Consider the following 57671-nt stretch of genomic DNA (forward strand, 5'->3'; position numbering starts at 1 on the left):
TCTGACTTCGTACTTCCTAAATCGTATTTTTAAAATTAATAGGAGTCTACAACAGTGCAGATGTTATTGAAAATTTCTTCAATGACACCAATACCGTATACACCGGTAAATTTATCTTGTCCCTTGTAGTAATTAGCTACTGGAGCAGTTTTATTATTGTATTCGTCGATACGCTTTTGGATAATTTCAGGATTTTGATCATCAGCACGACCAGAATCTTTACCACGTAATAACAAGCGTTTTTTCAATTCTTCGTTTTCAACTTCTAATGCGATCATTCCAGAAATGGCCGTATTTTTTGAAGTTAATAACTGATCCAAGGCCTCTGCCTGAGCAACAGTTCTTGGAAAACCATCAAAAATAAATCCTTTAGCATCGACATTGGCATCAAGTTTATTACTGATCATACCAATTACCACTTCATCTGGCACCAAAACTCCCTGATCCATCAACTTCTTTGCCTCTAAACCCAATTCGGTACCGGCTGCAATTTCAGCACGAAGAATATCTCCGGTTGATAAATGCACCAACTGGTACTTGTCGATTAACTTTTGTGATTGAGTTCCTTTGCCAGCTCCCGGAGGGCCGAATAAAACTAAGTTCAGCATGTTTAAGTTGGTTAAAAACTAAAATAGCCTGCCATTTGCTGACAGGCTATTGATTGAATTTTGGTGGACCCAAAGGGAGTCGAACCCCTAACCTTCTGATCCGTAGTCAGATGCTCTATCCAATTAAGCTATGGGTCCTTCTTTTTATTTGAAGGCCGCTATCGTTGTAACGGGAGTGCAAATATAAGGAGGTTTTTAAGTTTGCCAAAAGATTTTTCAAAAAAAACTGACTGTATATTATTTCAGCTTCATTTTCAGGCAAATAAATTTCATTTCGTTATTCTCAAAGATCCTATCAAGTGCTTTTTGAGTACTTATCACATTTAAAAATTATCACTTTTTCCTTACTGAAACATCAGATTAAGTTATATGCAGTATTTTTAAATGCAGCGATTAATGCTTAAATTGATAATATCTAAATTAAAAACATTCCTATAAACACTAATAAATTCGCTATGAAGAAGCTCTCTATCATTCTCTTAATTGTTATTGGCACCTCATTGAGTGTCTCCGCCCAAAACTTCAGAATTAACGGTTATACATCTTATGTTTTCGACGACGCTATTGATTCATACTACAGTGAAACAAGATTTTTCGAGGGCCAAGTTAACGGCGGCTTTCAATGGGGTCTCGGTATCGAATACATGCTACCTACTAATGGCGCTAAACAATATGGTGTAGAACTCAGTTATTTTCGCCAGGACACCAAAGCTCCTTTAACTTATTATGATCCAAATGACATCGTAGACCATATAGATAAAACCAATTTCGATTTAGGCCTAAACTTTATAATGCTAGGTGGAAATGGTTATGTGAAAGTAAATCCAAAAGTGGAACCATTTGGCGGGTTTGCCGCTGGTGTGGCTATTTTAGATCTTACTAACCCAAATAATAAAAAAAGTGATAGTGCCACTAAATTTGCATGGAGTATAAAAGGAGGAGCAAATATCTATGTTACACCTAAAGTTGCCCTAAAACTCCAGGCTAGTCTACTGTCTTCAGTACAAGCGGTAGGAGGAGGTTTATATTTTGGTACAGGGGGAGCAGGAGCAGGTGTTAGCAGTTATTCATCAATGCTACAACTTATACTTGGCGGAGGTTTAACGCTGAACTTGAACTAGATAAAAAAATTGAGATGTGAGGAATATCCTTCAAAGATATCTCACATCTCATTTCTCAATTCTAACTTCTTATTTTTTATCCCCTTTAGGTTTCGAAATCGATTCACGCATTTCGGTATCAGCTTTCATATTTTGCATGCGGTAATAATCCATGATACCCATATTACCTGATTTAAATGCATCTGCCATTGCTTTAGGAATCTCAGCTTCAGCTTCAATTACTTTTGCACGGGCATCTTGCGCTTTAGCGCGCATCTCTTGCTCTAAAGCCACCGCCATCGCTCTGCGTTCTTCGGCACGGGCATTGGCCACCTTCAAATCGGCCTCGGCCTGATCGGCTTGCAGTTTTGCACCAATATTTTCACCAATGTCGATGTCTGCAATATCAATAGAAAGAATTTCAAAGGCGGTTCCTGAATCCAATCCTTTTCCCAAAACCACTTTAGAAATACGATCAGGATTCTCCAATACTTCTTTATGATTTACAGCTGAACCAATAGTAGTTACTATTCCCTCTCCCACACGTGCAAGAATTGTTTCTTCTCCAGCCCCTCCTACTAACTGATTAATATTAGCACGAACAGTAACCATAGCTTTAGCTACAAGCTGAATACCATCTTTAGCCACAGCGGCCACAGGGGGAGTGTTTATTACACGAGGATTTACTGAAAGTTGAACCGCCTCAAACACATCTCTTCCAGCCAAATCAATAGCTGTAGCCAGTTTAAAATCTAAAGGAATATTTGCTTTATCCGCAGAAATCAAGGCCTTAATTACATTATTCACGTGCCCACCAGCCAAATAGTGTGTTTCAATGTCATTGCTGGTAATTTTCAAACCGGCTTTTGTGGAGGTGATCATCGCATTTACTACCAATGCAGGTGGCACTTTACGTAAACGCATCAGTACCAAATTAATTAAACTCACCGGTGCTCCTGAAAGCCAGGCAGTAAACCAAAGATTTACAGGAAAAAGGTAAAGAAAAACGAAAAGCGCTATAATTGCGCCTACAACAAATAATATTAGGGTAATTGGCTCCATTGATTATATCTGATTTAAACGATAGATTGTTTGATGCCTAAATATGCAATAAAAAATCAAACTAACCTTGATTATAAAAAACAAGCCGTAACCAATATGGCTACGGCTCGTTTAATATTTTACGAAAGATTTATTTTAGTGCTTCGTTTATTGCCGAAAAATTTGGCAGCTCACCTGCATTCTCCAACACCTCTGCGTATTTAACAAATCCTTCTTCATCAATCACAAAAGCAGCTCGTTTAGCCACTCCTTTTAAGCCCATTGCAAATATTTCATATTGCGCGCCAAAGGCTTTTGATACCTCTTTGTTAAAATCAGAAAGTAATGGAAACTGATAGTTATTTTCTTCCTTATACTTAGCTAAGGTAAAAGGAGTATCAATTGAGATTCCTAAAACCTGTGCGTTCATTCCCTCATAGTAACCGAAATTATCTCGCATAGTGCACAACTGAGTGGTACACACACTGGTAAAAGCAAATGGAAAAAAATGGATGATTACTTTTTTACCCTTGAAATCGCTTAGTGAAACTTCTGCTTTTTCGGTATTGAAAAGTTTAAATTCTGGTGCTTTGCTGCCGATAGTTAATGACATATTTTAAGAGTTTATACTACGAATTTATTTAAATACGATTAATTATGAACATTTCAGATCAACTACTTAATTAGAGCCAATTGCTTATCCATTATTGCCAGGCCTTCTTCAAACGTATGAGGTTGATATCCTAGTACAGCGTTTGATTTATCCAGAATAAAACCAGTCTTAACCGGGCGTTTAGCAGGTTGATTTAAGCCTTCGGCAGAAATTGGAGTGATCAATGATTTATCCAAACCCCAGAAATCAGCTATTCTCTCCACTATTTCGAGAATGCTCATAAAGTCTTTTCCTGAAGCATTAAAAACTCCTTGAGCCTTTTTTTCCACTGCAAGAATGCAAGCATCAGCTAAATCTTCAGCCAAGGTAGGATTACGGAACTGATCATTTACAACATTAATTGATTTTTTGCTTTCCAATGCTCCTTTTGCCCAAAGTACAATATTACTTCGGCTCATATCTTTTACTACACCGTAAACAATAATAGTCCTTAATATTGCATAGTCAATATCACTTTGCTTCAACAGTTCTTCCGACTCAAGTTTAGTTTGTCCATAGTAGCTCAAGGGATTCGGGGCTGCATCTTCGTCGTAGGGCCCGTTAGCTCCATCAAAAATGAAATCAGTTGAAAGATGAACAAAGTGTGATTGGTTTGCCTTGCACGCTTCAATAAAATAGGCCACCGAGTCAACGTTTAACTGCTTACACAACTCCTTTTCAGCTTCACAGGCGTCCACATTGGTCATAGCAGCAGTATGAATAACATGATCCGGTTTATATATATTCATGATATTCAATACTTCATCTCTTTTGGTTACATCTAAACTTTCGTAGATGTACCCCTCCTCACAATAGCGATCCTCACCTTTTGCAGTGGCTATAACCTCAAATTGTGAATTATTACGGATTTTATCCAGTAATTTTTGACCTAACAAGCCATTGCTGCCCGTTATCAATACTTTTTTTGACATATTATATAGTGCTGAAAGAAAGACCTAATTAGTTTCCTATTCTTTATTGTTTCGGAAGCAAATTTTGCCATTTTTTTAAAACAAACAGGATTATCTAGAATAGATTTTTCGAATTAACTAAATTTTATAATGAGCTTGTATAAGAATGTTAAAAAATGATGAAAAAAGGGGTTTGCATTTCTTTAAAAAAATTTATCTTTGCGACACTTAAAATTCAGCCTTAAAAGGCTTAATAACAAAGAAAAAAGTTCAAAATTATGCCAAATATTGGGAAAATTGCTCAGATCATCGGTCCTGTAGTTGACGTTAGCTTTGCAAACGATGCTACTTTACCAAAGATTTACGACGCGTTAATCGTAACAAAAGAGAACGGACAGAAAGTTGTACTAGAAGTACAGCAACACTTAGGTGAGGATCGTGTACGTACAGTAGCGATGGACTCTACTGACGGTTTAGTACGCGGTATGGACGCTGTTGATACCGGTTCAGCTATTAAAATGCCTATCGGTGACGCTATCAAAGGTCGTTTGTTCAACGTTGTTGGTGAAGCGATTGATGGTATTGACCAAGTTTCTAATGAAGGCGGTTACGCAATTCACAATAAACCACCTAAGTTCGACGAATTAAGTACCGAAACTGAAGTATTATTCACCGGTATTAAAGTTATCGACTTATTAGAGCCTTATGCAAAAGGTGGTAAAATTGGTTTATTCGGTGGTGCCGGTGTAGGTAAAACCGTATTGATCATGGAGTTGGTAAACAACATCGCTAAAGCATATGCAGGTTTATCGGTATTTGCTGGTGTTGGTGAGCGTACTCGTGAAGGTAACGACTTATTACGTGAGTTCATTGAATCAGGCGTAATTAACTACGGCGATGAGTTTAAACACTCTATGGAAGCCGGAGGTTGGGACCTTTCTAAAGTTGACAAAGACAAACTTAAAGACTCTAAAGCTACATTGGTGTTCGGTCAGATGAACGAGCCTCCTGGTGCACGTGCTCGTGTTGCGTTGTCAGGCTTAACTGTAGCTGAATACTTCCGTGATGGTGATGAGCAATCGGGTGGTCGTGATATCTTATTCTTCATCGATAACATTTTCCGTTTCACTCAGGCAGGTTCTGAGGTATCAGCGCTTTTAGGTCGTATGCCTTCAGCGGTAGGTTACCAACCAACACTTGCTACTGAGATGGGTTTAATGCAAGAGCGTATCACTTCAACTAAACGTGGTTCAATTACTTCAGTACAGGCTGTATACGTACCTGCCGATGACTTAACTGACCCTGCTCCTGCTACTACTTTCGCCCACTTGGACGCAACTACTGTATTGAGTCGTAAAATTGCTGAGTTAGGTATCTATCCTGCGGTGGATCCATTGGATTCTACTTCACGTATCCTTTCTCCAGCTGTATTAGGTGATGCTCACTATGGTACCGCTCAACGTGTTAAAAACATCTTACAACGTTACAAAGAGTTACAAGATATCATCGCGATCTTAGGTATGGATGAATTATCTGAAGAAGATAAATTAACTGTATCACGTGCTCGTCGTGTTCAACGTTTCTTATCACAACCTTTCCACGTAGCTGAGCAGTTTACCGGCTTAAAAGGTGTATTGGTTGATATCAAAGATACTATCAAAGGCTTCAATATGATTATGGATGGTGAAGTGGATGAATATCCTGAATCAGCATTCAACCTTGTAGGTACCATCGAAGATGCTATCGAAAAAGGTAAAAAATTATTAGCTGAAGCAAACGCGTAATTTCGATTTGAGATATGAGATATGAGATTTGAGACAAAAAGGTCTTCAATTTCATATCTCAAATCTCACATCTCAAATCTTAATACTATGATTTTAGACATTTTAACACCTGATAAAAAAGTATTTTCGGGCGAAGTAATTTCGGTAACCGTACCTGGTAAAGCGGGTTCATTCCAGATTTTGGAAAATCACGCTGCCATTATCTCTACATTAGATAACGGTTTAGTAGAAATTCGCTTAACTGATAAATCTCAGGAATTATTCAACATTAAAGGTGGTGTGGTAGAAGTACTTAAAAACAAGGTAGTTGTACTTGCCGACGGTGTTGTAGAAGAATAAGAAATAATTTTTCTAAAGAAATAAAAAATCCCGCTAATCAAATTTAGCGGGATTTTTTATGCCTAAATATTGACCTTCCGTTAAGAACCTTAATTTGCGCCCAACAGGGCCCCTCTGTATCATTAACAGTCTGAATTCTAGCTTTGAAATAAGACTTCAAAAAAATCACAAACGACTACCCCGTCTACCTCACTTAATTCGTCAAATTAAAAAACAACAGCATGTCCGACAAATTATCAAAAACAGAGGAAAGTCACCTCTATTTGAGAGCACTTAGAATAAAAAAAGATTATCACAGGAGTCCGTAGCATTTAAAATCAATATATCCCAAAACTCTTATTGGAAGATTGAAAATGGTAGAACGAGCCTAACAGTAGATCAATTAAATTCGCTAGCAGCAATTTTTGAAATAACATCAAGTGAATTACTAAATGAGCTAGGTTATTAATAAGAAGCTTTGTAAAGGGCAAACTCTTCCCTAGGAGGCCTGATTGAAGAAGTACTTAAAAACAAAGTAGTTGTACTTGCCGATGGTGTTGTAGAAGAAGAAATTTATAAAAAGAAATGACAAAGCCTGCCTAAGAAATTAAGCAGGCTTTTTGCTTTTATATGTCTCGTCCTGAAAAAAGTTGACTAAAAACTAGTCAACAAAATGAAAATCAAAGAGAACAAAATCAAATCAGGAGCCCGTTCTGTCAAGTATGGGGAATGGTTCAAAAGAGCAGTTGTAGCCGAGTATGAAAAGGGGATCTTGAACAAAGATCAGATTCAGTTAAAATATGGCATAGGAGGAAATTCCCGGGTATTGGAATGGTGCCGAAAATACGGTAAGTTACACTACCCTGAACAAGGTTCAACAGGCCGTCCTATGAAAGACCCTCAAAAACAGCGTATCAAGGAGCTTGAACAACAATTGAAAGAAGCCAAGCTGCAACTATTGGCCTATGAAAAGCTCATTTCCATTGCAGAGTAAGCTGAAGGCATCCGTATTTTAAAAAACGACGCAGCCAAACAATTCAAGAGCTTGTCAAAACCTACCCGCGGAAAGTGAGCATGTTTTGCAAGTTGTTTGGCTATACTAAACAAGCTTATTACAAACAGTGTAGCAATTTCAAAGATGCTTCAGGTAACGAAAAGCAGGCCCTGGCAGCAGTGGTGCAGCTACGTCGACAGTTACCGCGTTTAGGCACCCGGAAAATGCATTTCCTGCTGAAGGAGGAGTTTAGCTGCAAGCAGTTGAAAATAGGACGGGATAAGTTGTTTAGACTGTTGAGACGGGAAGGCTTGCTGATTAGTAAACGAAAGAAATATACCGTAACAACCTTTTCTAAACACTGGATGCATAAATACCCTAACAAGATCAAAGACATTCATTTGAACAGACCTGAACAATTGTGGGTAGCCGATATTACCTACTTGGCCACCCGAGAGGGTAATGCTTACTTGCATCTGATTACCGATGCCTATTCCAAGCAGGTAATGGGTTATGAGCTTTGTGCTGACTTAGAAGCAGCTTCTTCATTGAAAGCCTTGACAATGGCGCTTAAGAACAGGCAATATCCTCATCAACAACTGATTCACCATTCTGATCGCGGTTTGCAATATTGCAGTAAACTCTATGTCAATGAGCTGAAAAGAAACGGGATTCAAATTAGCATGACAGAAAATGGTGATCCTTATGAAAATGCGATCGCCGAACGGATGAACGGCATCCTGAAAGATGAGTTTGGTTTGGGTGAAGAACTAGAAGACCATCAACAAGCGGCTAAGCTAACCCACCAAGGTGTTAATTATTATAACAGTCTAAGACCGCATCTGAGCTGTGATAAACCTACAAAAAAACCTCAAGCATTTTTGTAGATGTTTGAGGTTTTTTATAAAAATTTGTATCACAAAAATAGTCAACCTATTTCAGGACCTTACAATATGCTAGCTTTCGTTAACACCCAATCCAATTTTCTATGGCTTTTCAGCATAAGATTTAACATCGTCGTAAGATTTCACAGAAAAAGCAACAGGTTCAGAACTTGCATTTGAAAAAATTTGGATTTGGTCTTCGAAAACACCGGTCTGTTTGACGCGAGCTTTAATGTAAGCTTGTGCCCCGGGAGCTATTGCTTTTCTATCCCAGGTTAAGCGGGTTGAAGGAACTGAGCATTTTACTTTTTTTAACACTAAGGTCCTTTTCCCTTTATTCATAAAGTAAATTATAATTTCTTTCTCTTCTCCGGGTTTATTTTCGCGAAGGCTATACTTTGGCCTATCAAGAGCCAAAACCGGTTCATTACTCTGCAGAAAGCTATTATCCTCAATAAATTTTAATTCAGGCCTTAGAGAGGTATACAAGAGCGTATCCAGCTTTTCATTAAAGGTTAGGGCATTTTGAGCATATTTTTTTGCCTGAGTAGTATCCCCAACAGCAAAATAGTATTTACTAAGCAAGTAATTATTGTAGAAATAAGGCTTTTTAGCTATTGAATTTAACAAACTGTCTTTCATCCACTCTTTTTTATGCTGACCCTTCAATTCTGCATATTTCACCTGTAAAACCTGATCTAAAAATAAGGGAAGTTCTTTCTTTTCAATGTTCCATTGATTTGAACAATATTTGTAAAGGGAGTCTGTTTTTGATTGATCAACTTGTTTTAATACCTCCAAAAAACATTTATAATAACCATGCTGGATAGTTGTAATAAATTTCCCTTTCGGAGATATAATGTACGTGGAGGGATATCCATTATTATATAACCATTGACTTACCCACCTATTCTCAGGATTTCCTGCATTAATTTTATAAAAGAGGTATTTGGAAGGATTAGACTCCTTATAAAAATTATCAGTAATATTTTTAGCGAGAATATCATAAATCGCATTCTCCCCTTGAGTAGTAATTGCAATTAATGTTTTGTTTTTCCGCTTTGCCTTTTTAATGGCTTGTTGCATGGAGCCTTCCCTTATTTCTATTCCCGATTTCGGACTACAACCAATTAAGGCTATACAGAATAATAATATCGTTTTTCTTAAAAATTTGGGCATACTATCTAGAGGTCTTAATTTCTTAAATCGTCATTATTGATTTTTTTTGTGTTTCGCCTTTGAGGAACAGACGTTTTACCAAATCTGTAATTTAGGGTAATACTAAATTGTCGGTTTTCTTTAACTGAAGAAGAGTAGGATTCGAAATTTAGGCCATAACTATTGGTTTCTGTAATTAACCGCGATTGAAAAGGAGAAGTTACAGATAACGATACGCCCAATTTTTTATTTAAAAAACTATGAGATAAACCCATTGAGTTCCTAAACATGCTTCCCATTTTATTCTGGAGTGTAGTGTTACTGCCGTCATAACTGAAACGGGTATAAAGTATTGGGCCTTTGGCAAACGAATAGTTTAGCGTTCCGGAAAACGATGAGTACAAAGCATCCGATTTCAGTTCACTTAAGCGGTTGTTAAACCAGGTCTTCATTAGCATTGCAGACAGGCTGAAGGAGAGCTTACCATCTAAGAAAGACTTTCGGACACCTATCAATAGTGGTATTCGTTGATAGGTAGCTGAGTTATACCAGGTAGTATTGGTGATCGAATCTGCATCCATCCATGAAAATCGCTCTAAAGCATTATTACAGAATTCATAACTTAATGTAAAATTCAGATTTAAGCCATTTTTACCCATAAAAGCATAATCGGTATTTAACACATGCTTTCGCTCAGGAGTTAAATTAATATTACCATATTGAATTTGCCTATCATTCATAACCGTAATATTTGGATTAACTAATCCGGAACCGGGTTTTTGAATATCAGATTTGTATGAAAAACTAAACCGGTTGGAACGATTCACCAAATAAAACAAATTCATTACAGGCATTAAATAAACATAAGAAGAGGAAAAGGATTGATAATGCTGATCCAAAGAGGTGGGTAAGCCCTTAGTGTTGTTCCATTCAGCACGTGATCCGATGGACACCTTTAGCTTATTGTAGTTTTTAGCAAAATTTAAATAGCCGCTATACACCTGCTGATCATAATCAAAATCAGAAGTGTTTGTGGGGATAGAAGCGAAATAGCTTAATTCATTTTGAGGATAATACAATTGATGCTCATCATTACCACGACTAATGAACTTTAAGCCCGTTTCAATGGTGTATTCTTTTTTACTTTTATTGGTGTAGGAATAATCAAACTGCAAGGTGTGTTCACCATCCTTGCCATTCTGTACTGTTTTTTGACCCGATGAAATTGCTCTCCCACTGATCAGATAAGTTCCTAAATCAGCTGATTCCTCATCCGAATAACGATATGCACCACTCAGCGAGGCGCTTGTCTTTTTTAAGGTATCAGACTTAAATGTGTACAGATAATCTGCATCAATGGAATACCGATCCCGATCATTTTTAAAATTACGATTATTGGTATAATTATATAGAAACACATTCTCTGCATTAAACATGTTGTTTGTTGTCAATCCATTGGTTAATGAACTCATTTTCGTTATGGAAGCTCCAACATTAAACAAATGCCGTTTATCCAACTCATAACTAACTGCAAAGCTATTATTAAACGAACGATTAGAATTTTCATTTTTAGAGGTATTGATCACGATTGTTTTATTCAAGTAATCATTACTGAAACCATTGCGATATTCGGAAGGATTAGCCATTTTCATTAAGCCGGATAAAAAATTAAAGCCCCATTTTCCGGTTCTCACTAAACCTGATAAACCTAAGCTTCGGCCACCAAAACTATCAGCATTGGTATTTAAATTAACAGTATAACCGTTTTCAATTTTAATGGTTTTAACATCAATGATAATGGAAGCACCGCCCATCTCATATTTTGCCGAAGGAGAAGTAATAATTTCTATATGATCAACCGTGCGTCCCTGGGTTAGCTGTAAAAAAGCATTCGGATCGTAACGTGCCAATCCACTTGGTCTTCCGTCAACGTAAACAAGGTAGTTTCCTACCCTATCTTTATACATTAATTTGCCTTCAGGCGAAATGGAGAAGAAAGGCTGCATACTCATTAAAAACTGCAGGTTGTTGGCCGCCGCTTTGGGGTCGCGCTTGACGTCATACACGATCCTGTCGTTTTTTAACTCCAACAGATCCTTTTTACCCACTACTGTTATTTCTTTGAGTTCATTGGTTTTGGCTTTCAGGCAAATGTTTTCTATAAAAGCCGTATCAGCCTTTACACTAAGCTGCTTAAGGCTTTTTATATCCGCTATAAACTCTTCATAACCCAATAAGTTTACAGCAATTGCTACTGCATTTTTGGGAACTGTAATAGTAAACCTACCCAACTGGTCACTGTTACCAATCATTGGCTTACTTCCGGGAGTATTACTTAAAAACTCAATTGATGCATTTGCCAAAGGCTTTTTTGTTGCACAATCTTCAATGGTTCCTGAAAACTTAAGATTATTCTGTGCTAAGGCCGCATTAAAAAATGCGAGAGAAAACAGCAGCGTGGAGAGCACCCTTACTCTTATAAAATCATAGGCTTTCAAGCTCAAAAAATTAGTTTGCTTATTGTAAAGCATCCTTACTGTTCTTAAAAAGTCATTCATAGGTTTATTGAACTATTTACTTTATAAGCACGGAAAGTAACTAAAGAGCACATCCTACTCAATAGCCATAGGCTATAATAAAATATTAATTAAAAGCTGGGGTAAAAACGATAGTGGGAGTGTATGGGAAGGAAAGGCGAAAAGTGTAAATGAGCATTCACAAAAAAAGAGGGCAATATTTAAGGATGATCAGAATTAAAAAAGGGCTTTCACAGCATGGGGTAGCATTACGGTTGAATATCTCCCAAAACGCTTATTGGAAAATTGAAAATGGAGAAACCGGTTTATCAATTGATCACCTTCTCTCACTTGCTGACACATTTGACATACCTGCGTCAACACTTTTAGAAAGTCTGGAAATTGAAGGGCGAAATGTGATATAGATTGTTGATGGTAGAATGAACAATACAATTAACAGATAAAAAAGCGGTTAAATTTGACATTAACCGCTTTTTTTATGCGCTAATTATTTGCCTTGAGTTCAAAAACTTCGGCAAGTAATTCATACGAACGTAGTCTGTCTTTAAAATCGAGGGCAATATTTGCCAGCATTAGTTCATTTACTTCATATTCAGCAGCCAATTGTTCTAGTTTTACTTTTAACTGTTCGGGGGTGCCGCAAATCATCCGGTCGTAATTCGCTTTTATTCGTTGCTGTTCATAGTCGGTGTAATCATAACTCTTAACATCTTCGTACGAAACAGGCTCAAATCGTCCTTTTTCTAATTGAACAAAACGATAGTTCATAATTTCGCGTTGCTGCCTGATCTTTTCTTCATCTTCAGAACAAAACACAAAGAATGCCGCGTTGGCTTCGGGTTCTTTAAAGTTTCCATTTGCTTTAAAACGCTGCTTGTACATCTGCACAGCCATTGATCCGCCTACCGGATTAATAAAATGAGCAAACGAAAACCCTAAACCAAAGTGAGCCGCAAAAACAGCACTTTGTCCGCTTGAACTTAAGATCCATTGTTCAGGAACCGACTGTGAATTAGGGGTAACATTAATTTTTCCCAGCAAGGTTCCCGGTTCAGCCGTATCGTATAAATAATGCTGCAAATCCGACAACTGTTCAACAAAGTCCTGTTCACTAAACGTATTTGAAGGATTTAAAATCGAGGCCGTGATTCGGTCTGTTCCCGGAGCCCTACCCATCCCGAGATCAATACGGCCGGGAAAGATAGTTTCAAGCATACGGAAGTTCTCTGCCACTTTTAATGCACTATGGTTGGGTAACATAATTCCACCCGAACCAACCCTTATCTTTTTAGTTTCTCCGGCTAAATGGGCAATTAATACTTCCGGGGTAGACCCGGCAAGGCTTTTAGTATTATGATGCTCTGAAACCCAAAAACGGGTATATCCTAATTTGTCGGTTAGTTTAGCTAACTCAACCGTTTCTTTTATTGCTTGTTCAGCAGTTCCACCTTTTCGTATCGGCGACTGATCTAAAACACTTAATCGTAATGCCATGGAATTTATTTTGGAGAATCTTTCAAAAGAAATTCTTTAGAAAAGATATTTTATAAAGACAACGAAACAATGAGTTTGTTTCAGGTATTAACTAATCAATTCATTTGTACTTTTGCACCTATGTTAGAGCAGCAAAAAAACAATCCTTTACACGGAAAAACCCTCGAAATGATTTTAAATGAACTGGTTGCCCATTTTGGTTGGGAGGAATTGGGTTACCGAATCAGAATTAACTGTTTTATAAGCGATCCGAGTGTTAAATCGAGTCTGAAATTTTTGAGAAAAACCCCTTGGGCCAGGCAAAAAGTTGAAGAACTTTACCTTACAATTTGTAAATAAACTTAGCCTTCAACCTCAGCAAAGCTCATTACACTAATAAACACCTGCTCACCTGCTTTAAATCTTCCGATATATGGATAATTGATCTGTAGTTTTCTACCTAAACCTTCAACCTCTACAATGATCAATTCGAAACTGCCATTGTATTCGGTTTTGAGAATTTTAGCCGGAATACCAGAAACTGATGAAATGCCAATATCATGTGGATGAATTAACAGCTTACCGCTTTTAGGCACTTCCCTATTGAAAACGGTTGAAAACGCTGCTGCATCAACAATATTAATAGCACCAAATAAGCGGGCCACATACGTAGATTTCGGTCGGTTATAAACTTCCTTTGGGCAACCCACCTGAACAATTTGGCCATTTTGCATAACGATGATCCGATGAGACAGCGAAAGTGCATCATTTGAATCATGCGTGACCATCAAAATAGAAATACCTGTTTTTTCTACTAATGCTTCCAAATCTCTTTTTAAATGATTTTTAAGGATCACATCGAGGTTGCTGAATGGTTCATCCAACAACAACAAATCAGGTCCCGAAGCCAATGCTCTAGCAATGGCAACACGCTGTTGCTGCCCACCACTTAAATTAATGGCTTGTTTATCTTTTAAATCAAAAATATTGAGAAGCTCCAAAATCTCATGGATCCTGTTCTTTTTAAACTCCAAATCGGTATTAGGTAATACTGGAGCTATATTATCATAAACCTTGGCATAAGGATTCAGATTATAATCTTGCTGTACAAAATGCATTCCTTTTGCACCGGGCAATAGGTTTACTGAAGGCCCATAAACTCGTTTATCATTAAAAAGAATTTCTCCACTATCGGCATCCAGTATTCCATAAATTAATTTTAACAAAGTGCTTTTTCCACCACCGCTAGCGCCAACCAGACTTACTATTTCTCCTCGCTTAATATCCAGATGGATATTTTTTAAAGAAAACTGTTCATTACCAGGATACTGTTTATGAAGATTACGGATAGCTAACATGGGAGCTAAAAATAATGCATTTTGATTAACTTTTACAAAAAAGAAAGCCTGTCGTTGCTGACAGGCTTCTTTTTTGCCACATAATTTGAATCCTAATAAAAACCACTTAATGAAATTCCGAATGAAATATTATTTAATTCAGGACCTTGACCGGGTGCAAATACATCGCTCAAATAATATTTACCGTAGATAGAGACACAATCGTATCCGATGCGACCCAATACCCCATATCTGAATGGCTTAAAGTTAAAATCATCCTCTACTTTCACTTTACCATGCTCATCACTAATCTGTTTTGTTCGTCCCATCAACAAATATCCAAAGTCCATCCCTGCCTCAACAAAAAAGCCTTTATTTCTATTTGACGATTTTGGCTGGTAGTGAAATACTACCGGAAGGATAATGTATTTCGACATCAACTTATTTTTACTCAACTCAACATCTGATTGAACGTAGGTAAAGGTTGTTTGATTTGCTTGTGGAGTAATATCATTCTTAAAACGATAGTTTTGCCAGTCGATACCCAAAGCTGCATTTAGTTTAAATTTCTTTTTGTAGATATTTAAACTTCCTGAAACAATATTTAAAGTAAAGTTCGACGATTTATTGGTGCGCAATTCCAGGTTTGGATCAGAGGTAGTAAAGCTTCCATTATCAAGCCAATTGGTAAACCCCCAGTCAATACCACCTAAAAGAGTGAATCGGAACGGGCTTTTATCCTTATGACTTGAATTATATCCGGTACTTTCACCCGAACGGATGATAATTGTTACATTATCTGTGGGGCCCATCTTTATAATGGTTGAATCGGCTTTGCCCTTTATAGTATCTTTCTTGACCGTGTCGACAGTTTGGGCACTTGTTCCATTGACTCCTAAAATCGTTAGTAGTACTGCCAGTGTTAGTAAATGTTTCATTCTATTTTCAATAATCGTTTGACAAAAGGAAACCTCCTTGCGTTATGTTAATAAGCAAGCCTGGTAATTAATTATTAAGTTTTTTGAGTTTAGCGAGTTTGATTCTCTGCCGAATTTCCCTGTTCTTCTTCTTCTTCCGCCTGACGTTTACGTTCAAATTTTATCACCCCCAGATTCAACGAAAAGCTGCTGCTTTTTTTGTTGATGGCTAAAAACTTCTTATCCCGTTTATCAACTTTGGCGGCAATATAATTTAATGCATCTCCAATTGTTGGAATTCCGCCTTCATCTGTCGCATCATTAGAAGCTATCAACGCCTGATGCAAAAGTTTCGGTTCTACCACTGGAATACATTGATCTGAAGGAATAGCACCAGTACTATTTTTTGCCTGGATAAAGCTTGGTTCGGTATTCGAAACCTGAGCCAACCGTGTATCACTCATTTCAACATCTGCTTTTACTTTATTTTTAGCAGGTGTTTTTTTACGAACAGGTGCTGTCTTCTGTTCTTTTGTTTCTGTACCAGGTTCTGCTGGTTGAGCCGACTGTGCTTTTGGAGATTGAATGATCACCGCCCGACTTTTTATCTCTTTATCAGGATTAGGGTCATTATTGCCAACACTTACTATTGAATCACCCTTGAGCTGTTGCTTGTTTGTTAAAAACAAAGCCCCAGCTACCAGACATAAAACTACAGAAGCCGCAATTGACCATTGTGCTAATCGTATTTTCCGGCCGGCTAAACGCTGGCGTTCAAGATCGTTTTCAACCGAAAACCATACTTTAGCCGATGGTTCTTCGTTAAAATTCTCAAATGCTTCACTAAAAAGCTTATCGAAATCTTTATCTGATAGTTGCGACATTACTGCCTCCCTCCATTTTTAATATCCATTCTTTTAATTGTGTGCGGGCTCTGTTTAGTTGCGATTTGGATGTTCCTTCTGAAATACCCAATTGTTCGGCAATTTCTTTATGTCCATAACCCTCAATAGCATACATGTTAAACACTATCCGGTATCCCGGTGGTAATTTTTGTACTAGGTTTAAAAGTTCCTGCACATTCAAATTATTTATTGGCAGATCACTACTGCTTTGATTTTCGGCCTCTTCTAAATCCACTACCGGATACATTCTCGAATTGCGACGATAGAATTCAATAGCTGTATTTACCATTATTCTACGTAGCCAACCCTCAAAAGCCCCTTCTCCTTTATACAAATACAATTTCTCAAACATCCTTATAAAACCTACTTGCAAAACGTCTTCCGCCTCATCTCTATCTCGGGTGTAACGCAAGCAAACTCCCAACATCTTGGATGAAAAATGCTTATACAAGGCCTCCTGCGACTTTCGGTTTCCATTCCGACAGCCGGCCACTAATTCATCCACCCCTATTTTATGCATCAGTTTCATTTGGTTTCGATTATAAGATGACCATGATCTTATAATGGTTGCACGACTAACAATAATTTTTATTTATTTCACTAAAATAAAAACTTGTGAGCACAGATTTATAAATTGATGTTTACACATTAACATTGTTATATGTTATCTTCACCATTTTTAATACCTGTTAGCAAGGATGAAAAAAGTTTCTCTTAAAGATATTGCCAAACTCACAGGAGCCTCACCCTCCACTGTTTCATTTGTTATTAATGGCAAAGCCAAAGAAATGCGCATTAGTGAAGAAATGACTAATAAGATTTTGGCTGTGATCCAGGAGGTGGGATATCAACCTAACCAGGTTGCAGTTTCATTGCGTACGGGAAAATCAAAAATGCTGGGCGTGATTGTTGAAACCATTACCAGTGATTTTTTTAGTTCATTGGCTAAAACTGTTGAAACCGAGGCGCAAAAACATGGCTATAAAGTAGTTTTAAGCAGCACTGATAATAATAGTGAGAAAGGAAGTGACATCATTAACATGTTGTCTCAACGCCAGGTTGACGGTTATTTGATATCACCGGCTTTGGGGATGGAAAATGCTATTAACCAACTGATCACTCACAAAAAACCTGTGGTGTTCGTAGATAGTAACCTCCCTGGTTTTACTGTTCCTTATATTGCCGTTGATAATCATGCGGGTGCTCAAATGGGTATGAATCATTTAATAAGCAAAGGCTACAAAAAAATCGGTTTTGTAACCATTGATATTGAGTTGGAACACATGCAGCACCGTACCAAGGCATATATTAACACATTAAAAGAGAATGGAATCGAAGTCGATAACAGTTATATTTTACAGCTTCCCTATAACTATGAAAAAGAGGGCGCTCTGAATATGATCAGTAACTGGATCCGTAATCACCCTGATTTAGATGCCATCTTTTTTGCCACTAACTATTTAGGAATTATTGGACTTGAAAGTATTCTGAACCTCGGCTTACGCATTCCGAATGATGTTGCTATGATCTGCTTCGATGACCACGATCTATTTCGTTTATATCCACCTGGCATTACCTGTATTCGACAACCTGTAGAAGATATAGCGAAAGCAGCAACCGGAATATTAACCGATATGCTTGAAAAGACAAATTATTCTTTTACATCCACTAACCAGAGCTTGCCATTAAAATTAATTATCAGGGGCTCAACATAATAAAATTCTGAAAACAAAGAAAAAACTTGCAAAATCGATTTATCATATTTAATATTGGGTTTATATTTAATTTACTGCCAGGCTGTATGATATAACCCTCTATAGTGGAAGCAATTTTAATAGTTAAATATTATAAAAAACTCAGGCATGCTTTCCTGATTTTTTTTGAACAAAATGCTAAATCGTTATAGCATTTACAACCAATTATGAACATACAAGCAAAACAGTATTTCGAATTGAAAAGGAAAAATTAGGCAACATTGATTTTAGCCTTTATTAACTATTGATTTTTTAATAGCTAAAACGATATAGTTTTTCCTATTGCATTTATGAATAATCAAGATCTTATTCTTGAAAATAACAACCAATTAAAAACACAAACAGGGAAAGGAAGATGAATTAATCTCTCCTACCCTGCAATAGCAATCTTTTATTAAAAATTATCATATAGATCGAACAAACTATGATAGTTTAGCTAAAACGATTTAGCAATAAATAATTGAAACACTTTACCCAATTAATAAAACAACTTAACAAGAGTGCTTATGTCAAAAATCATTACAAAAATCTCAATGGGCCTACTGCTATTATTGCTCTCAGGCTTTGGAGCCCTGGCTCAAACTCGAACCATAACTGGTTCAGTAACATCGGCCGAAGACAATCAGCCCATTCCTTCGGTAACAATAATGGTAAAAGGGAGTTCTACAGCTGCCCGAACAGATTTCGACGGGAAATACAGTATTTCGGTTTCTAATGAATCTACGCTGGTATTCTCATTTGTTGGATACATTACGAAAGAAGTAAAAGTAGGTACAGCTAAAGTTATCAATATCGCCATGGAGCAAAACAACAAGCAACTTGGCGAAGTTGTAGTGACTGCATTAGGTATTAAACGCGAGAAAAAGTCATTGGGTTATGCAATGCAAGAAGTTAAAGGAGAAAACCTTGTTGAAACACGCGAAGTAAACCTTGCTAACTCATTAACAGGCAAAATTGCAGGTTTACAGGTTGTTCGTTCGAGCAACGGTCCTGCCGGTTCATCAAAAATGGTGCTAAGAGGAAATAACTCATTAACCGGTGATAATCAACCTTTAATTGTGATTGACGGTGTACCTGTTAACAATTTCACCGGTACGACCAATAATGATTTCTGGAATCCGGGATTGGACATGGGTAACGGTATTTCTGATATCAACCCGGATGATATTGAAAACGTTTCAGTTCTGAAAGGGCCTTCAGCATCAGCACTTTACGGATCAAGAGCAGGTAATGGTGTTATTTTAATTACAACCAAAACAGGTAAAAAACAACAAGGTTTAGGTATAACCGCCTCTTCATCTATCGGATTTGAAAACGTTTTCACTAATCCTAAAATGCAAAATAATTTTGGACAGGGCGATAACAACATTTTCGATGCGTTATCAGGCTTAAGCTGGGGACCAAAAATTGAAGGTCAAAATGTAACTAACTGGGACGGAAAAAGCATGCAAATGGCTGCCTATGATAACGTTTCTAACTACCTGGACCAAGGAGTTTCATACAATCAAAATGTTTCATTTCAACAGCAGTACAATCAAACTTCAGTATATACTTCATTCAACTATTTAAATGATCAAAGTATGATTCCTGGGGTAAAACTTAACCGATTAAACTTAATGGCTAAAGCGTTAAGCCGATTCGGCAAAGGAGACCGCTGGACGGTGGACACAAAAGTTCAATACACTAACTCTGGAGCCTATAACCGTCCTCAAGGGGGCCCACGCAGAGATAACGCCTTTTTTGTGACGTATTTATTGCCACGCTCAATGGATATTACCCAGTTTAGCAAGGCATTGGACCAAAACAATAATATGTATTGGTACAACAATACCAATCAGGTGAATCCATACTGGGGAAGTCAATACAACTTAAACCAGGATATCCGCGATCGCTTTATTTTAAATGGAGCGTTAAAATATGAGTTTACCAATTGGTTAAATGCCGAAGTTAAAGGTGGTGCTGATATGTACACAACCAACTTTGAAGCTAAGCTTTACGGAGGAAGTCCAATCACATCAACAGGTCAGTACAGTTTAGGTGAGCAAAGCTTTAAAGAAACCAATTTCAGTACGTTATTTACCGCAAAAAAGGATAACGTAATAGGCAAATTAGGTGGTTTGGCAACTGTTGGGGGGAACCTCATGGCTCAAAAATTTACTTCAATTAACAGTAGTGCTGGTGAATTAAATGCAAGAGACTTATTCTCTCTAAATAATGGCAAAGGCAATCCTACCATCGAACAAAAATATGCTGAAAAGAAAATCAACTCAGTGTATGGCTCGGTACAGTTAAACTGGGATGGTTACTTATTTGTTGATGGAACGTTCAGAAATGACTGGTCGTCGACCTTAAGTCCTGCAAACCATTCTTACTTCTACCCTTCAGCCAACGTTTCATTGGTTTATACCGACATGCTTGAGAAACTTGGCAAAACCTTGCCTAGCTGGATGAGTTATGGTAAAATCAGAGCTTCGCTTGCAAGTGTTGGTAATGACCTTCCTCCTTATCAGTTATACAATACTTATAAAATTGGAAAAGATCCTAATGGTAATACCACAGCAGGAAGAAACGATGTTCTGTATGATCCAAACGTTAGAAATGAGTTGATCAAATCATATGAAATCGGTACTGAAATGCGCTTCTTTTCTAACCGTTTCGGATTTGACTTCGCCCTGTATAAATCAAATGCAACCCATCAATTAATTGACCTTCCGATGGACCCGTTGAGTGGTTATAGCTCGAAAAAAATTAACGTTGGTGATATTGAAAACAAGGGTATTGAGCTTACTGCCGATGGCCGCATTTTAAACAATCCAAAATCTGTAAACTGGACAGTTTCAGTAAATTATTCAACTAACAACAATACAGTTAATTCGTTGGGTAATGAAGTTACTGCTTACCGCTTAGGTGGTTATGATGATGTAAAAATATTGGCTGTTGCCGGTCAAAAATACGGCGAAATCTATGGAAGCAAATTCTTAAGAGTTGAAGATGCTAACAGTCCGTATAATGGTCAGTTATTGTTAGACGCAAATGGATTACCTCAAAAAGGAGAGCAAAATGCTAAACTGGGTAATCAGCAAGCTACCAGTCTTTTAGGAATTAACAATGCTTTAAACTATAAAGGTTTCGGATTATCGTTTCAGTTTGATGCACGTTTTGGTGGTAAAATATTCTCAGGAACAAACGTTGCTATGCAACAAAACGGAACTGCAGCAGCAACCGTTGTAAATGGTGGTCGCGAGGAGATGATTGTAAAAGGTGCTGTATTTAATCAGGCTACAAACAGCTATCAAGAAAACGCAAAAGCAGTTACCCCTCAGCTTTACTGGCAAACCGTTACCGGTTTAGGTAATATGGGTATTACTGAAGCCAATATTTACGATGCTTCTAACGTGCGTTTAAGAAACGTTCAGTTGAGCTATGATCTACCTGCTAAGTTTTTAGCTAAAACTCCAATACAAAAAGTAAAAGTAGGACTTACCTGCAACAATGTTTGGTTAATTCAGAGCCATATGAACGGTGTTGATCCTGAATCGGTTTATGCGACCGGTACAAACGCAGTAGGCTTTGAGAATGCCAGTGCTCCAACAACCCGCACCTTCTTATTTAACTTATCATTAGGCTTTTAACCACTTAATCTGAAATCAACAATGAAAAATATATTAAAAAAATCGTGCATGCTATTGGCTGCAAGCGTTGTCATAACAGCCTGTAAAGATTTTGAATCACTTAATTACGATCCCATAGCTGCCAGCCCTGACCAAGTGCAAGTTGAATATTTCATCAACAACTCAATTATTGGGGCACAAATGGATCCTGATGTGGCAGAACGTTCATTCATTTTATATTGGAAAACTGCAGGTCACCAGCACAGCGTAACCGCAATTTCGGCTGGTAATTATGATGACGGATGGACGACAGCTTACTACAACCAGGTTTCGGGATGGTTGAACTCTATTAATACCGCTATCCAGGTTGCTGAAGACCAGGTAAAATCAGGTAAGCAAAAACCTTATACCAGCAATTTAATACAGGTTGCCCGTATCTGGCGTGCATACTTGATGAGCGAAATGTCAGATAATTTTGGCCCTATTCCAATCAATGCATTTCAGGGAGCTAACCCCAATTTCTCTGATGTTCAATCGGTTTACAATTTCCTTTTAGCCGAACTTAAAGATGCAGGCACTAAACTGGATGTAAACATTGTTAATCCAGCTGGTTTAGAAAAACAAGATCCTGCTTATGGATACGATTATAAAAGATGGAAAAAATATTGTCAATCAATGCGTATGCGTTTGGCCATGCGTTTATCAGAAGTTGACGCTACAAAAGCTAAAACAGAATTTGAAAACGCAGCTGCAAGTTTAACTGACCTGATCATTACTTCAAATGAAACCTTCCAGGTTCAGGAGAAAGATGGTTGGGATGCCTTAACAGGTGTAATGAGCCGTCCATGGAATACGCAGCCAATTTCTGCTTCATTAAACAATTTGTACTTAGGCTTAGGAGGAGTAAAATCACAAGATCAGCTTTCTGAAGCGTTCTATTCAAATATTAAACCTGCCGATTGGATGGGCTTAAAATTCGATGAGCACTTTACCAGCAAAACCAACGACCCATCGGCCGGTTTCTGGTTTGATGGTTTACCTTATACCATTGATCCTCGTGCTTACAAAACCTTTATTATCCCTGGCGATGTGAACAACCCAGATTTCACCAATAGCGGTGATGATGCGGTGAATACTAAAAGAAATCTTGTAAGCGCTACTGGTGATGTTGTTAAAGAAATAGATGCTAAATACACCTGGAATGCTCGCGTTGCTGGTGCATGGGGTGCTAAAGGAACAAAAAATCAGGTGGTAACCTATGAAGGAACCATGCCTCGTTTGGCAAGTAACTTCAGAAAAAGCCAAAACAAGCGCATTTTCTTTGCTCCATGGGAAACTTATTTCTTATTGGCAGAAGCTGCAGAGCGTGGCTGGGGAACTCCTGTTTCTGGAAAAAGCGCATACGAAGCGGGTATCAAAGCCAGCTTCGATTATTGGGGTGTGAACTCATATTTAAGCACTTATTTAAATTCTCAGGATTTTAACAGAGCCGGAACTTCGGTAAGTTGGGATCACACTACTGAACCGTCAGCAACATATACCATGAATTACAAAAATGGATATACCGATGCTCCGGGCGTAGTTACCATTTCATATCCTAAAAATGATCTGTACAAAAATGGAACGGTGAAAAACGACCATTTAACCAAAATCATTACCCAAAAGTTCATTGCTCAAACGCCATGGTTACCATTGGAATCATGGAATGACCAAAGAAGGTTAGGCTTACCGTTTTTCGAGAATCCTGCAATCGAAACACCTTTAGTGAATCTGCCAGCTTTAAATTCGGGTAACTACATGAGCAGCAAGGTTGAATTCTTCCCTCAGCGTTTGAAATATCCATCGAGCTTACAAAACGCAAATGCCACCGGTTATGCCCAGGCAGTTGGTTTCTTGGGTGGTGCAGACGCTGTTCTAACTCCACTTTGGTGGGCTAAAAGGCAATAGTTTAAAACTAAGTTGGTTAGTTTTTTTCATACAAACAATTGGTTGTTTTGGTATACCTCCGCTTCGGCGGAGGTATTATTTGAGTTAACTAATCTTAAAACATATTAAATCGCTCATAATTAAACTGCACTTTACTAGCTCTGTGGGTGCAGTTTTTTATATTTAACCTGATAAATCATTTTAACATGCTTTCACGTCGAAAATTCATTCAAACATCAGGCATTGTAGGTGCAGGCTTGGCTCTTCAACCTAAAGAATTATTTGCTTTTACAGACGCTGGCTTTGAGAGTAAACGTCCTCCCCTTTCGGATCGAAAGTTTACCAGCAAAGCCGTTGAAGAAACCATCAAAAAAATTAAAGCCGAATTACCTAATAAAGAACTAGGCTGGCTGTTCGAAAACTGCTTTCCCAATACACTGGATACTACAGTTGATTTTGAAATGATTGATGGTAAGCCTGATACGTATGTAATTACCGGAGATATCGATGCTATGTGGTTGCGGGACAGTACAGCACAAGTTTGGCCGTATTTATCGCTAATGCCTCAGGATGCCCAACTCCAACAACTTATTGCCGGCGTTATTAACCGACAAACAAAGTGTATTCATAAAGATCCATACGCCAATGCTTTTTATAAGGATGAAACCAAAGTAAGCGAATGGAAGCATTCTGATTTAACAGACATGAAACCGGGTGTGCACGAGCGCAAATGGGAAATTGATTCATTATGTTATCCTATCAGGCTGGCTCACCAGTATTGGAAACTTACAGGTGACACCTCCCCTTTTAATGCTTATTGGAAAGAAGGGATTCAATTAACCTTACAAACATTTAAAGAGCAGCAACGGAAGAACGGAAACGGACCATATTCATTTCAGCGTACCACAGCCTGGGCGACTGATGGCGTTCCACTGGCAGGCTACGGATATCCTGTAAAACCGGTAGGATTGATCTGTTCTATTTTCCGTCCGAGTGATGATGCTACTATCTACCCTTTCCTTGTACCGTCCAATTTCTTTGCAGTTGTATCATTAAAGCAAGCTGCTGAAATGGTAGAAAAAATTCATGGTGATAAAACTTTAGCCACTAGTTGCAATGAGTTGGCAACAGAAGTAAGCAATGCATTAAAACAATATTCTACTGTAATTCATCCTCAAAAAGGTAAAGTTTACGCTTTTGAGGTAAATGGATTTGGCAGTTTTAACCTAATGGACGATGCCAATGTACCAGGATTATTATCATTACCTTATTTAAACGGTGTGGCTCAAAACGATACCATTTATCAAAATACACGCAAATTAGTTTTATCCGAATACAATCCATTCTTTTATAAAGGTAAAGCCGCTGAAGGCATTGGGGGCCCGCATGCTGGTATTAACATGATATGGCCACTCAGCATTATTATGCGCGGACTTACCTCATCCAACGAAACAGAAATTAAACAATGCATAAAAACATTAATTCAAACGCATGGAGGTACTGGATTTATGCATGAATCGTTTCATAAAGACGATCCTAAAAACTTTACTCGCAAATGGTTTGCCTGGGCAAATACCTTATTTGGCGAGTTAATTTATGAAACATGGCTTCAGAAACCTGCCCTACTCAAACAGATTTAACGGTATCGAATTAAATAACAATTAAACTCTCTTATACAACAAACACAAAATGCAAACACAAACTAATTCAAACTTATTCAGCTCTGTTGAAGCCCAGTTGAAAGAACAGGGTTTTACAATTGTTAGTAAAGACGATCAACGCCCGTGGGGAGGCTTTTTCGTACTTGACGAAAATGACGCAGAAAAATTCATTGAGAATTATTTTCCGGGTTACAGTAAAGAGCAATTGTTAATTGGCAACAAACTAAGTCCGAAAATATTATTGGTTGCTCCTGGTAAGCGATTATCATGGCAATATCATTTCCGCAGGGCCGAAATATGGCGTGTTGTAAATGGTAAGGTGGCTGTAGCAACCAGTGATAATGATGAAGAAAAGAACATCGACAATTATCAGCCAAGCGAAATAATTGTTTTACAAAAAGGCCAGCGCCATCGTTTAATCGGTTTAAATGAATGGGGCGTGGTTGCTGAAATATGGCAGCATACAGACGTTGACCATCCTTCTGATGAAGATGATATAGTTAGATTACAGGATGATTTCGGCAGGAAATAATGCTTAACATTCAATGGTATTATTTGATTGTTAAGCGAATGGTAATTATAGCCAACAAAAATTTAACATCAATTTTTATTTCATTCAATGTATTGAGTCGTAATTTTTTATATTTTTGCTAAAACGTTTTAGCCTTGTTTAGGATCAAAATGAGGATAAGATATACAGGATGTTTTTTACGATTGGAAATATTAAACGCATCCAGGTCATCCCCCGACCATTTCAATAACCAAATTGATTCTGTAAGCAACAGTGTTTTAATGATTGGAAATATTTAATCGCTGTAGCTAAAACGTTTTTTAGCTTATATTTATAAAGATCACTGATAGCCTATTTACGCTCACAAAATTTGCTTGGCAATTAAAAACCCATGTTTCTTTCGTACATTTCAAATCTGGCTAACGATTAATATGAAAAAAATCCATACCCTTATTTTCCTCTCTCTCTTCTTTTACAGCTTTTCATTAAATGCCCAAACAGTTACAAAAGTTATCGATCCGGTAGAGTGGATCAACCCTTTAATGGGAACCGACTCTAAGGTGAGTTTATCTAACGGGAACACCTACCCTGCCATTGCCGTACCCTGGGGCATGAATTTCTGGCTGCCCCAAACCAATGTTATGGGCGATGGATGGGCTTATCAGTATGCAGCTGATAAAATTAGAGGGTTCAAGCAGACCCATCAACCTTCACCTTGGATGAATGATTACGGGCAGTTTGCGATAATGCCTGTTACGCAAAGCTTAAAGTTTGAACAAAACGCCAGGGCGAGTTGGTTTTCACATAAAGCTGAAGTTTCTAAGCCTTACTACTACAGCGTTTATTTAGCCGATGCAGATGTAACCACTGAAATTACTCCTACCGAAAGAGCTGCCCAGTTTCGATTTACTTTCCCCAAAAACGACAGTTCTTTTGTTGTAATCGATGCCTTTGATAAAGGTTCTTATATCAAAATTCTGCCTAAGGAGAACAAAATAATAGGCTACACAACCAGAAACAGTGGTGGAGTACCCACTAATTTTAAAAACTACTTTGTCGTTTATATTGATAAGCCATTTACGTTGGCAGCAGCCTGGCATAATAAACAATTAGCAAAAGACACACTCGAATATCAGGCTAATCATGTTGGAGCGGTTATCGGTTTCAAAACTTCTAAAGGAGAAAAAGTAAACCTAAAAGTAGCATCCTCATTTATCAGTTTTGAACAAGCAGAACTTAACCTGAAGCGAGAAATTGGAACCGACAACTTTGAGCAGACCAAACAAAAAGCGAAAGCAGCCTGGAATAAAGAACTAAGCCGCATTACTGTAGAAGGTGGTACAGTTGACCAGACTCGCACATTCTATTCATGTATGTACCGGACACTTCAGTTTCCGCAGAAACATTATGAATTAGATGCCAGCAATAAGGTTATTCATTATAGTCCTTATAACGGCAAGGTTTTACCCGGTTACTTATTTGCCGGAACGGGCTTTTGGGATACATTCAGAGCACTGTACCCATTTTTAAACCTCATGTATCCGGGCATCAACAAACAAATGCAGGAAGGTTTATTAAATGCTTACCGGGAAGGCGGATTTTTACCAGAATGGTCTAGTCCGGGTTTTAGAAATGTTATGGTAGGTAATAATTCTGCAGCTGTCGTGGCTGATGCTTACATAAAAGGCTTAAGAGGATATGACATCAATACACTTTATGAAGCCCTAAAACATGGAGCTAACAATGAAGGTCCAATGGATGCGGTAGGACGAAGAGGCGTTGAATACTACAACAAACTGGGATATGTTCCATATGATGTAAAAATCGATGAGAATGCTGCCCGAACACTGGAATATGCATACGACGATTTCACCATTTATAAGCTTGCAAAAGCTTTAAACAAACCTAAAGAAGAACAGGAGCTGTATGCGAAACGCTCGCAAAATTATCGGAATCTGTTTGATACTGAAACTAAGCTAATGCGAGGAAAGAACCAGGATGGAACTTTCCAATCTCCATTCAATCCTTTTAAATGGGGAGATGCCTTTACCGAAGGTAATAGCTGGCATTATTCATGGAGCGTATTTCATGATATTAAAGGACTCTCGGATTTAATGGGCGGGAAAGCCCAGTTTGCCCAAATGCTGGATTCCGTTTTTGTAATGCCACCGGTTTTCGATGAAAGCTATTATGGTTCTGTGATCCACGAAATCAGAGAAATGCAGATCATGAATATGGGCCAATATGCCCATGGCAACCAGCCTATTCAGCATATGATCTACCTATACAACTTTGCTGGTCAGCCTTGGAAAACGCAGTATTGGGCACGTAAAGTATTAGATAATTTCTACAAAGCTACGCCAGATGGTTATTGTGGAGACGAAGACAATGGACAGACTTCAGCCTGGTACGTATTTTCGGCAATGGGCTTTTACCCTGTTTGTCCCGCAACCGATCAATACGTTTTAGGGGCTCCCTTGTTTAAGAAAATCATACTAAAACTAGAAAACGGAAAATCATTTGTAATCGAGGCTCCAAAAAACAGCGATAAAAACTTATATGTTAAATCTGCTCTGTTTAACACTAAGCCTTATTCAAAAAATTGGATCAATCATTTTGATTTACTAAAAGGAGGTTCCATTTCATTTGATATGAGCGATACTCCTAATACGACTAAAGGAACTCGTATTGAAGACGAACCTTATTCATTTAGCAAAGACGAGAAATAAGAATCAAATAAAGAGGCTGCCTAAATAGTCACAATAACCAGATAGTCTGCCCTTCGACTTCGCTCAGGGTGACTAACTGGTTAATGTCAGGCTGAGCGGAGTCGAAGCCTCGCTCTAGGTAACTAAGTCAAGACTTTTAGCCCGTCTCTATTTTTAAATCAATCATATGAGTAGAATTGTTAAAATCACACTCACTATATTTTTCAGTTTATACTTTACCGGAGTAAATGCTCAATGGAAAACCCCAAAATGGTTGAGTAAAGCGGTCTTTTACCAACTGTACCCCCAAAGTTTTAAAGATTCAAATGGAGATGGCGTTGGTGACTTAAAGGGTGTTGAACAAAAACTGGATTATTTGAAAAACTTAGGAATTACCGCCATTTGGATGAATCCTATCTTCGAATCACCTTTTAGAGACGCAGGTTATGACGTTAGCAACTTTTACAAAATTGCTCCCCGATACGGAACGGTCGAAGATTTAAAACAACTTTTATCAGCGGCACATAAACGAGGGATAAAAATATGCCTTGATTTGGTAGCGGGACATACTTCTGATCAGCATGCATGGTTTCAGGCTTCTGCTCGTGCTGATTCAAATGAATTTACGCATCGCTACATTTGGACACCTTCAAAAGATATCGTTCCGGGTAGTTTCTTTATTAAAAACAATTATCCGCGCAATGGTAACTATCTGAAGAATTTTTTCGACTATCAGCCAGCCTTAAACTACGGCTATGCTAATCCTGATAAAACCAAACCCTGGCAAGAATCGGTTGATGCTTCTGGCCCTAAAGCAACGCGTAATGAATTGAAAAAGATCATTGCTTTTTGGATGGATAAAGGCATAGATGGATTCAGGGTTGATATGGCTTTCTCGTTAATTAAAGATGATAACAATCTGACTGAAACAAAAAAACTGTGGACCGAAACACGTACCTGGTTTGAGCAAAAGTATTCAGAAGGTGTTTTAATCGCCGAATGGAGCAACCCAACGAATTCCATTAATGCAGGTTTCCATATCGATTTTATGATGCACTTTGGGGTGGCAGGCTATCCCTCATTATTCTTTAATGAACACGGGACTTTTAAAGGCGAACATCCATTTTTTGATAAAAGTGGTAAAGGTGATTTCCTATTGTTTTGGATAAATTATCTTCAACAGATAAATGCCACAAAAGGTAATGGTTATGTTGCTATTCCTTCCGCTAATCATGATTTTCAGCGGCCTAATTGTGGAAGTAGAAATTCTGTTCAGGAACTAAAAACCGTTATGGCTTTTCTGCTCACTATGCCGGGAATTCCCTTTATTTATTATGGAGATGAGATTGGAATGTGTTATATCGAAGATTTACCAGATGTGGAAGGCAGTGTGCTTCCGGATGGGAACAACAGAGCCGGAACTCGTACACCCATGCAATGGAATTCCACCCTAAATGCTGGTTTCTCAACAGCATCAACTACTTATTTACCAATTGACCCTAGCCCTAATCGGCCAACAGTTGAACAGGAAACTACAGATAAAGAATCGCTGTTAAACTTTGCAAAGTCACTGATAAAACGGCGATCTTCCTCACCTGCTCTAGGCAATAATGGCGGAATTGAAGCTTTGTATATTAAAGAGAAAACCTACCCAGTTGTGTATCTGCGTTCGTCAGGAACTGAACGCTATGTAATTGCAATAAATCCATCAGCAGGTAATGTTACTGCCAACTTTGAAATAAAAAATGCCAGGTCGCTTGTTCCTGTTTACAGTTCAAACTGCAGCTTCAACCTTAAAAATAATAGTGCCGAAATAAAAATGAATGGTGTTGCTTACGGTATTTTTAAAATCCAATAATTAATGTTTGTGATTACTTTAGCTCTATCCATCGATAAATAACTCATGAAGAAACTTTTACTAGCCATTTTTTTATTGCCTCTTTTTGCTTCTGCCCAAGAGAAAAACTTCATCCAATTTGTAAAACCACTAATCGGTACACAGCGCATGGGACATACTTATCCCGGAGCAACAGTGCCTTTTGGTTCCGTTCAGCTGAGCCCTGAAACGGATACACTGAGCTATGAAAAAAATGGAAAATACAATGGCGATGTTTATAAATATTGCGCAGGCTACCAATATGACGATAAAACGATTGTAGGCTTTAGTCATACTCATTTTAGCGGAACCGGTCACTCCGATTTGGGTGATTTTTTAATCATGCCGACAACAGGTCCATTACAATTAAACCCTGGCACTGCTGATCATCCGGAAAATGGATATCGCTCTAAATTTTCACACGCAAACGAAATTGCCGAGCCTGCCTATTATAAAGTTAAGCTCGATGATCATGCTATTTTGGCTGAACTAACTGCTACAACACGAGTTGGTTTTCACCAGTACACTTTTCCTAAATCAGATAACGCCCATATTATTTTCGATTTGACATCGGGGATATATAACTATGAAAATAAAAATGTATGGACCTTTGTTCGGGTTGAAAATGATTCAACAATAACTGGGTATCGTCAAACTAATGGTTGGGCTCGTACTCGTATTGTTTATTTCGCCATGAAGTTCTCAAAGCCATTTAAAGAATATGGCTTTAAAAATCAGGCAAACGATGTTTACAAAGGTTTCTGGAGAAAATTCGATCAGTCTAAAAATTTCCCTGAAATAGCGGGAAAGCAAATAAAGGCATGGTTTGATTTCAATACCGAAGGAGGAGAAATGATCAAGATCAAGTTTGCCTTGTCGCCGGTAAGCACCGAAGGAGCTTTAAAAAATTTACAGGCTGAAATTCCTCACTGGGATTTTGACCGTGTAAAACGCGAAGGCCAACAGCAATGGAACAAAGAATTAAATAAAATCAAGGTGGAAAGCTTAACCAACGATGAGCAGATCAATTTTTACACGGCTATGTATCATGCGTTTTTGAGCCCAACTACCTACATGGATTTAGATGGAAGCTATAAAGGTTTAGATCAGAACATTCATAAAACTGAAAATTTCACCAATTACACTACTTTCTCGCTTTGGGATACCTATCGGGCTTTACACCCGTTCTTCAATCTTATCCAGCCCAAACGTAACCAGGATATGATCCAATCGATGATGGCTCACTATGATCAAAGCGTTCATAAAATGCTGCCGGTTTGGTCGCACTATGCAAACGAGAATTGGTGTATGATCGGTTATCATAGCGTTTCGGTAATTGCTGATGCTGTTATTAAGGATAATGCTAACTTCGATGCAAACAAAGCTCTAGATGCCTGCGTAACAACTGCCCGAAATCAATATTACGACGGTTTATCCTACTATATGAAAATGGGTTATATTCCGGAGGATAAAAACTCTTCATCTGTTTCTAAGACCCTCGAATATGCCTACGATGATTGGTGCATTGCACAAATGGCCAAAAAACTTGGACGCAATGATATTTATGAAGAGTTTATCAAGCGATCAGAAAACTATAAAAACGTTTACGATTCGTCCACAGGTTACATGCGCTCTAAGCTTAATGACGGAACCTGGAAAAGCGGTTTTGACGCGTTGAGCACCCACGGACAAGGTTATATTGAAGGAAACGCCTGGAATTACAGTTTATATGTACCTCAAAACCCTGCGCAAATGATCGAGATGATGGGCGGCAAGGACCGATTTACCAAACATCTTGATTCGTTATTTTCTATGCATTTGCCGGATGAGTTTTTTGCTGAAACTGAAGATATTACCCGCGACGGCATTATTGGTAATTACGTACATGGTAATGAACCAGCTCATCATGTAGCTTACCTTTATAACTGGACCAATCAACCGTGGAAAACGCAGGACAAAGTAAGAATGATCCTCAAGCATCAGTACAAACCAACTCCTGATGGTTTAGGTGGTAATGATGATTGCGGACAGATGAGTGCCTGGTATATCTTCACCTCACTAGGATTTTATCCAGTAGCTCCAGGATCTGATGAATATTCGATAGGAAGTCCTGTTGTAAAATCAGCAGAGTTACAATTAGAAAACGGTAAAACGTTTTCCATTGCAACTGTTAACCAAAGCGAGAAAAATGTATATGTGCAAAAAATTGAGCTGAACGGAAAACCTCTTACAGGTTATGCATTAAAACATGCAGATATTATGAATGGTGGTAAACTGGTGTTCTACATGAGTGCTAAACCTAAAAAGAAATAAACATAAAGGCCTGTCATCTAAATCGATGACAGGCCTTTAAATAAAAATAGTTTATTAATACCTAAGGTTTAACCTTTTCGCATACGGGCTTTCTTGTAGATTTTAACGGCCATCATGATAATCATACTAAAAAGTATAAGTCCGACAAAGCCCCAAAGCCACGAAAGTGCACTTTTCAAAACCACCAGAAAAACAATCGCAAAGAGAAAAATGGTAGCTACTTCGTTCCAAATCCTTAACTGAGTAGAAGTCCATTTAAACAAGCCCTCTCGCATTTGCTTCATAATTACCTGGCATTTGAAATGATACCAAAGCAAACCTAGTACAAAGAGGAATTTTACCATCATCCACGGATGATGATACCATTGCATCTCGATCATCAACCACAAGCCGCTGCCAACAGTAAGAATCATGGAAGGTACAGTAATGATGTTCCAAAGTTTGGATTCCATCAATTCGAACTGCGTTTGTAAAACCTTCCGTTCCGATTCTTCACGTTCGTTAGCCTCGGTATGATAAATAAACAAACGAACCATGTAAAATAAGCCGGCGAACCAGCTTACTACAAAAATGATATGAACGGCTTTAATGTATAAGTACACGAATTGAACGTATTTTATGCACGAATTACACGAAGACTTTGGTGTAATTCGAATAATTCGTGCTATTAGTGCTATTAATACTTAAACTCTTTAATCACCTCTATTGCGTACTTCACATTGTCAAACGGAAGATCAGGCATAATACCATGACCTAAGTTGAAGATGAAGCCATTTTCGCCTCTCATACGCTCGATCAATCGCAAAACGCGCTCTTTAATCACCTTTTTATCAGCGTAAAGAATATGAGGATCGAAATTACCTTGTACCGCAATATTAGATGGCAAACGTTTTTTGATATCCAACAGATCTACATTCCAGTCAATTGAAATTACATCCGGCTTAGCTTCGGCCATTAACGGCGCAAACACTGAACTTCCTTTGCAGAAAGAAATAACCGGAATATCCTTACGATTTAACTTCGAAATGATTTCGGTAATATAAAAATGCGAGAACTCTTTATAATCGTCCCAGGCTAAGGCCTCTGCCCAACTATCAAAAATCTGAATTGCATCAACACCCGCTTCAATTTGCATATTCAAATAATCGGCAGTGATAACGGCCAGTTTCGACAATAATGCCTTGGCTGTTTCCGGCTCATTGTGCAACATTAATTTGGTTTGCTTAAAGCTCTTTGACGACTTTCCTTCAACCAAATAACTCATCACCGTAAACGGAGCACCTGCAAAGCCAATTAATGGAGTTTTATGTGGTGCCAAGCGTTCCTTGATGATCTTAATGGCATCAGCAACGTATTTCAACGACTCTTTTGCAGGAGGTACATTAAGTGCTTCCACATCTTTCATGGTACGCACAGGATTGGCAAACTGGGGTCCAACACCTTGCTCAAACGACAGCTGACCACCCATTGCTTCAGCCGTAACCAATATATCTGAAAATAATATGGCAGCATCAATTCCTAAAAGATCAACCGGCAACATCGTTACATCGGCTGCAATTTCAGGGGTTTTACACATTTCCAGGAACGAATATTTATTCTTGATCTCCCAGTATTCTTTCATGAATCGTCCTGCTTGACGCATCATCCAAACCGGTGGACGTTCTGTTGGCCGCGAAAAGGCAGCATCTATAAATAAATTACTCATATTATGTATTACGGATTACCGGTTGTGAATTACGAATTGGAGCATTATCCCGCAACTAGCAATTTGAAACTCGAAATTTTAATTTATTAATCAGTGAACTTATACCCAACCCCTCTTATCGAATGAAAGTAACGAGGTTCTTTGGGGTTCGGTTCAAAATATTTACGAAAAGAGAGGATAAAATTATCAATGGTTCGGGTAGATGGAAATACGTCATAATTCCAAACCGTTTCAAGTATCTGCTCTCGAGAAACAACTTCACCTTTGCGCTCGATCAATAATTTCAAGAGCATTACTTCCTTTTTGGTAAGCATGGTAGTGATTCCATCATCGGTAGTAAGTTCAAAACTGGTAAAATTGATCTCTTTATCGCCAATTTTGTAAGTATTTAACGATTTTCCTTCTTCGGTATTTCTAAGACTTCGTTTCACCAAGATCCCTACCCTAAGAATTAATTCTTCGAGGTTAAATGGTTTAGTGAGATAATCATCGGCACCTTTTTTTAACCCCATCACACGGTCTTCGCTGGTGTTTTTGGCAGTGAGAAATAAAATAGGCACATCATAATTCTGCAACCTAATCGTCTCAGCTACCTGAAACCCGTCAATTTCTGGTAACATCACATCCAGCAACACGAGGTTAAAACGCTCTTCCTTGATTAAGCGAAGTGCTTTCTTCCCATCCATAGCTGTGGTAACATGATAGCCCTCCAGCTCCAGATTTAGTTTAATAGCTTCGAGCAAATGCTCTTCATCTTCAACCAATAATATGCGTGATTGACTCATATGAGGGATGTTAATTTAAATGCAAGTTTATGAAATTGAATGCCGCTTTTCGGTAATGCGAATGTCATTTTTACTCCAGATCTTCAAACAATTCGTTTAAATCTAAAACAAAGCCGGGCAAAACTGGAGTAATGATTACATCTCCTCCCGTCATCAATTTTGAGGGCTGAAACAAACCATCTACAAGCGTATAAATTAAAAAAGTTTTATTCTGGGGAGATACGATCCAATATTCTTTTACGCCTGATTCTTCGTAAACTTCGTATTTGTTTTTTAGTTCCTTTGCATTGTTTCCTGGTGATAGAACCTCCACTACAATATCAGGAGCCCCAACCACACCTTTATCATCTATCTTTTCCGAATCACACACCACACATACATCCGGCTGTACTACTGTAATGATATCTTTATCTTCTTTAGATTTTCTTGGCAAACGAATATCAAAAGGGGCAATAAATACTTTACAAGGCTTATGCTTTAAAAAATTGGAAAGGAAAACATAAATAGAACCAGTTAATGTTTGATGCACTCGGTTAGGCGCGGGACTCATTTTAAATATTTTACCTTTTATGAGTTCCAAACGTTCGTCAATAGTCCATTGCAGATAATCAGCATAAGTATATTGACCACCGTAGGTAAAATCGGGTTCATGCAGTTCGTTTTTCATGCTGTTCATTTAAGAAAGATAAGCAAAGTTCTGAATGTTCACTGACATTTTACTTCACAAACTCAAAGAAACCAGGCATTTAACCTTTAAAAAACGACTTCAAAAACAGTTCCTTGCGGTTGATTATTTTTCACCTGTATTGAAGCGCCATGATTATCCAAAACCTGCTTTACAATAAAGAGGCCAAGACCGGTTCCTTTTGTTTTGCGCGTATCCTCCTGTCCTACACGATAAAACTTATCAAATATCTTCGATTTTTCTTCATCCGTAATTCCCACTCCCTGATCATTCACCATCAATACAGTTCGGTTATTTTTCCTGCAAAGAACAAGATTTACTTCTGTGCCTTCATCAGAATATTTAACTGCATTTTCCAAAAGATTAGAAACCACTAAGTCAATGGTAAATTCATCACCAATCATCAATATATCAGGGGCAATATCAGCCCTTACGATTCTTTTTTGCAGAATACCCTGATGTCGTTGCACCACCTCCTGCACTGCAGCAGATAAATTGAATTGCTCTTTCGGGTAACTGTATGAGTTGTTTTCAATCTTGGTAGCCATCAACATATTCTCTACTAAATCATCTAAACGCTCAATATCTGTTAATGAATTACGGATAAACGCCTGTTGCTTTTCTTTATCCAAATCGCGTTTTAAAATAGTTTGAAGATATAATTTGATGGATGCCAAAGGCGACTTTAGTTCGTGGGTAACACTAAGAAGGAAATTTTTCTGTCGCCGGTTGAGCGCTATTTCATCCTGAATAGAACGCTTAATTGAGTAGGCGCCCCAAAATAGAATAACAACAAAAACAGAAAATTCGCCTACAACCATTGAAGTTTTATGTGGTTGCGCATTAATAAGCAGCTGTCCCCACCACATGAGTTGGAAGAGTACATACGCAATCAAAACATAAAATAATGTTAGAGGAGGAATTTTATGTTTCATCTTTTTAAAAAGATCATGAATGGGGAGATTAGAGTCTCCCCATTCATTTATTTATGCTTAAAAGTAATATCTAATGCCTCGAAAATCGCTCGTTTAGCAACTTCTAAGTCAGTTTTAGTATGAGCAGAGGAAACAAAACCGACTTCATAGCCTGATGGACCAAAGTAAATTCCTCTATTCAAACATTCGCGATGGAAAAGTTTGAATTTTTCCATACTGGCAGGGTCTATCTGCGAAGCAGCTTGTGTTTTCTCCAGATCAGTAAAAGCAATCCAGAAGATGGAACCGATCTGCTGTACCTTCACTTTATAGCTTCTTGCCGAAGCGAAACGCTGAATGGATTCAGCAAACTCCTGTGTTTTGTTGTTCAGATCTTTATAAAAACCAGAACGACTAAGTTCGGTTAACTGAGCAATACCTGCAGCCATAGCAATTGGGTTTCCTGATAAAGTTCCCGCCTGATAAACCGGGCCTTCAGGTGATACATTTGCCATTATCTCACGGCTTGCGCCATAAGCCCCAACCGGCATACCTCCACCAATAATTTTACCATAAGTAATAATATCAGGCTGAATCTGGTAATATCCTGCGGCTCCCTCAAAACCTACTCTGAAACCAGAGATAACTTCATCAAAAATTAACAAAGTACCTTCTTTACTGGTAATATCTCGAAGAGCCTGCAAAAACTCAGGTTCTTGTAGTAATAAACCATTATTAGCCGGAATAGGCTCAATAATTACAGCCGCAATCTGATCTTTATATTCTTTAAAAGCCTGCTTAACGGCCTCTATATTGTTCAGTTCAACAACGATGGTTTCTTTGGCAAATGATTCAGGAACACCTGCTGAGCTGGTTTCTCCAAAAGTAACCAAACCCGAACCTGCCTTTACCAATAAGCTATCGATGTGACCATGATAGCAGCCTTCAAATTTTAATATTTTATCACGTTTGGTATATCCTCGGGCTAAACGGATGGCACTCATTACGGCCTCTGTACCCGAGCTTACAAAACGAAGTTTTTGTATGTATTTGTTGTTTTTAAGAATCAGTTCGGCTAGCTCATTTTCAATAGCAGTAGGAGCCCCAAACGACATACCTTTTAAAGCTGTTTCGGCTACCTTTTCACGTATTTTAGAATTGTTATGACCTAAAATCAACGGCCCCCATGAACAGCAGAAATCAATAAATTTATTTCCGTCAACGTCCCACAAATAAGCACCATCACCTTTGTCGATAAATAAAGGAGTTCCATAAACCGATTTAAAAGCACGTACCGGTGAATTTACTCCCCCCGGAAAATACTCTTTTGATTTCTCATATAATTCAGCTGATTTCTCCCTCGAAATATCCGCCTTTCCAGTAGTTGCTACCGGCTGATCAGCTTCTGAACCTTTCTTAAATAATCCAAACATAAATGAAACGCAAAAATTAAGATGAACTTTGTTTTAAAACGCCTTACCTCGCCAAAACTTATCTCCACTACAAATTAAAAGACTAAAATGTCTGTAATTACAGCCATTTGTTGGCAACAATATCGCGGGCATGATACGTAATAATGATGTTAGCTCCTGCACGGGCAAAGGCATACATATTCTCCATCACCACTTTTTGCTCGTCTACCCATCCTTTTTGAGCGGCAGCTTTAATCATTGAATACTCACCCGATACATTATAACATGCCACCGGCAAGTTAGTATTTTGACGCAAATCTCTGATAACATCAAGGTAAGCCAAAGCGGGCTTAACCATTAATACATCTGCTCCTTCCGCTTCATCCAACTCTGCCTCACGCATTGTTTCTCGTGGATTACGGAAATCCATTTGGTAGGCTTTACGGTCACCTTTGTTTGGAGCCGAATCGGCAGCCTCGCGGAAAGGACCATAATAAGCTGACGCAAATTTAATAGAATAAGACATGATGGCCGTATTTACAAATCCATGCTCATCAAGTTTATTGCGCATAGCTTCAATTCGTCCATCCATCATATCAGAAGGGGCAACCATATCAGCTCCAGCTTCGGCATGGCTTAACGCCATTTTAGCTAAAACTTCTACAGTTTCATCATTCTGTACATAATCATCTTTTAAAATACCGCAATGACCATGCGTAGTGTAAGCACAAGTGCAAACATCAGTTGCTACGTATAATTCGTCTTTGAATTTCTCCTTAAGGGCCTTTACAGCTTTGTAAACTACTGAATCATGTGAATGGGCCGAATGAGCATCCTCACATTTCTCTTCGCCAACACCGAAAAGCAACACCTTATTGATACCCAACTTTAAGCCTTCTTCAACATCTTTCAATAATGTATCAACTGAAAAATGACTGATCCCCGGCATGGCATCAATCGGATGAACAATGTTATTACCTGGCACCACAAAATAAGGGTACATAAACATATCTTTTGAGATACGTGTTTCGGCAATCATTTCTCTGATAACGGAATTTTTTCTTAAACGGCGGGGACGGTACAGCATAATGAATTTCGAATTTAGAGTTACGGATTACGAATAATGGTTTTGAAATTCGTAATCCGTAACTCGGAAAATAACTAATTATAGCAACCCGTAAACGGCTTCTGATAAGCCGATTTCGTCGGGTGAATAAGGGATTACATAATTGGTATAGCCAAACTCTTCCAATTTATTTCCGGTTGATTTACCAATGGCTACTACTTTTTGATTCATGAAGATCACATTATCATTTGATAAGTAAGCCTCAACATTTGACGGGCTGGTGAACACCAAAATATCAGCCGAAGACTGATTTATTTCTTTTTCCTTAACTGTTTCGTAAACAGGTAAGTCAATACTATTGATCTTATCAGCTAACTGCACCTGAATGGTACGCAATGAATCTTTGGCTTGCGGGAACAAAACGGTTTGGTTTTGCACCTTTGGCAATAAACTTTCAGCTACTTCCCTGATATCGCCAGATTCTCCAACAAAATCAGGTACACGATTGAAATGACGCAGTTCATTTTCTGATCCACGGCCCATTACCCCTATTTTAACTTTTTTAGGGATAACCGGCTCCAAACGGAAGAAGTTTTCAACACCGTTTTTACTGTTAAAGAAAATCCAATCGACTTGCTTTAAAATGAATGAATCAAACGTGTTAATAATTGGGAAAGTGCGTATTAATGAACGATCCTCAATATCAAGGTTAAACTTCTCTAGCGCACGACGTAAGAAGCTTTCTTCTGAAAGTTCACGAGAGATGAACAAGGATTTAACTGTGTTCTTCTCTTTTGTATAATGATCAACAATGTGTTCAGCTAAACCTTCTGATGTTTTTGCTCTAAGGAATAATCGTTCCGGAAAATCCTCATCATCTGTGGCTTTGGAAGTCCATACCTCAAATTGTCCGTCTTCTTTCTTGCAATAAACACCTAATGGCATATGACAACCACCATCGAACATGTTCAATACCTTCCGTTCAACAGAAATGGTTTCGGCCACTTCTTTATTATGTATTTGTTGCAGAGCCTCAATTAGCTCAAAGTTATTTGAGCGAGTTTGCAGGGCAAGCACTCCTTGTGCCGGAGCAGGAACCATCTCAATAGGATCAATTTCTTCGACATGAAACTCACTTAAATCCAGTTGCAAACGATGCACACCAGCTTTTGCCAATATGATTGCATGATAATCACCATCGCGCAATTTTTGAATGCGTGTTGGCACATTACCACGTAATTCTTCAAATTCAATATCAGGGCGTAAACTTCTGAATTGTGCTTTCCGACGATTTGATGAGGTACCTACAATGCCGTTATATCTAACTGAAAACTGAAGACTTAAGTCAACGCAATCCTTAAGAATGATCAACAATTCTGTCGGATCTTCACGTTCAGAAACGGCAGCAATAGTTAAGCCCTCTGGAGATTCGGTTGGTAAATCTTTATGTGAGTGGACAGCAAGATCAATATGCCCCTGTAATAACTCATCTTCCAGCTCTTTGGTAAAAAAACCTTTTCCTTCAAGTTTAGAGAACGACAAATTGAAAAAGTTATCGCCTTGTGTTTTAATAATTTTGATCTCTGATTGCAGTCCAATTGCCTCGAGTCTGGCCTTCACATGGTTGGCCTGCCACAAAGCAAGATCACTGCCTCTTGAGCCTATAACGATAGTTTTATTCATGCTATGTAATTAGAGATGTAAAAGCGCAAATCTTTTGTCGTATTTATTGTTGCATCAGAATTTCTTTGGCCATAACCATTGGAACACTGATGTATTTTTTTTCGACGTAATTTAGCACTTTTTCAAGTACCTCGCGCGAATTTTCATCCAATGCATTGATCTCATCGGCAAATACTGTATCAACAGCCTTTGCTTTGATCTCTTTTATTTTCTCCGGAACCTGACGCATGGCCAGTTCCACTCTACGTTGTTTTAGAATTGGAATAAACTCGCGGATATTTTCTTCAATAATGGCCTCGGCATACACCAACTCCCCTTTGCGTTCTTCTAAATTACGGTTGGCAATCTCTTGAATTTGCTCAACTGAAATGAAAGCCGGTGAAAACTGTTCTACAACCTCTGCAGCAGTATCATTTGGAAGAGCCAAATCAACAATCACCTTTTTATCGGTGGATCCGTTTAACAACCCTTCATAAATTTCTTTAGTAATTACAGGTTCTGTTGCCCCGGTACAAGTAAGAATCACATCAAAGCCACCACGGTAATTTTTCAACTCTTCTAACGGAAGCGCTTTTGCGCCAATTTCATCAGCTAAAACCTGTGCCTTTGAAAGTGTACGGTTAAATATTACACAATCTTTAAGATCATGCTTTTGCAAATATTTCGTTAGTAACTGAATAGTTTCTCCGGCACCAATAATCAAAAATTTGGCATCGAAACCAATATTATGATTGCGCAACATACGACAAGCCAATGAAGCTACAGAAACTGGTTTATCAGAGATTTTGGTATTAGTATAAACCTCTTTTGATGCTTTTACCACACTGTTCATTGTTAGGCGCATAAAATCGCCCGTTAACCCCCAATCACGGCATTCTTCATACATTTCCCTGATTTGGGCCAATATTTCTTTCTCTCCTACTACTAACGACTCAAGCGAGCATGAAATACGCATCAAATGATCTAAAGCCGACACGTTTGAATACATTGCCGCATTAACAGAATAGTAGTCATGCTGCTCGGCAGTAAACTCAGGAAATAAGAATTTGATTATTTTTTTGGTGAGTGCTGAATCGAGTTCTTTGTCAGTGGTAAAAACAAACTCTACACGGTTACAGGTAGCTATATAAAAAAGTTCGTCGAAATTAAACTTCTCTTTTAAAGATTTTAAACGAGTTGGACGTGTTTCTTTTTCAAGAACCAAACTTCCAACCTCATCTAACGTACAATTTTTAAATGTATAAGCAATAACCTTTAGCGCTTTCAAAATAAACACTTTTAAATAAACCCTTTGCCTAAAATGGCGGTGGAAACATCTGATTTCCTCTTATAAATCAGACTGTCGGTGTAACATGGTTTTCCACCTTGCAAATATGATGAATCGTGCCTTTTCTTAGTGTCACCTTATTGTAAATCGAATTATTTAGAAAGAATTTAAATAAGCAACTATACCCTGATTTCTTTTCATAATGATATATAATGATGGCCTAATCTCTAACTTTTTAAGTAATTTATATCCAACTGTATTGAAGGGCGTCTGCCAATTATTTTAACACCGTTAACGTAATGCTGCTGAAACAAAACCTAAGTTTATACCGCATCTTAAAACTTACCTGGAAAGTGGATCTCGGAATGCTGCTATTATGTGCTGTGGTTTGTTATATCGATATTAATTTCTTCCCAAAATCTCAAATTCCTTTTCACTTACCTGCATTATTGGGTACAGCCCTGGCTTTTTTCGTGGCATTTAACAATAACCAGGCATATGACCGTTGGTGGGAAGCCCGGATTATCTGGGGAGGCTTAGTAAACGATTCCCGATCATGGACTCGTGCTTTGCTTCACTACACCAACGACAGAGCATGCGCCCGTAAAATGATTTTCCGTCATATTGGTTTTTTGTATGCCTTAAAAGCTTCATTACGTAAAGTGGAAGACTTTTCTTACCGGAAATACTTATCACAGGAAGAAATTGAAATTGTAGACCGTTTTAGCAACACCCCTAATGCCATAATGGATTTGCAGGCAAAAGACCTTCAATATTTAGCTACCGAAGAACCCCGAATAGATGGATTCAGATTTCTGGCTTTGAATAACTTACTCACCAATTTTTGCGACGGAATGGGTAAATCAGAGCGCATAAAGAATACGGTTTTTCCTACTACCTATGTTTATTTTACCCGGTTATTCATTTGGATACTGGTGACCTTAATTACCTTAACCAGCAGTAACGCAATAGGTTACGCGGCTATCATTATTGGCTGGCTAATAGGCTTTGTTTTCCATGCTACCCATATAAACGGAATGACGATTATGAACCCTTTCGATCTTGATCCTTCGTGCATTCCATTAAACAGCATCGTGAGAACAATAGAAATTAATTTGCTTGAGGCTTTAGAAAAAACCGATATTCCCGCACCAGAAAAAACTATCCGTGAAGGTGAATATATTTTGTAAAGGAAGGATAGCTAGTAACTGTTAGAAATTAGCTACTCCTCTTTCGGGAATTTACAACAAAGGTTCCACCCAATCGCCGTGTTCTTTTATCAGGTTAATCAGTTCATCAACGGCTTTTTCAGCAGGCACGTTGCGTTTTACCACTTCCTTTTCTTTATAGAGGGTAATCACACCCGGACCGGTACCTACATACCCATAATCAGCATCAGCCATTTCACCCGGTCCGTTTACAATACAGCCCATGATGCCAATTTTAATACCTTTTAAGTGATCAGTACGGCTGCGGATAAGTTGAGTTGTCTCCTGCAGGTCGAACAAGGTACGTCCGCATGAAGGACAAGAAATATATTCGGTTTTAGAAATTCGGGTTCTGGTTGCCTGCAAAATTCCAAAGGCAACTGAATTGATGATTTTCGAAGAAATTTCATCAGCCTGCAACCACAAACCATCAACTAAACCATCTGTAAGAAGCGCTCCAATATCAGTAGACGCATCTAACATGAAATCATCTTCAGTAATCGTTGAATAGCTACGCTTAATAATTATAGGCACCTCCAATTGCTGATTTAACAAGTCGAAAATAAACTGGCGTTGTTCAGCCATACCATGAATATTATCCGTTATTAAGATCAATACTATCGATTTATCACTCTTCAGAGCGTTAACAAATCCATTGTAAACTTCATCAGATGATTCAAAGAATACTTTAATATCTGTTTCAATAAAATTCAACGTGGCATCTCTTTGATCAGCATTTAGGTACTCTTCCACAGAAAATATCGGATGGGCGTTTTGCTTATCCGACAAGCTCTTCCAGGCTGAATAATTATAAATCTGTTTTAAGTTACCTGGAAAACTAAATGAAGGCAATGCATCTCCCAAATAAGCAAAATCAGCGGTTTGCTCATTCATATTATACTTATCGAGCGTTGCCGAATAGTTATAACCAATGGCTGAAAGAATGAATGGGTCCTTCAGGTTTTGATTTGAAAGATCAATAATAACTCGTGGCACATTGTGATCACCAATATTTTCTACTGAATGTGTTTTGCGTCGTTTATAAGAATAAGGATCGAATGTAGCCGGAAGAATGATTTCAGGTTGAAGATTATCAGTTTCAGGTTTGATCAACTCATACTGCTTAGCGCGTAATTCATAACGTTTAGCAAGAGCTGCAGCAACAGGAGCTTCAAATTCCGGTTCTTCGGTTAACGAAACCCGAATAGTATCACCCAAACCATCTTCGAGTAAAGTACCAATTCCCACAGCCGATTTGATACGTCCATCTTCACCATCACCTGCTTCGGTAACACCTAGATGCAGTGGATAATTCATACCTTCGGTAACCATTTTCTCTACCAGCATGCGGTATGCCTGTACCATTACCTTTGGATTGCTGGCTTTCATTGAAATTACCAGGTTATGGTAATCAAGATCGGCACAAATACGCATAAACTCCATGGCCGATTCAACCATACCCATTGGTGTATCACCGTAACGGCTCATGATACGATCAGAAAGCGAACCGTGATTGGTACCAATACGCATTGCTGTACCGTACTCTTTACAAATTTTCACTAAAGGTGAAAAACGTTTTTGAATACGTTCCACCTCTTGCATGTATTCAGAATCGGTATAATCTATTTGCTGGAATTTTTTCTTGTCGATGTAGTTGCCTGGATTTACCCGAACTTTTTCAATAATACGGGCAGCTAATTCGGCGGCATTTGGTGTAAAATGGATATCAGCTATTAAAGGAACATTATAGCCCCGGTTGCGTAATTCCTTTTTGATTTCGGCAAGATTTTGAGCCTCCTTCATACTAGGAGCTGTAATACGAACATATTCACAGCCGGCCTCCACCATACGAATGGTTTGCTCAACGGTCGCTATAGTATCCATTGTATCGGTTGTCGTCATTGATTGGATACGAATTGGGTGGTGCGCACCCATTGCAATATCCCCAATCTTAACTTCACGGGTAACAAAACGAGAATAGCTATTTAATGAATTGCAATATTTCCCTTTTAATGCCTTTAACTGATTTAAATCTACAACCGAATTCATGAGGCAAAAGTAATAAAAACCTTAATAAAATAGCCCGAAGCTCTGGCTTCGGGCTAACTCAAAATTCTATTGAAATTTCTATTATGCTTATTGAACATATTTTGGTTTATCAGGCATTACTACCCATAAAATCAAATAGATAAGTACACCGGTACCAAGTCCAAAAAATAAAATCAAGAAGATAATGCGCACAATGGTAGGGTCCATATTAAAATATTCGCCTAAACCCGAACAAACACCACCAATAACTTTATTGTCAGGGTTTTTATACAATCGTTTTTCCATCAGTTTTTATTTGTTTAGTATTATTTAGAGTCTATTAATTAAAAAGAGGTTACACTTCACCCAACATTGGTCTTACTAATATTTCATCAACTACCGCACCTTCGCTCATTTTTAGCGCATTTACAATGGCAGAGGCCACATCTTCAGGTAAAACAAACCGCGAGGAAGGAATTGTTGTTCCCGACCACGAAGCAGTCAAAGTTGAGCCTGGTAACACAGCGGTAACTTTAATTCCCTGATGCATCAGTTCTTCACGTAATACTTTAGTAAGCCCCATCAAAGCAAATTTTGATATACTGTATGACCCGGCAGCAACTACCGGTTTTATAGATGCGGTTGAACAGATATTAAAAATATGCCCTTTGTGTTGTTCAATCATCTCACCGGCAAAATATTTGGAAAGGTAATAGGCGGCATACAGATTGGTGTTGATCATATGCTCCAACACACCATCTTCTTCATCCATGATAGAACCCGGAACATATAATCCAACATTATTAACCAATACATCAACTGATTCAAACTGATCGAGCACTTTGTCAACAAAAGCTAACAACAACTCGCGATTAGCACAATCAAACGCACTTTGATAAATCTGAATGGCAGGATAACCTTCCTTCAATTCATTCACAAGCATGTTTAAGTCCTGTTCGTTACGGGCGCAAATGGCCAAATCGTAACCTTCAGCGGCCAAGGCTTCTGCTACTGCCTTGCCAATACCTTTTGAGGCTCCTGTTATAACTGCCAGCATAACGTAAAAGTAATATGTTTGCTTTATAGTTCATAACTTATAGATCGTCGTTCATGAAAAAACTATCTCAATAATTTCAATGCGTTATTAACTATGACCATGAGTTAGGAACCATTAACTATATTTTCCTTATTTTCGCAAAAATATTCTTTATGCTGTTCTACCATTTAGGAAAGTACGTTTTATTGATGAAAGCGGCGTTAAAGCGCCCTGAAAAATGGAGTTTTTATTGGAAAGAGATTGCACGTGAAATGGTTTCGATTGGTGTTGGTTCTTTGGGGATCATCAGTATCATCTCTATTTTTATGGGTGCAGTAACATCTGTTCAAACCGCATTTCAGCTAATTAGTAATTTAATTTCCAGTTCAGTAATAGGTCAAATTACACGCGATAACTCTATTTTGGAACTAAGTCCGACAATTGGAGCATTAGTGCTTGCCGGAAAAACGGGTTCAAATATTGCATCGCAAATAGGCACCATGAGAGTTACCGAACAAATTGACGCTTTGGAAGTTATGGGTGTAAACTCACCAGGTTACCTGATTTTTCCAAAAATTATTGCCGGTGTTACCATGATTCCTTTACTGGTAATTATCTCAATAACCTTAAGTATTGTAGGCGGTGGTGTTGCAGGTGTATTATCCGGAGCATTAAGTCAAACCGATTATATTACCGGTGTTCAGGCCGAGTTTAACAATACCATTTTGGTTGCCGGTATGGTCAAATCATTTATTTACGCATTCATCATCACTTCGGTTTCAGCTTACCAGGGATTTTATACCAGTGGCGGTGCCTTAGAGGTAGGTGAATCAAGTACACGCGCAGTGGTGGTAAGTTGTATTTTAATTCTTTGTGCTGATTATATTGTGGCCCAACTATTACTATGATAGAAATTAAAGACATTAAGAAATCTTTCGACGATAAAGAAGTTTTAAAAGGTATTTCGGCTACTTTTAAATCAGGGTCATGTAATATGATTATTGGAGGAAGCGGCTCAGGTAAAACTACTTTAATTAAGTGCATGGTGGGACTTCATGAAGTAGATTCAGGCGAAGTTTTATACGATGACCGTGACTTTACTAAATTGAATTTTGAAGATCGGATTCCGATACGTAAAGAAATTGGAATGCTTTTTCAGGGGTCGGCACTATTTGATTCATTATCTGTTCAAGATAACGTAATGTTTGCCCTAAATATGTTTACCGATATGGGACATTCGGAGAAGCTTGATCGTGTTAACTTTTGCTTAAACAGAGTTAATCTTGAAAACGTAAATAAGAAATTCCCTGCCGAGCTTTCCGGAGGAATGAAGAAGCGTGTGGGAATTGCCCGTGCAATTGCCATGAATCCAAAGTATTTATACTGCGATGAGCCCAACTCAGGCCTCGACCCTAAAACTTCTATTGTTATCGATAACCTGATTCAGGAAATTACGGATGAGTTTAATATTACCACCATTGTTAACACCCATGATATGAACTCGGTGATGGAAATTGGTGACAATATTGTGTTCTTGCACCAGGGTCAAAAATGGTGGGAAGGCAGTAATAAAGAAATTAAACATACAGACAATCCTGAACTTAATGAATTCGTTTTTGCTTCGAAACACTTTAAAGAGATGCAGAAGTAATATTAAGAACGATTTTAGAAGTACAATTTTAGATTAATTGAACGATTCGATTATCGGTGCAATCATCAATATTTGCGGCGAGCATTTTAAAGAAATGCGGTAGTAATAGAAGTACAATTTTAGATTAATAGAACCTTTTCGATTATTGGTGTAATCCTCAATAATCGGTATAATCCAAATAAAAAATGATAAACCTCCTCACTCCTACAAACTGGAAAGATTATGAGCTGATTGACTGCGGAAACTTTGAAAAGCTGGAGCGTTTCGGGAAATATATCCTTATACGCCCTGAGCCGCAAGCAGTTTGGGACAAAACATTAAGTGAAGGAGAATGGCAAAAACTTCATCATATTAAGTTCAGAGGACGAACGGCCACTTCGGGTGATTGGTTTAGAAAGGATAAATCAATTCCAGATCGCTGGCATATCGAATATAAAACCAAAGATCTGGACCTTAAATTCCGACTAGGCCTAACCTCGTTTAAGCATGTTGGTATTTTCCCGGAGCAGGCTGCCAACTGGGATTACATTGCCGAGTCGATTAAGATGATGAAAACCCCAGAGCCTAAATTCCTGAATATTTTCGCTTACACAGGTGGGGCATCTATCGCTGCGAGAAATGCCGGTGCAGACACAACACATGTTGATTCTATTAAACAAGTAGTTACTTGGGCGAATGAGAACATGGAGCTTTCGGGTTTAAAAGATATCCGTTGGGTGGTTGAAGATGCCTTAAAATACGTTCAGCGTGAGGTTAAACGTGGTAAAAAATATAACGGAATTATTCTCGATCCGCCCGCTTATGGGAATGGCCCAAAAGGGGAGAAATGGAAATTGGAAGATCAGATAAATGAAATGATGAAAGACGTTGTGAAGCTATTAGATGAACAAGAGCATTTTCTGATTTTAAACACCTACTCACTCGGATTTTCCTCATTAATTGTTGAAAACCTGGTAAAAAGCTCAATGCCAACTGTAAAAAATTTAGACATTGGTGAGCTTTACCTGCAGGCTACTGCCGGTTGCAAACTGCCTTTGGGTGTTTGGGGTAAGTTCAGATCATTTTAAGCAAACTAAAACCTATTCATAAAGCAATGTCACCTGCACCCAAGTGGCATTGCTGCTTTTTAAAAAGAGTGAGGTACACAGACTAATTTCTTTGGTTTTAAAACTCTACCCTCGACCACTTTACATGCAGTATCAATAAAAAACACGAAGGTTATTTTTTTGAAACTAATTACAAAAGACTGTAACCCTAAGCCCATTCAAATCGTAAACATCTAGAAACCATTCCAAAAACCAAACTTTTCCTTCTTTATGAGCGCTTTCGTCTTGAAGATGCATGAAACAGTTACGGATTTGTGAATATCATTTTAATAATCAGTCATGCACTTAAGTAAAAGAATTCCTCTACTAACGTTATTAGTTGTTTCTGCATTTTCATCAGCATTTTTTTCAAGCTGTGATCGTTCGAGCAAAGCTTCAACTGGCTCAGTGATTAATGGTAAAACCTCGGCCAATGCCGATGCCGCTAACCTTTCAGGTTCTACCGAAAGTGAATCGGTAAAAAAGGAAGATCCGGAAGATAAAATCCCTTTTCAGCCAATTAAAATTGATACAGCCGGCAAATGGATCGTTAATGGCCCTAAACCTAAAGAAGGCGCTATTTTACCAAACAACCGTATTATCGCTTACTACGGAAACCTGTATTCAAAGAAAATGGGTGTGTTGGGCGAATATCCAACCAACGATATGTTAAGCAGATTGGATGCGGAAGTAAAAAGCTGGGAGGCCGCTGACCCTAAAACACCTGTAAAACCAGCCCTTCACCTGATTGTGGTTACCGCTCAAGGTGCTCCAGGTAAGAAAAACCGTTATAGCTTACGCATGCCGTTTAAAATGATCGACAGTACCTTGTCGATTGCAAAAAAACGTAATGCCATTGTTTTCTTAGATATTCAGGTAGGTCACAGTACACTTAAAGAAGAAATTCCATTATTGGAGCCTTACTTAAAATTACCTAATGTTCACTTAGGTATCGACCCTGAGTTCTCGATGAAAGATGGTTCGTTACCAGGTAAGAAAATCGGTACATATGATGCAGCTGATATAAACTATGCAAGTGAATTCTTACAAAACCTTGTTAAAACTTATAACCTGCCTCCTAAAATTTTGGTTGTACACCGCTTCACTCGTAAAATGGTGACCAACTCCCAAAACATTAAACTTAATCGTGAAGTTCAGGTGGTAATGCATATGGATGGCTGGGGACCTTCAACATTGAAGAGAGACTCTTACAAAAGCTATGTATATAAAGAGCCAGTTCAATATACCGGATTCAAATTATTTTATAAGAACGATATTAAATGTGGTAAACCAATCATGACACCATCACAGGTATTAACGCTTTACCCTCAACCTTTATACATTCAATATCAATAATTATTGATCGTTATCGGAAAAGGATAAAAAAAGAGTCTGCAATATAAATTGCAGACTCTTTTTTATAAAATAACCTCATCTTCTACATAAACAGAACTCTTTTCTTATTTTTCAGCAAAGTTATTTTAATGAAGAGAGCTCTGTATTTCGTATTTCTACTCCTATTTCCGGTTTTCAGTTTTGCACAGGCACAATATGATTTGGTTTTAACCAACGGACGAATTGTTGATGGCACTGGCAATACTTGGTTTAGAGGTGATGTGGGAATTGCAAATGGTAAAATTGTTTCAATTGGCACGTTCAACATAAAAAATGCAAAAAAAGTTATTGATGTCAAGAATCTTATAGTCGCCCCTGGTTTTATTGATATTCATACCCACATTGAAGATGACGAAGATAAAACGCCTACTGCCGATAATTTTATTTACGACGGTGTTACATCGGTTATAACCGGTAACTGCGGCAGTTCTAACATCGATCTGAAAAGCTATTTTAATAAAATCAAACAACTAAAAACATCTATCAACATTGGGTCTCTGATTGGTCAGGGAAGTGTAAGAAGTTTGGTGATGAATGACTCCAATAAAGAGCCATCGGCTGAACAACAAAATGAAATGGAGGCAATTGTAGAAAAAGCAATGAAAGACGGCGCAATGGGAATTTCAACCGGTTTAATTTATGTTCCAGGGATTTATTCCACCACCCAAGAGATTGTGGGCTTAGCCAAAATAGTTGCTCAATATCATGGTATTTACACTACCCATATGCGCAGTGAAACAGCCAAAGTTTTTGAAGCAATTGATGAAGCTATAAACATTGGAAAACAAGCCAATATTCCCGTTGAAATATCACACATTAAAGTTGGCCGGCCTAATCTAAATCGATCGGCAGAAACCTTAAAACTCATAGAAAAAGCTCGTTCCGAAGGCTATGATATAACCTGTGATCAATACCCCTATTCTGCGAGCAGTACTTCGTTACGGTCTTTAATTCCCGCTTGGGCATTTGTTGGTAATGACAGCACCTACCATATGCGTATAACTGATTCCGCTGCCCGCAAAAAAATCATCAATGAAATGCTAGGTGATGCCGCTAGAAGAGGTAATAAAGACTTTTCATATGCAGTGGTAGCTTATTGCAATGCCGATACTACGCTTAATGGAAAAAGCATCACACTGATAAATAAACAAAAAGGACGTGGAGAGAATTTAACAGACGAGATCAACACGATGCTTGATCTGGTTGATCAGGGTTGGATACAAATGGTTTTTCATGGCATGAATGAAGAAGACATTGAAACCATTATGAAATATCCATTTACCATGGTAGCCAGTGATGGTTCAATCCGTGAGTTCGGCAAAGGAATGCCGCACCCGCGCAGTTATGGCACTAATGCCAGGGTTTTAGGCAGATATGTACGGGAGCGCCAGGTAATTAAGCTGGAAGATGCCATCAGAAGAATGACTTCTGCTCCGGCTCAACGTTTCGGACTAAAAAGCAAAGGAATGATAAAAGAAGGCATGGATGCCGATATCGTTATTTTTGATGAAACAAAAGTTCAGGATGAGTCGACTTATGATAAGCCACACGCCTTTTCAACAGGCTTTGAATACGTGATTGTTAATGGAGCCATTACACTGGCTAATGGGAAGCATACAGGAGTACGAAACGGAAAGGTTCTTTTTGGGCCCGGCCATGTTAAGCAACCAGCAAAACATAGTAAATAAAAAAAGGATCAGGTTAAATCTGATCCTTTTTTTATTTAGCTAGTATTTTATTTTACACTAATTTTCTTTGGTTCGGAAGAGGCTACTTTTATCAGCGAGTAACCAAATAATAAAATTAAGCCTATCAATAAAACTGAACTTAATAAGATCAGCATATTTGCTCCCGGTAGTTCGAAATATTTTAAGCAGGTGCCGGTAATCAGCGAAATTAAACACGCTATGGCAGGGATAAGTAAAGTTTGTTTCATGTTTCGGTTTAATTGGTTTATTTTCCCAATTAAGAAATAAAATAAAACAAATGCAATAGTTACCCAAATTTTTTTTTACGCTATTAAAAGTTTAAAAAATTATCTTCTAGCTTTTACTGTTGCCAATGCTGGCTTTTTAGCCGTTTTCTTTGCCTTTTTATTTTTCACTCCTGATATTAAATGAGTTACCCCAAAAAGAACAAGAAATATAAAAAGAAATACCAGCGTGATGCCCCAAAGGCCAAAAACCATATTACCCGGAAAACCCAAAACAAGTAACAATAAGCCAAGACCAATCATTACCGCTCCTACAATAAACAAGACCTTCTTCAACACAATTACCATACAAACAACTACTTACTATCTTGCTTAGCAAAAACTTTTTTCAATAAATCGGTGGTACGGTTAACCGGATCTTTTCTAATGGCTAACTCCTCCTTCTCTACTTTGTAGAAAACACCGTCCATGGCTTTATTGGTAACATAGTCAGCTAAATCAGGGTTAACTTTTGAAACCATTGGCAGTTGGTTATATTTTGAAATGATCTGCCCCCATATTTTCGTTGCACCCACTACATCTAACGAATTTTTAATTACCGGATTAAATTCAGAATATAGTTGCGTTGTGGTCGTTTTCTTTAAATATTGAGTGGCTGCATTTTTCTCGCCCATTAAAATACTAAAGGCATCCTGAAAAGTCATTTGTTTAATGGCATTTACAAAGATGTTTTTGGCTTTCCCGGCAGCATCTTCAGCTGCACGATTCATCAATTTTAAGCCTTCATCAGCTAAACTCGACATGCCGATGCTACGTAGTGTCTTATCAACTTTTTGAAGTTCTGCAGGCAATAAAATTTTAACCGCCTGATCTTTAAAAAAACCATCAGGTTTAGCCACCTGAGCTATAGCAGTATCAATACCTTTATTCAATGCTTGTTTTAATCCGCTTGCAACATCCGTGTTAGTTAGCTGACCATTTGCAGTGGTTTGTTTATAAATATCGGCAGCTTGTTTTAAAAGACTTTGTGAATCGCATGAAGTGATTGTAAGTGCTAAAACAATAGTAAAAAATACTCTTCTGATCATGATTTGGTTTGCTTTTATATGTATTGAATTTGTGTTTAAAATATTGATTTATTTGAAATGATGAAGTATCATTTTTTTCTGAAAATCTAATTGTTTTTTCAAAGGCCATCAAGAACCCAAAAATTAACTTTCATGACAATCGGTGAATATTTATTTTTTGGGTTTTATTTCAAATCAAAGGCGCAGAGAGTGATTGTTTCTTTGCGCCCTTGTCAAATTTTATTAAGTTAATCTTATGCTAAAACAACTTTCCCTGACCATCATCTTCCAGATCTGTATCTTCAGGATTGGTTATTTCAAGATCAATCTTTTTTGAAGGCGTAGCCTCATCAGTCGAAGATGTTTCAGTATCTGAACCATTATTATTATCCTCAGCTACATCCGTTTCCTCCTCCTCTACCGGCTCTAATAACTCTACTTTGGCAATTTCAAACTGACTCAAACGGTTTCCATTTGCTTTAAGTCCTTTTATATCGATGAACTCGGTAAGGTTAATTTCCGAAAGCTCTTGATCTTTGGCTTTTCCTTTAAGTACCGTAAGAGCAATCCGAGGTTGATCATCAGCACTGATCAATACCAATTTTGAACCTGATTCATCGCTTATAAAACTTACTTTTTTACCAATTGTCACGTTATCCGGTACAAAGCGTTTTACAAAGAAGTTTTTAGCTTTTCCTTCAAAATGAACAACAGAAAGCACCATTTCAGGATCAAACTTACGAATGATCAACAAACCATCATCAAAATGATTAGTAAGATCGAAGTTCATTAGTTCGTACTCACCGTTTTTATAAACCGTAATGATCTTATCTTCTCCACTAAACGATCCTAAATACTTTCCTCTACCGTCGGCATTCAGGCGTTGCAAAACATCATCAAACCATATTTTTCGGCCTGCCAAAGTTGAAACACCTGCCGATTTAAAGGCAACCTTCTTAATTGGATATTTAGTTACCACATTTCCTTGCGAACCGCGACCTTTAATGGCCAATTCGGAGAAGTCAACATCAAACTGCAGCTTCCTTAATTTTGAATGTGGTTTAAGCTGCAGATTTACCACTTCCGCTTCTCCATTTGCGTTAGCCGTAAACCATAACACAGCAGATCCTTTGGTGCCTTTAGTAAGGTCGTACTCTTTATCACGGGTGATACCACCAACAGGGAAACGTTTCATATATGAAGTTCCGCTGGTTCCATCACGATAGATCATATTGTAAACCGTACGGTCGTCGTTCTTCTTGAAAACTCCCACATGGACAATATTTTTACCCATAAAGGCTTTCTCACTCACTTTCGAAACCAGGAACTTACCATCTGCACGGAAAGCGATGATATCGTCAATATCGGAACAATCGCAAACGTATTCGTCTTTCTTAAGTGAGGTTCCAACGAAACCTTCTTCTTTATTAACGTACAGCTTCACATTTGCTAACGCAACTTGAGCCGCTTGTACAGTATCAAAAGTTCTCAGCTCGGTTTTACGCTCGCGGCCTTTACCGTATTTAGCTCTTAAACGCTCGAAATAATCAATTGCATAATCAATCAGATGAGCCAAATGGTGGTTCACCTCATCAATTTCCTCTTGTAAAGTCTTCATCTGCTCATCAGCCTTTTTCACATCGAAACGAGTGATGGAGCTCATTGGCTTATCGATCAGCTTTTTGTAATCTTCAGGAAGAATTTCTCTGTAGAATTGAGAGAAGAATGGTGCAAACAATTTATTCAGCACTCCCACAACCACATCAAAAGTACCTGAACTTTCATATTCAGGATGCTTATACATTCCTTCCTGAATGAAGATTTTCAGCAATGAACTGAAGAAGATTTTTTCTTTCAATTCAGCTAAACGAATCTCCAGTTCTTGTTTTAAAAGCTCCTTGGTATGTTGGGTACATTCTGTTAAAATGTCGTTCACACTCATAAAGTGTGGCTTGTCGTTCTTGATCACGCAAGTGTTCGGCGACAATGACATTTCGCAGTTGGTAAATGCATAAAGTGCATCAATGGTAATATCAGGAGAAATTCCCGGAGCCAGATGAATGACGATTTCCACATCTTTAGCGGTATTGTCTTCAATCTTTTTGATCTTGATCTTGCCCTTATCATTTGCGGCAATAATGCTGTCAATCAATCCGATGGTAGTGGTACCGAATGGAATTTCATTGATAACAAGCGTTTTCTTATCCTTCTCGTTGATTTTTGCACGAACACGAACCCGTCCGCCACGCTGACCTTCACTATATTTTGAAACATCAGCAGATCCGCCTGTAGGAAAATCAGGTACTAAGTCAGGACGAACTCCTCTTAATACACCAATTGAGGCATCAATAAGCTCAATAAAGTTATGCGGCAAAATTTTGGTAGCCAAACCTACAGCAATACCTTCAGTACCCTGGCTGAGCACCAATGGAAACTTTACAGGTAAGGTTACAGGCTCCTGATTACGACCATCATAAGATAATTGCCAATCGGTAGTTTGCGGATTGAAAACAACATCGTTGGCAAACTTGCTCAAGCGAGCCTCAATATAACGAGGAGCTGCTGCAGAATCTCCAGTAACCGGGTCTCCCCAGTTTCCTTGGGTGTCAATCAGCAATTGCTTTTGGCCGATATTCACCATGGCATCACCAATTGAAGCATCACCATGCGGATGGTACTTCATGGTATTACCGATAACGTTGGCAGCCTTGTTAAAGCGACCGTCGTCCATCTCTTTTAATGAATGCAGAATGCGGCGTTGTACAGGCTTCAATCCATCGTACATGTTTGGCACCGCACGATCAAGAATTACGTATGATGCATAGTCCAAAAACCAGCTTTCATACAAGCCGTCCACTTTGACAACATCATCTAAATGGCCTTTGCCCTGGTTTTCTTCGTTTGGTATATCGTTTTCGTTAATCATTTTACTTTTCTACAGATTTAAAGCGACAAAATAAACTCCAAATTCATCAATCTTTTTTTCGGCTTTAAACAGTTTTACATGTTCGTATCCACCAATATCCTTTAGTACTTTTTTGGTTTTCTCGATCTCTTTGTGACTTGCACGAAGACCAAACTTTATTTCAACAAGAGCTTCTTTATTAAAAGCAATCCTTTCTCTTAATGGCGGTCTATGTGTAGAAATATCCTTAATAATTCTTACTTCTTTTTCATACTCCCATTCACTGCTCTTTGTAGCTAACGAATATCTAACACCATTAAAATACCGATCTTTTATAAAGTTCACTTTGGGGTATTTTTTATAATACTCAATTGCAAAAGGTCTATTAAAACACTCCATGTCCTTCTCAATATCAAAAGTTAAGCAAGCTCCTTGGTGCGAATTTGCATAATGTGCCCACATTAATAAACTATCATCAATTTCACTTAAGCAACAACACCCAACACCTTTTATAAGCTCACTTTGCGCAAAATCTATCATTTCTCTACAATATTCATGGTCAGTATGAATTTGATTGATCTTCTCTTCAAACTCCTTTGAATCCATATCCCTTCTTTCACGCTTTAATATGCTTTTGGCGAATTCAACTATTTCTTCTTGGGTATTTTCAAAGTCATAATTTAAACTACAATCAAATGGATCATTATATGTATGAGGATCAGCAAACCAAAGACTATTATAAATTAGAGAATTATAAAATTTTTCATTCAAACAAAAATATTTATGTAGTCTTTTGGAAATTATTAAAGAACTGCTTCCATAACCATAAGGTTCCGTAGATATTTTTATCTTATTATAACCCATTCC

Annotated in this window: 50 protein-coding genes, 1 tRNA gene and 1 pseudogene (1 of these 52 only partly in view); 22 read left to right on the plus strand and 30 right to left on the minus strand. The window is 38.1% G+C overall.

Translation table 11 applies throughout. The features are described from left to right. Positions 1 to 35: 35 nt before the first annotated feature. Complete coding sequence (locus NF867_RS06240) at positions 36 to 608, minus strand: adenylate kinase (RefSeq protein ID WP_252586869.1); 573 nt, start codon at positions 606 to 608, stop codon at positions 36 to 38. A gap of 61 nt (positions 609 to 669) precedes the next feature. Beyond that, a tRNA-Arg gene (locus NF867_RS06245) sits at positions 670 to 746 on the minus strand. Between the two features lie 317 nt (positions 747 to 1063). Between NF867_RS06245 and NF867_RS06250 the strand changes: the two genes are divergently transcribed. After that, complete coding sequence (locus NF867_RS06250; RefSeq protein WP_252586871.1) at positions 1064 to 1729, plus strand: outer membrane beta-barrel protein; 666 nt, start codon at positions 1064 to 1066, stop codon at positions 1727 to 1729. A gap of 69 nt (positions 1730 to 1798) precedes the next feature. Here NF867_RS06250 and floA read toward each other — a convergent pair whose 3' ends face one another. The 3 genes from floA to NF867_RS06265 form a co-directional block, all read right to left on the minus strand. Continuing rightward, the gene (gene floA / locus NF867_RS06255; RefSeq protein ID WP_252586872.1) at positions 1799 to 2770 is read right to left on the minus strand and encodes a flotillin-like protein FloA; all 972 of its coding nucleotides are present in this window, start codon (positions 2768 to 2770) and stop codon (positions 1799 to 1801) included. Positions 2771 to 2900: 130 nt separating this feature from the next. Next, the gene (locus NF867_RS06260; RefSeq protein ID WP_252586873.1) at positions 2901 to 3362 is read right to left on the minus strand and encodes a redoxin domain-containing protein; all 462 of its coding nucleotides are present in this window, start codon (positions 3360 to 3362) and stop codon (positions 2901 to 2903) included. Between the two features lie 62 nt (positions 3363 to 3424). Beyond that, positions 3425 to 4333 carry an SDR family oxidoreductase gene (locus tag NF867_RS06265; RefSeq protein ID WP_252586875.1) on the minus strand — a complete coding sequence of 303 codons (909 nt, stop codon included), beginning with the start codon at positions 4331 to 4333 and terminating at the stop codon, positions 3425 to 3427. 257 nt (positions 4334 to 4590) lie between these two features. On the opposite strand from NF867_RS06265, the gene atpD reads away from it, so the two are divergent. From atpD to NF867_RS06285, 5 genes and pseudogenes are all read left to right on the plus strand, one after another. After that, positions 4591 to 6096: a F0F1 ATP synthase subunit beta gene (gene atpD, locus NF867_RS06270; protein WP_252586877.1), complete on the plus strand. Its 1506-nt coding sequence runs from the start codon at positions 4591 to 4593 to the stop codon at positions 6094 to 6096. An 87-nt stretch (positions 6097 to 6183) separates the two neighbouring features. Beyond that, positions 6184 to 6435, plus strand: coding sequence for an ATP synthase F1 subunit epsilon (gene atpC, locus NF867_RS06275; RefSeq protein ID WP_252586878.1), 252 nt, complete (start codon positions 6184 to 6186; stop codon positions 6433 to 6435). 292 nt (positions 6436 to 6727) lie between these two features. Beyond that, positions 6728 to 6883: pseudogene (locus NF867_RS18450) on the plus strand (helix-turn-helix domain-containing protein); the annotation flags it as partial. A 204-nt stretch (positions 6884 to 7087) separates the two neighbouring features. Beyond that, a complete protein-coding gene (locus NF867_RS06280) occupies positions 7088 to 7408 on the plus strand; it encodes a hypothetical protein (protein ID WP_252586880.1) in 321 nt (106 codons plus the stop codon). Between the two features lie 41 nt (positions 7409 to 7449). Then, positions 7450 to 8295 (plus strand): IS3 family transposase, encoded by an 846-nt coding sequence (locus tag NF867_RS06285; protein ID WP_341870033.1) that lies wholly within the window; start codon positions 7450 to 7452, stop codon positions 8293 to 8295. Between the two features lie 99 nt (positions 8296 to 8394). Here NF867_RS06285 and NF867_RS06290 read toward each other — a convergent pair whose 3' ends face one another. Then, entirely contained in the window at positions 8395 to 9471 is a 1077-nt protein-coding gene (locus NF867_RS06290) for a DUF1573 domain-containing protein (protein ID WP_252586882.1), read from the minus strand. 14 nt (positions 9472 to 9485) lie between these two features. After that, the gene (locus NF867_RS06295; RefSeq protein WP_252586885.1) at positions 9486 to 12008 is read right to left on the minus strand and encodes an outer membrane beta-barrel family protein; all 2523 of its coding nucleotides are present in this window, start codon (positions 12006 to 12008) and stop codon (positions 9486 to 9488) included. A 149-nt stretch (positions 12009 to 12157) separates the two neighbouring features. Here NF867_RS06295 and NF867_RS06300 point away from each other — a divergent pair, with 149 nt between their 5' ends. After that, on the plus strand, positions 12158 to 12391 hold the full coding sequence (locus tag NF867_RS06300) for a helix-turn-helix domain-containing protein (RefSeq protein ID WP_256471363.1): 234 nt from the start codon (positions 12158 to 12160) through the stop codon (positions 12389 to 12391). Positions 12392 to 12470: 79 nt separating this feature from the next. On the opposite strand, the gene NF867_RS06305 is transcribed toward NF867_RS06300, so the two are convergent. Next, positions 12471 to 13481 (minus strand): LLM class flavin-dependent oxidoreductase, encoded by a 1011-nt coding sequence (locus NF867_RS06305; protein ID WP_252586889.1) that lies wholly within the window; start codon positions 13479 to 13481, stop codon positions 12471 to 12473. 120 nt (positions 13482 to 13601) lie between these two features. Here NF867_RS06305 and NF867_RS06310 point away from each other — a divergent pair, with 120 nt between their 5' ends. Further along, positions 13602 to 13820, plus strand: a complete 219-nt coding sequence (locus tag NF867_RS06310; RefSeq protein WP_252587124.1) for a VF530 family protein — start codon at positions 13602 to 13604, stop codon at positions 13818 to 13820. Positions 13821 to 13822: 2 nt separating this feature from the next. Here NF867_RS06310 and NF867_RS06315 read toward each other — a convergent pair whose 3' ends face one another. The 4 genes from NF867_RS06315 to NF867_RS06330 form a co-directional block, all read right to left on the minus strand. Further along, the gene (locus NF867_RS06315; protein ID WP_252586891.1) at positions 13823 to 14818 is read right to left on the minus strand and encodes an ABC transporter ATP-binding protein; all 996 of its coding nucleotides are present in this window, start codon (positions 14816 to 14818) and stop codon (positions 13823 to 13825) included. Between the two features lie 92 nt (positions 14819 to 14910). Further along, positions 14911 to 15735: an outer membrane beta-barrel protein gene (locus NF867_RS06320; protein ID WP_252586894.1), complete on the minus strand. Its 825-nt coding sequence runs from the start codon at positions 15733 to 15735 to the stop codon at positions 14911 to 14913. 89 nt (positions 15736 to 15824) lie between these two features. Beyond that, positions 15825 to 16598: a hypothetical protein gene (locus NF867_RS06325; RefSeq protein WP_252586896.1), complete on the minus strand. Its 774-nt coding sequence runs from the start codon at positions 16596 to 16598 to the stop codon at positions 15825 to 15827. Next, a complete protein-coding gene (locus NF867_RS06330) occupies positions 16579 to 17148 on the minus strand; it encodes an RNA polymerase sigma factor (protein ID WP_252586898.1) in 570 nt (189 codons plus the stop codon). The genes NF867_RS06325 and NF867_RS06330 overlap by 20 nt, the downstream gene beginning before the upstream one ends. 169 nt (positions 17149 to 17317) lie before the next feature. Here NF867_RS06330 and NF867_RS06335 point away from each other — a divergent pair, with 169 nt between their 5' ends. The 8 genes from NF867_RS06335 (at position 17318) to NF867_RS06370 (ending at position 32979) form a co-directional block, all read left to right on the plus strand. Beyond that, on the plus strand, positions 17318 to 18334 hold the full coding sequence (locus NF867_RS06335) for a LacI family DNA-binding transcriptional regulator (RefSeq protein WP_252586900.1): 1017 nt from the start codon (positions 17318 to 17320) through the stop codon (positions 18332 to 18334). Between the two features lie 545 nt (positions 18335 to 18879). Then, entirely contained in the window at positions 18880 to 22005 is a 3126-nt protein-coding gene (locus NF867_RS06340; RefSeq protein WP_252586903.1) for a SusC/RagA family TonB-linked outer membrane protein, read from the plus strand. 21 nt (positions 22006 to 22026) lie between these two features. Continuing rightward, positions 22027 to 23931 carry a SusD/RagB family nutrient-binding outer membrane lipoprotein gene (locus NF867_RS06345; RefSeq protein WP_252586905.1) on the plus strand — a complete coding sequence of 635 codons (1905 nt, stop codon included), beginning with the start codon at positions 22027 to 22029 and terminating at the stop codon, positions 23929 to 23931. Positions 23932 to 24116: 185 nt separating this feature from the next. Next, a complete protein-coding gene (locus NF867_RS06350) occupies positions 24117 to 25550 on the plus strand; it encodes a glycoside hydrolase family 125 protein (RefSeq protein ID WP_252586906.1) in 1434 nt (477 codons plus the stop codon). Between the two features lie 49 nt (positions 25551 to 25599). After that, positions 25600 to 26103, plus strand: coding sequence for a cupin domain-containing protein (locus NF867_RS06355; protein WP_252586908.1), 504 nt, complete (start codon positions 25600 to 25602; stop codon positions 26101 to 26103). A 410-nt stretch (positions 26104 to 26513) separates the two neighbouring features. Further along, positions 26514 to 28811: a GH92 family glycosyl hydrolase gene (locus NF867_RS06360; RefSeq protein WP_252586910.1), complete on the plus strand. Its 2298-nt coding sequence runs from the start codon at positions 26514 to 26516 to the stop codon at positions 28809 to 28811. A 166-nt stretch (positions 28812 to 28977) separates the two neighbouring features. Then, positions 28978 to 30648, plus strand: a complete 1671-nt coding sequence (locus tag NF867_RS06365; RefSeq protein ID WP_252586912.1) for an alpha-amylase family glycosyl hydrolase — start codon at positions 28978 to 28980, stop codon at positions 30646 to 30648. A gap of 45 nt (positions 30649 to 30693) precedes the next feature. Next, positions 30694 to 32979 (plus strand): GH92 family glycosyl hydrolase, encoded by a 2286-nt coding sequence (locus NF867_RS06370; RefSeq protein ID WP_252586914.1) that lies wholly within the window; start codon positions 30694 to 30696, stop codon positions 32977 to 32979. Positions 32980 to 33047: 68 nt separating this feature from the next. Here NF867_RS06370 and NF867_RS06375 read toward each other — a convergent pair whose 3' ends face one another. The 9 genes from NF867_RS06375 to hemA all read right to left on the minus strand — a co-directional run bounded on the left by NF867_RS06375 (position 33048) and on the right by hemA (position 42505). Then, on the minus strand, positions 33048 to 33581 hold the full coding sequence (locus NF867_RS06375) for a CopD family protein (protein ID WP_252586915.1): 534 nt from the start codon (positions 33579 to 33581) through the stop codon (positions 33048 to 33050). Positions 33582 to 33655: 74 nt separating this feature from the next. Continuing rightward, positions 33656 to 34684 (minus strand): uroporphyrinogen decarboxylase, encoded by a 1029-nt coding sequence (gene hemE / locus NF867_RS06380; protein WP_252586918.1) that lies wholly within the window; start codon positions 34682 to 34684, stop codon positions 33656 to 33658. A gap of 86 nt (positions 34685 to 34770) precedes the next feature. Further along, the gene (locus NF867_RS06385) at positions 34771 to 35469 is read right to left on the minus strand and encodes a response regulator transcription factor (protein WP_252586920.1); all 699 of its coding nucleotides are present in this window, start codon (positions 35467 to 35469) and stop codon (positions 34771 to 34773) included. Between the two features lie 70 nt (positions 35470 to 35539). Continuing rightward, positions 35540 to 36136, minus strand: coding sequence for a Uma2 family endonuclease (locus tag NF867_RS06390; RefSeq protein WP_252586922.1), 597 nt, complete (start codon positions 36134 to 36136; stop codon positions 35540 to 35542). 86 nt (positions 36137 to 36222) lie between these two features. Next, positions 36223 to 37089, minus strand: a complete 867-nt coding sequence (locus tag NF867_RS06395) for a sensor histidine kinase (RefSeq protein WP_252586924.1) — start codon at positions 37087 to 37089, stop codon at positions 36223 to 36225. A 47-nt stretch (positions 37090 to 37136) separates the two neighbouring features. Then, positions 37137 to 38501: a glutamate-1-semialdehyde 2,1-aminomutase gene (hemL, locus tag NF867_RS06400; RefSeq protein ID WP_252586927.1), complete on the minus strand. Its 1365-nt coding sequence runs from the start codon at positions 38499 to 38501 to the stop codon at positions 37137 to 37139. Positions 38502 to 38598: 97 nt separating this feature from the next. After that, positions 38599 to 39567 carry a porphobilinogen synthase gene (gene hemB, locus NF867_RS06405; RefSeq protein WP_252586929.1) on the minus strand — a complete coding sequence of 323 codons (969 nt, stop codon included), beginning with the start codon at positions 39565 to 39567 and terminating at the stop codon, positions 38599 to 38601. Positions 39568 to 39645: 78 nt separating this feature from the next. Beyond that, positions 39646 to 41229: a hydroxymethylbilane synthase gene (gene hemC, locus NF867_RS06410; protein ID WP_252586931.1), complete on the minus strand. Its 1584-nt coding sequence runs from the start codon at positions 41227 to 41229 to the stop codon at positions 39646 to 39648. A 43-nt stretch (positions 41230 to 41272) separates the two neighbouring features. Beyond that, entirely contained in the window at positions 41273 to 42505 is a 1233-nt protein-coding gene (gene hemA, locus NF867_RS06415) for a glutamyl-tRNA reductase (protein ID WP_341870029.1), read from the minus strand. A gap of 290 nt (positions 42506 to 42795) precedes the next feature. On the opposite strand from hemA, the gene NF867_RS06420 reads away from it, so the two are divergent. Next, on the plus strand, positions 42796 to 43686 hold the full coding sequence (locus NF867_RS06420) for a bestrophin family protein (RefSeq protein WP_252586934.1): 891 nt from the start codon (positions 42796 to 42798) through the stop codon (positions 43684 to 43686). A gap of 51 nt (positions 43687 to 43737) precedes the next feature. On the opposite strand, the gene ispG is transcribed toward NF867_RS06420, so the two are convergent. The 3 genes from ispG to NF867_RS06435 all read right to left on the minus strand — a co-directional run bounded on the left by ispG (position 43738) and on the right by NF867_RS06435 (position 46789). Continuing rightward, positions 43738 to 45753: a (E)-4-hydroxy-3-methylbut-2-enyl-diphosphate synthase gene (gene ispG / locus NF867_RS06425; protein WP_252586937.1), complete on the minus strand. Its 2016-nt coding sequence runs from the start codon at positions 45751 to 45753 to the stop codon at positions 43738 to 43740. Between the two features lie 87 nt (positions 45754 to 45840). Further along, positions 45841 to 46038: a PspC domain-containing protein gene (locus NF867_RS06430; protein WP_252586939.1), complete on the minus strand. Its 198-nt coding sequence runs from the start codon at positions 46036 to 46038 to the stop codon at positions 45841 to 45843. A 49-nt stretch (positions 46039 to 46087) separates the two neighbouring features. Further along, complete coding sequence (locus NF867_RS06435) at positions 46088 to 46789, minus strand: SDR family oxidoreductase (protein ID WP_252586941.1); 702 nt, start codon at positions 46787 to 46789, stop codon at positions 46088 to 46090. Between the two features lie 152 nt (positions 46790 to 46941). Here NF867_RS06435 and NF867_RS06440 point away from each other — a divergent pair, with 152 nt between their 5' ends. The 5 genes from NF867_RS06440 (at position 46942) to NF867_RS06460 (ending at position 52587) form a co-directional block, all read left to right on the plus strand. Further along, positions 46942 to 47676, plus strand: coding sequence for an MlaE family ABC transporter permease (locus NF867_RS06440; protein WP_252586944.1), 735 nt, complete (start codon positions 46942 to 46944; stop codon positions 47674 to 47676). Further along, on the plus strand, positions 47673 to 48419 hold the full coding sequence (locus NF867_RS06445; RefSeq protein ID WP_252586946.1) for an ABC transporter ATP-binding protein: 747 nt from the start codon (positions 47673 to 47675) through the stop codon (positions 48417 to 48419). Before NF867_RS06440 ends, NF867_RS06445 begins: the two co-directional genes overlap by 4 nt. Before the next feature lie 185 nt (positions 48420 to 48604). Further along, entirely contained in the window at positions 48605 to 49486 is an 882-nt protein-coding gene (locus NF867_RS06450; protein ID WP_252586948.1) for an RsmD family RNA methyltransferase, read from the plus strand. Between the two features lie 318 nt (positions 49487 to 49804). Next, positions 49805 to 50860: a hypothetical protein gene (locus tag NF867_RS06455; protein ID WP_252586951.1), complete on the plus strand. Its 1056-nt coding sequence runs from the start codon at positions 49805 to 49807 to the stop codon at positions 50858 to 50860. 128 nt (positions 50861 to 50988) lie between these two features. Beyond that, positions 50989 to 52587, plus strand: a complete 1599-nt coding sequence (locus NF867_RS06460) for an N-acyl-D-amino-acid deacylase family protein (RefSeq protein ID WP_252586953.1) — start codon at positions 50989 to 50991, stop codon at positions 52585 to 52587. Positions 52588 to 52634: 47 nt separating this feature from the next. On the opposite strand, the gene NF867_RS06465 is transcribed toward NF867_RS06460, so the two are convergent. The 6 genes from NF867_RS06465 to NF867_RS06490 all read right to left on the minus strand — a co-directional run. Then, positions 52635 to 52835, minus strand: coding sequence for a hypothetical protein (locus tag NF867_RS06465; protein ID WP_252586955.1), 201 nt, complete (start codon positions 52833 to 52835; stop codon positions 52635 to 52637). Between the two features lie 99 nt (positions 52836 to 52934). Then, positions 52935 to 53135, minus strand: coding sequence for a hypothetical protein (locus NF867_RS06470; protein ID WP_252586957.1), 201 nt, complete (start codon positions 53133 to 53135; stop codon positions 52935 to 52937). Between the two features lie 53 nt (positions 53136 to 53188). After that, entirely contained in the window at positions 53189 to 53920 is a 732-nt protein-coding gene (locus NF867_RS06475; RefSeq protein WP_252586958.1) for a DUF4197 domain-containing protein, read from the minus strand. Positions 53921 to 54158: 238 nt separating this feature from the next. Continuing rightward, the gene (locus NF867_RS06480) at positions 54159 to 56825 is read right to left on the minus strand and encodes a DNA gyrase/topoisomerase IV subunit A (protein ID WP_252586961.1); all 2667 of its coding nucleotides are present in this window, start codon (positions 56823 to 56825) and stop codon (positions 54159 to 54161) included. Between the two features lie 9 nt (positions 56826 to 56834). Then, the gene (locus NF867_RS06485) at positions 56835 to 57668 is read right to left on the minus strand and encodes a DUF2971 domain-containing protein (RefSeq protein ID WP_252586964.1); all 834 of its coding nucleotides are present in this window, start codon (positions 57666 to 57668) and stop codon (positions 56835 to 56837) included. Next, on the minus strand, positions 57658 to 57671 hold the 3' portion of the coding sequence (locus tag NF867_RS06490) for a hypothetical protein (RefSeq protein WP_252586966.1). The gene runs 295 nt beyond the window's last position; 14 of the gene's 309 nt are visible here — the last part of the coding sequence; its start codon lies beyond the right edge, outside the window; its stop codon occupies positions 57658 to 57660. Before NF867_RS06490 ends, NF867_RS06485 begins: the two co-directional genes overlap by 11 nt.

The sequence above is a fragment of the Solitalea agri genome, from assembly GCF_023914155.1.
Lineage (GTDB): Bacteria > Bacteroidota > Bacteroidia > Sphingobacteriales > Sphingobacteriaceae > Solitalea > Solitalea agri.

Bases quoted from the DNA above. Each gene is read 5' to 3' on its own strand.
- NF867_RS06240 (WP_252586869.1), bottom strand. From the start codon at position 608: ATGCTGAACTTAGTTTTATTCGGCCCTCCGGGAGCTGGCAAAGGAACT.
- NF867_RS06250 (WP_252586871.1), top strand. From the start codon at position 1,064: ATGAAGAAGCTCTCTATCATTCTCTTAATTGTTATTGGCACCTCATTG.
- floA (WP_252586872.1), bottom strand. From the start codon at position 2,770: ATGGAGCCAATTACCCTAATATTATTTGTTGTAGGCGCAATTATAGCG.
- NF867_RS06260 (WP_252586873.1), bottom strand. From the start codon at position 3,362: ATGTCATTAACTATCGGCAGCAAAGCACCAGAATTTAAACTTTTCAAT.
- NF867_RS06265 (WP_252586875.1), bottom strand. From the start codon at position 4,333: ATGTCAAAAAAAGTATTGATAACGGGCAGCAATGGCTTGTTAGGTCAA.
- atpD (WP_252586877.1), top strand. From the start codon at position 4,591: ATGCCAAATATTGGGAAAATTGCTCAGATCATCGGTCCTGTAGTTGAC.
- atpC (WP_252586878.1), top strand. From the start codon at position 6,184: ATGATTTTAGACATTTTAACACCTGATAAAAAAGTATTTTCGGGCGAA.
- NF867_RS06280 (WP_252586880.1), top strand. From the start codon at position 7,088: ATGAAAATCAAAGAGAACAAAATCAAATCAGGAGCCCGTTCTGTCAAG.
- NF867_RS06290 (WP_252586882.1), bottom strand. From the start codon at position 9,471: ATGCCCAAATTTTTAAGAAAAACGATATTATTATTCTGTATAGCCTTA.
- NF867_RS06295 (WP_252586885.1), bottom strand. From the start codon at position 12,008: ATGAATGACTTTTTAAGAACAGTAAGGATGCTTTACAATAAGCAAACT.
- NF867_RS06300 (WP_256471363.1), top strand. From the start codon at position 12,158: ATGAGCATTCACAAAAAAAGAGGGCAATATTTAAGGATGATCAGAATT.
- NF867_RS06305 (WP_252586889.1), bottom strand. From the start codon at position 13,481: ATGGCATTACGATTAAGTGTTTTAGATCAGTCGCCGATACGAAAAGGT.
- NF867_RS06310 (WP_252587124.1), top strand. From the start codon at position 13,602: ATGTTAGAGCAGCAAAAAAACAATCCTTTACACGGAAAAACCCTCGAA.
- NF867_RS06315 (WP_252586891.1), bottom strand. From the start codon at position 14,818: ATGTTAGCTATCCGTAATCTTCATAAACAGTATCCTGGTAATGAACAG.
- NF867_RS06320 (WP_252586894.1), bottom strand. From the start codon at position 15,735: ATGAAACATTTACTAACACTGGCAGTACTACTAACGATTTTAGGAGTC.
- NF867_RS06325 (WP_252586896.1), bottom strand. From the start codon at position 16,598: ATGTCGCAACTATCAGATAAAGATTTCGATAAGCTTTTTAGTGAAGCA.
- NF867_RS06330 (WP_252586898.1), bottom strand. From the start codon at position 17,148: ATGAAACTGATGCATAAAATAGGGGTGGATGAATTAGTGGCCGGCTGT.
- NF867_RS06335 (WP_252586900.1), top strand. From the start codon at position 17,318: ATGAAAAAAGTTTCTCTTAAAGATATTGCCAAACTCACAGGAGCCTCA.
- NF867_RS06340 (WP_252586903.1), top strand. From the start codon at position 18,880: ATGTCAAAAATCATTACAAAAATCTCAATGGGCCTACTGCTATTATTG.
- NF867_RS06345 (WP_252586905.1), top strand. From the start codon at position 22,027: ATGAAAAATATATTAAAAAAATCGTGCATGCTATTGGCTGCAAGCGTT.
- NF867_RS06350 (WP_252586906.1), top strand. From the start codon at position 24,117: ATGCTTTCACGTCGAAAATTCATTCAAACATCAGGCATTGTAGGTGCA.
- NF867_RS06355 (WP_252586908.1), top strand. From the start codon at position 25,600: ATGCAAACACAAACTAATTCAAACTTATTCAGCTCTGTTGAAGCCCAG.
- NF867_RS06360 (WP_252586910.1), top strand. From the start codon at position 26,514: ATGAAAAAAATCCATACCCTTATTTTCCTCTCTCTCTTCTTTTACAGC.
- NF867_RS06365 (WP_252586912.1), top strand. From the start codon at position 28,978: ATGAGTAGAATTGTTAAAATCACACTCACTATATTTTTCAGTTTATAC.
- NF867_RS06370 (WP_252586914.1), top strand. From the start codon at position 30,694: ATGAAGAAACTTTTACTAGCCATTTTTTTATTGCCTCTTTTTGCTTCT.
- hemE (WP_252586918.1), bottom strand. From the start codon at position 34,684: ATGAGTAATTTATTTATAGATGCTGCCTTTTCGCGGCCAACAGAACGT.
- NF867_RS06385 (WP_252586920.1), bottom strand. From the start codon at position 35,469: ATGAGTCAATCACGCATATTATTGGTTGAAGATGAAGAGCATTTGCTC.
- NF867_RS06390 (WP_252586922.1), bottom strand. From the start codon at position 36,136: ATGAAAAACGAACTGCATGAACCCGATTTTACCTACGGTGGTCAATAT.
- NF867_RS06395 (WP_252586924.1), bottom strand. From the start codon at position 37,089: ATGAAACATAAAATTCCTCCTCTAACATTATTTTATGTTTTGATTGCG.
- hemL (WP_252586927.1), bottom strand. From the start codon at position 38,501: ATGTTTGGATTATTTAAGAAAGGTTCAGAAGCTGATCAGCCGGTAGCA.
- hemB (WP_252586929.1), bottom strand. From the start codon at position 39,567: ATGCTGTACCGTCCCCGCCGTTTAAGAAAAAATTCCGTTATCAGAGAA.
- hemC (WP_252586931.1), bottom strand. From the start codon at position 41,229: ATGAATAAAACTATCGTTATAGGCTCAAGAGGCAGTGATCTTGCTTTG.
- NF867_RS06420 (WP_252586934.1), top strand. From the start codon at position 42,796: ATGCTGCTGAAACAAAACCTAAGTTTATACCGCATCTTAAAACTTACC.
- ispG (WP_252586937.1), bottom strand. From the start codon at position 45,753: ATGAATTCGGTTGTAGATTTAAATCAGTTAAAGGCATTAAAAGGGAAA.
- NF867_RS06430 (WP_252586939.1), bottom strand. From the start codon at position 46,038: ATGGAAAAACGATTGTATAAAAACCCTGACAATAAAGTTATTGGTGGT.
- NF867_RS06435 (WP_252586941.1), bottom strand. From the start codon at position 46,789: ATGCTGGCAGTTATAACAGGAGCCTCAAAAGGTATTGGCAAGGCAGTA.
- NF867_RS06440 (WP_252586944.1), top strand. From the start codon at position 46,942: ATGCTGTTCTACCATTTAGGAAAGTACGTTTTATTGATGAAAGCGGCG.
- NF867_RS06445 (WP_252586946.1), top strand. From the start codon at position 47,673: ATGATAGAAATTAAAGACATTAAGAAATCTTTCGACGATAAAGAAGTT.
- NF867_RS06450 (WP_252586948.1), top strand. From the start codon at position 48,605: ATGATAAACCTCCTCACTCCTACAAACTGGAAAGATTATGAGCTGATT.
- NF867_RS06455 (WP_252586951.1), top strand. From the start codon at position 49,805: ATGCACTTAAGTAAAAGAATTCCTCTACTAACGTTATTAGTTGTTTCT.
- NF867_RS06460 (WP_252586953.1), top strand. From the start codon at position 50,989: ATGAAGAGAGCTCTGTATTTCGTATTTCTACTCCTATTTCCGGTTTTC.
- NF867_RS06465 (WP_252586955.1), bottom strand. From the start codon at position 52,835: ATGAAACAAACTTTACTTATCCCTGCCATAGCGTGTTTAATTTCGCTG.
- NF867_RS06470 (WP_252586957.1), bottom strand. From the start codon at position 53,135: ATGATTGGTCTTGGCTTATTGTTACTTGTTTTGGGTTTTCCGGGTAAT.
- NF867_RS06475 (WP_252586958.1), bottom strand. From the start codon at position 53,920: ATGATCAGAAGAGTATTTTTTACTATTGTTTTAGCACTTACAATCACT.
- NF867_RS06480 (WP_252586961.1), bottom strand. From the start codon at position 56,825: ATGATTAACGAAAACGATATACCAAACGAAGAAAACCAGGGCAAAGGC.
- NF867_RS06485 (WP_252586964.1), bottom strand. From the start codon at position 57,668: ATGGGTTATAATAAGATAAAAATATCTACGGAACCTTATGGTTATGGA.